General features: G+C 72.3%; 50 protein-coding genes and 1 pseudogene (2 of these 51 only partly in view). 30 read left to right on the top strand and 21 right to left on the bottom strand.

Translation table 11 applies throughout. The features are described from left to right. Nucleotides 1-511: the 5' end (the start) of an asparagine synthase (glutamine-hydrolyzing) gene (asnB, locus tag ACQPZF_RS08705; RefSeq protein WP_433270057.1), read on the bottom strand. 1,418 nt of this gene lie to the left of the window's left edge; only the first 511 of its 1,929 coding nucleotides appear in the window; it begins with the start codon at nt 509-511; the stop codon falls past the left edge of the window. 218 nt (nt 512-729) lie between these two features. Between asnB and ctaC the strand changes: the two genes are divergently transcribed. Both ctaC and ACQPZF_RS08715 read left to right on the top strand, forming a co-directional pair. Then, nucleotides 730-1,662: an aa3-type cytochrome oxidase subunit II gene (gene ctaC / locus ACQPZF_RS08710; protein ID WP_433270059.1), complete on the top strand. Its 933-nt coding sequence runs from the start codon at nt 730-732 to the stop codon at nt 1,660-1,662. Nucleotides 1,663-1,674: 12 nt separating this feature from the next. Then, the gene (locus ACQPZF_RS08715; protein ID WP_433270061.1) at nt 1,675-2,091 is read left to right on the top strand and encodes a cytochrome c oxidase subunit 4; all 417 of its coding nucleotides are present in this window, start codon (nt 1,675-1,677) and stop codon (nt 2,089-2,091) included. A gap of 108 nt (nt 2,092-2,199) precedes the next feature. Here the strand turns inward: ACQPZF_RS08715 and ACQPZF_RS08720 are convergent, their stop codons facing one another. The 4 genes from ACQPZF_RS08720 to ACQPZF_RS08735 all read right to left on the bottom strand — a co-directional run bounded on the left by ACQPZF_RS08720 (nt 2,200) and on the right by ACQPZF_RS08735 (nt 5,213). Beyond that, nucleotides 2,200-2,868: a lysophospholipid acyltransferase family protein gene (locus ACQPZF_RS08720; RefSeq protein WP_433270063.1), complete on the bottom strand. Its 669-nt coding sequence runs from the start codon at nt 2,866-2,868 to the stop codon at nt 2,200-2,202. Nucleotides 2,869-3,287: 419 nt separating this feature from the next. After that, nucleotides 3,288-4,343 (bottom strand): anthranilate phosphoribosyltransferase, encoded by a 1,056-nt coding sequence (trpD, locus tag ACQPZF_RS08725; RefSeq protein WP_433270065.1) that lies wholly within the window; start codon nt 4,341-4,343, stop codon nt 3,288-3,290. Nucleotides 4,344-4,348: 5 nt separating this feature from the next. Further along, the gene (locus ACQPZF_RS08730) at nt 4,349-4,759 is read right to left on the bottom strand and encodes a hypothetical protein (RefSeq protein ID WP_433270066.1); all 411 of its coding nucleotides are present in this window, start codon (nt 4,757-4,759) and stop codon (nt 4,349-4,351) included. A gap of 55 nt (nt 4,760-4,814) precedes the next feature. Further along, nucleotides 4,815-5,213 (bottom strand): hypothetical protein, encoded by a 399-nt coding sequence (locus ACQPZF_RS08735; RefSeq protein WP_433270068.1) that lies wholly within the window; start codon nt 5,211-5,213, stop codon nt 4,815-4,817. Between the two features lie 83 nt (nt 5,214-5,296). Between ACQPZF_RS08735 and ctaE the strand changes: the two genes are divergently transcribed. Genes ctaE through qcrB form a run of 4 tightly spaced genes read left to right on the top strand, consistent with a single transcriptional unit; the run spans nt 5,297 to nt 9,550 of the window. After that, a complete protein-coding gene (gene ctaE / locus ACQPZF_RS08740; RefSeq protein ID WP_433270070.1) occupies nt 5,297-5,905 on the top strand; it encodes an aa3-type cytochrome oxidase subunit III in 609 nt (202 codons plus the stop codon). 47 nt (nt 5,906-5,952) lie between these two features. After that, nucleotides 5,953-6,762 (top strand): cytochrome bc1 complex diheme cytochrome c subunit, encoded by an 810-nt coding sequence (gene qcrC / locus ACQPZF_RS08745; protein WP_433270072.1) that lies wholly within the window; start codon nt 5,953-5,955, stop codon nt 6,760-6,762. Next, nucleotides 6,759-7,883 carry a cytochrome bc1 complex Rieske iron-sulfur subunit gene (qcrA, locus tag ACQPZF_RS08750; RefSeq protein WP_433270074.1) on the top strand — a complete coding sequence of 375 codons (1,125 nt, stop codon included), beginning with the start codon at nt 6,759-6,761 and terminating at the stop codon, nt 7,881-7,883. Before qcrC ends, qcrA begins: the two co-directional genes overlap by 4 nt. Beyond that, nucleotides 7,880-9,550 (top strand): cytochrome bc1 complex cytochrome b subunit, encoded by a 1,671-nt coding sequence (gene qcrB, locus ACQPZF_RS08755; protein WP_433270075.1) that lies wholly within the window; start codon nt 7,880-7,882, stop codon nt 9,548-9,550. Before qcrA ends, qcrB begins: the two co-directional genes overlap by 4 nt. 144 nt (nt 9,551-9,694) lie before the next feature. On the opposite strand, the gene ACQPZF_RS08760 is transcribed toward qcrB, so the two are convergent. Both ACQPZF_RS08760 and ACQPZF_RS08765 read right to left on the bottom strand, forming a co-directional pair. After that, nucleotides 9,695-9,979 carry an Lrp/AsnC family transcriptional regulator gene (locus tag ACQPZF_RS08760; RefSeq protein WP_433270077.1) on the bottom strand — a complete coding sequence of 95 codons (285 nt, stop codon included), beginning with the start codon at nt 9,977-9,979 and terminating at the stop codon, nt 9,695-9,697. 36 nt (nt 9,980-10,015) lie between these two features. Next, nucleotides 10,016-11,731, bottom strand: a complete 1,716-nt coding sequence (locus ACQPZF_RS08765; protein WP_433270079.1) for a DEDD exonuclease domain-containing protein — start codon at nt 11,729-11,731, stop codon at nt 10,016-10,018. 105 nt (nt 11,732-11,836) lie between these two features. On the opposite strand from ACQPZF_RS08765, the gene ACQPZF_RS08770 reads away from it, so the two are divergent. From ACQPZF_RS08770 to ACQPZF_RS08785, 4 genes are all read left to right on the top strand, one after another. Next, nucleotides 11,837-13,186 carry an NYN domain-containing protein gene (locus ACQPZF_RS08770; protein ID WP_433270081.1) on the top strand — a complete coding sequence of 450 codons (1,350 nt, stop codon included), beginning with the start codon at nt 11,837-11,839 and terminating at the stop codon, nt 13,184-13,186. Between the two features lie 301 nt (nt 13,187-13,487). Then, nucleotides 13,488-14,519 (top strand): NlpC/P60 family protein, encoded by a 1,032-nt coding sequence (locus tag ACQPZF_RS08775; protein ID WP_433270083.1) that lies wholly within the window; start codon nt 13,488-13,490, stop codon nt 14,517-14,519. A gap of 115 nt (nt 14,520-14,634) precedes the next feature. Then, complete coding sequence (locus ACQPZF_RS08780; RefSeq protein WP_433270085.1) at nt 14,635-15,900, top strand: basic secretory protein-like protein; 1,266 nt, start codon at nt 14,635-14,637, stop codon at nt 15,898-15,900. 9 nt (nt 15,901-15,909) lie between these two features. After that, nucleotides 15,910-17,040, top strand: coding sequence for a glycosyltransferase family 4 protein (locus tag ACQPZF_RS08785; protein WP_433270087.1), 1,131 nt, complete (start codon nt 15,910-15,912; stop codon nt 17,038-17,040). A 48-nt stretch (nt 17,041-17,088) separates the two neighbouring features. On the opposite strand, the gene ACQPZF_RS08790 is transcribed toward ACQPZF_RS08785, so the two are convergent. Further along, nucleotides 17,089-20,091: a BTAD domain-containing putative transcriptional regulator gene (locus ACQPZF_RS08790; RefSeq protein WP_433270089.1), complete on the bottom strand. Its 3,003-nt coding sequence runs from the start codon at nt 20,089-20,091 to the stop codon at nt 17,089-17,091. A 256-nt stretch (nt 20,092-20,347) separates the two neighbouring features. Continuing rightward, nucleotides 20,348-22,156 carry an AMP-dependent synthetase/ligase gene (locus tag ACQPZF_RS08795; protein WP_433270091.1) on the bottom strand — a complete coding sequence of 603 codons (1,809 nt, stop codon included), beginning with the start codon at nt 22,154-22,156 and terminating at the stop codon, nt 20,348-20,350. A 111-nt stretch (nt 22,157-22,267) separates the two neighbouring features. Between ACQPZF_RS08795 and ACQPZF_RS08800 the strand changes: the two genes are divergently transcribed. The 6 genes from ACQPZF_RS08800 to ACQPZF_RS08825 are packed head-to-tail and all read left to right on the top strand — an operon-like array spanning nt 22,268 to nt 26,516. After that, nucleotides 22,268-22,648, top strand: a complete 381-nt coding sequence (locus ACQPZF_RS08800) for a polyketide cyclase / dehydrase and lipid transport (protein WP_433270093.1) — start codon at nt 22,268-22,270, stop codon at nt 22,646-22,648. Between the two features lie 10 nt (nt 22,649-22,658). Then, the gene (locus ACQPZF_RS08805; protein WP_433270095.1) at nt 22,659-23,447 is read left to right on the top strand and encodes a metallophosphoesterase family protein; all 789 of its coding nucleotides are present in this window, start codon (nt 22,659-22,661) and stop codon (nt 23,445-23,447) included. 27 nt (nt 23,448-23,474) lie between these two features. After that, nucleotides 23,475-23,912 carry an SRPBCC family protein gene (locus tag ACQPZF_RS08810; RefSeq protein WP_433270097.1) on the top strand — a complete coding sequence of 146 codons (438 nt, stop codon included), beginning with the start codon at nt 23,475-23,477 and terminating at the stop codon, nt 23,910-23,912. Continuing rightward, complete coding sequence (locus ACQPZF_RS08815) at nt 23,909-25,096, top strand: ArsA family ATPase (RefSeq protein WP_433270099.1); 1,188 nt, start codon at nt 23,909-23,911, stop codon at nt 25,094-25,096. The genes ACQPZF_RS08810 and ACQPZF_RS08815 overlap by 4 nt, the downstream gene beginning before the upstream one ends. Further along, the gene (locus tag ACQPZF_RS08820) at nt 25,093-25,551 is read left to right on the top strand and encodes a hypothetical protein (RefSeq protein ID WP_433270101.1); all 459 of its coding nucleotides are present in this window, start codon (nt 25,093-25,095) and stop codon (nt 25,549-25,551) included. Before ACQPZF_RS08815 ends, ACQPZF_RS08820 begins: the two co-directional genes overlap by 4 nt. Continuing rightward, a complete protein-coding gene (locus tag ACQPZF_RS08825; RefSeq protein WP_433270103.1) occupies nt 25,545-26,516 on the top strand; it encodes an ROK family glucokinase in 972 nt (323 codons plus the stop codon). Before ACQPZF_RS08820 ends, ACQPZF_RS08825 begins: the two co-directional genes overlap by 7 nt. Before the next feature lie 14 nt (nt 26,517-26,530). On the opposite strand, the gene ACQPZF_RS08830 is transcribed toward ACQPZF_RS08825, so the two are convergent. Further along, a complete protein-coding gene (locus ACQPZF_RS08830; protein WP_433270105.1) occupies nt 26,531-26,992 on the bottom strand; it encodes a hypothetical protein in 462 nt (153 codons plus the stop codon). 202 nt (nt 26,993-27,194) lie between these two features. Here ACQPZF_RS08830 and ACQPZF_RS08835 point away from each other — a divergent pair, with 202 nt between their 5' ends. The 3 genes from ACQPZF_RS08835 (at nt 27,195) to ACQPZF_RS08845 (ending at nt 29,566) form a co-directional block, all read left to right on the top strand. After that, entirely contained in the window at nt 27,195-27,926 is a 732-nt protein-coding gene (locus ACQPZF_RS08835; protein ID WP_433270107.1) for a lysophospholipid acyltransferase family protein, read from the top strand. 22 nt (nt 27,927-27,948) lie between these two features. Beyond that, on the top strand, nt 27,949-28,461 hold the full coding sequence (locus ACQPZF_RS08840; RefSeq protein WP_433270109.1) for a polyadenylate-specific 3'-exoribonuclease AS: 513 nt from the start codon (nt 27,949-27,951) through the stop codon (nt 28,459-28,461). Nucleotides 28,462-28,540: 79 nt separating this feature from the next. Beyond that, the gene (locus tag ACQPZF_RS08845; protein ID WP_433270111.1) at nt 28,541-29,566 is read left to right on the top strand and encodes a 6-phosphofructokinase; all 1,026 of its coding nucleotides are present in this window, start codon (nt 28,541-28,543) and stop codon (nt 29,564-29,566) included. Between the two features lie 256 nt (nt 29,567-29,822). Here the strand turns inward: ACQPZF_RS08845 and ACQPZF_RS08850 are convergent, their stop codons facing one another. Then, on the bottom strand, nt 29,823-30,986 hold the full coding sequence (locus ACQPZF_RS08850) for a DUF2891 family protein (RefSeq protein ID WP_433270113.1): 1,164 nt from the start codon (nt 30,984-30,986) through the stop codon (nt 29,823-29,825). Between the two features lie 64 nt (nt 30,987-31,050). On the opposite strand from ACQPZF_RS08850, the gene ACQPZF_RS08855 reads away from it, so the two are divergent. Further along, nucleotides 31,051-32,439 carry a class II 3-deoxy-7-phosphoheptulonate synthase gene (locus ACQPZF_RS08855; RefSeq protein WP_433270115.1) on the top strand — a complete coding sequence of 463 codons (1,389 nt, stop codon included), beginning with the start codon at nt 31,051-31,053 and terminating at the stop codon, nt 32,437-32,439. Between the two features lie 388 nt (nt 32,440-32,827). Here ACQPZF_RS08855 and ACQPZF_RS08860 read toward each other — a convergent pair whose 3' ends face one another. Further along, on the bottom strand, nt 32,828-34,843 hold the full coding sequence (locus tag ACQPZF_RS08860) for a PASTA domain-containing protein (RefSeq protein WP_433270117.1): 2,016 nt from the start codon (nt 34,841-34,843) through the stop codon (nt 32,828-32,830). A 184-nt stretch (nt 34,844-35,027) separates the two neighbouring features. Between ACQPZF_RS08860 and ACQPZF_RS08865 the strand changes: the two genes are divergently transcribed. After that, complete coding sequence (locus ACQPZF_RS08865) at nt 35,028-35,393, top strand: Rv2175c family DNA-binding protein (RefSeq protein WP_433270119.1); 366 nt, start codon at nt 35,028-35,030, stop codon at nt 35,391-35,393. Here ACQPZF_RS08865 and ACQPZF_RS08870 read toward each other — a convergent pair. From ACQPZF_RS08870 to ACQPZF_RS08880, 3 genes are all read right to left on the bottom strand, one after another. Beyond that, a complete protein-coding gene (locus ACQPZF_RS08870) occupies nt 35,390-36,316 on the bottom strand; it encodes a phytoene/squalene synthase family protein (protein ID WP_433270121.1) in 927 nt (308 codons plus the stop codon). The genes ACQPZF_RS08865 and ACQPZF_RS08870 overlap by 4 nt on opposite strands. Before the next feature lie 173 nt (nt 36,317-36,489). Then, entirely contained in the window at nt 36,490-37,983 is a 1,494-nt protein-coding gene (gene crtI / locus ACQPZF_RS08875; RefSeq protein ID WP_433270123.1) for a phytoene desaturase family protein, read from the bottom strand. Nucleotides 37,984-37,985: 2 nt separating this feature from the next. Then, nucleotides 37,986-39,056, bottom strand: a complete 1,071-nt coding sequence (locus tag ACQPZF_RS08880) for a polyprenyl synthetase family protein (protein ID WP_433270125.1) — start codon at nt 39,054-39,056, stop codon at nt 37,986-37,988. Nucleotides 39,057-39,161: 105 nt separating this feature from the next. Here ACQPZF_RS08880 and ACQPZF_RS08885 point away from each other — a divergent pair, with 105 nt between their 5' ends. Further along, a complete protein-coding gene (locus tag ACQPZF_RS08885; RefSeq protein WP_433270127.1) occupies nt 39,162-40,046 on the top strand; it encodes a methylenetetrahydrofolate reductase in 885 nt (294 codons plus the stop codon). Between the two features lie 24 nt (nt 40,047-40,070). Here the strand turns inward: ACQPZF_RS08885 and ACQPZF_RS08890 are convergent, their stop codons facing one another. Together ACQPZF_RS08890 and ACQPZF_RS08895 are read right to left on the bottom strand one after the other, a co-directional pair. Next, nucleotides 40,071-40,499: a carboxymuconolactone decarboxylase family protein gene (locus ACQPZF_RS08890; RefSeq protein ID WP_433270129.1), complete on the bottom strand. Its 429-nt coding sequence runs from the start codon at nt 40,497-40,499 to the stop codon at nt 40,071-40,073. A gap of 52 nt (nt 40,500-40,551) precedes the next feature. Continuing rightward, on the bottom strand, nt 40,552-41,202 hold the full coding sequence (locus ACQPZF_RS08895; protein WP_433270131.1) for an LppM family (lipo)protein: 651 nt from the start codon (nt 41,200-41,202) through the stop codon (nt 40,552-40,554). Between the two features lie 104 nt (nt 41,203-41,306). Here ACQPZF_RS08895 and ACQPZF_RS08900 point away from each other — a divergent pair, with 104 nt between their 5' ends. After that, nucleotides 41,307-43,013 carry a DUF885 domain-containing protein gene (locus tag ACQPZF_RS08900; protein ID WP_433270133.1) on the top strand — a complete coding sequence of 569 codons (1,707 nt, stop codon included), beginning with the start codon at nt 41,307-41,309 and terminating at the stop codon, nt 43,011-43,013. A gap of 97 nt (nt 43,014-43,110) precedes the next feature. Further along, nucleotides 43,111-43,734 (top strand): CHAP domain-containing protein, encoded by a 624-nt coding sequence (locus ACQPZF_RS08905; protein ID WP_433270135.1) that lies wholly within the window; start codon nt 43,111-43,113, stop codon nt 43,732-43,734. Between the two features lies 1 nt (nt 43,735). Here the strand turns inward: ACQPZF_RS08905 and ACQPZF_RS08910 are convergent, their stop codons facing one another. Then, the gene (locus ACQPZF_RS08910) at nt 43,736-44,296 is read right to left on the bottom strand and encodes a GNAT family N-acetyltransferase (protein ID WP_433270137.1); all 561 of its coding nucleotides are present in this window, start codon (nt 44,294-44,296) and stop codon (nt 43,736-43,738) included. After that, nucleotides 44,293-44,793 carry a YbaK/EbsC family protein gene (locus ACQPZF_RS08915; RefSeq protein ID WP_433270139.1) on the bottom strand — a complete coding sequence of 167 codons (501 nt, stop codon included), beginning with the start codon at nt 44,791-44,793 and terminating at the stop codon, nt 44,293-44,295. Before ACQPZF_RS08915 ends, ACQPZF_RS08910 begins: the two co-directional genes overlap by 4 nt. 181 nt (nt 44,794-44,974) lie before the next feature. On the opposite strand from ACQPZF_RS08915, the gene ACQPZF_RS08920 reads away from it, so the two are divergent. Continuing rightward, on the top strand, nt 44,975-45,400 hold the full coding sequence (locus ACQPZF_RS08920; protein WP_433270141.1) for an SAV_6107 family HEPN domain-containing protein: 426 nt from the start codon (nt 44,975-44,977) through the stop codon (nt 45,398-45,400). Next, complete coding sequence (locus ACQPZF_RS08925; RefSeq protein ID WP_433270143.1) at nt 45,397-46,158, top strand: maleylpyruvate isomerase family mycothiol-dependent enzyme; 762 nt, start codon at nt 45,397-45,399, stop codon at nt 46,156-46,158. The genes ACQPZF_RS08920 and ACQPZF_RS08925 overlap by 4 nt, the downstream gene beginning before the upstream one ends. A 21-nt stretch (nt 46,159-46,179) precedes the next feature. Here ACQPZF_RS08925 and ACQPZF_RS08930 read toward each other — a convergent pair whose 3' ends face one another. Beyond that, nucleotides 46,180-47,769, bottom strand: a complete 1,590-nt coding sequence (locus tag ACQPZF_RS08930) for an alkaline phosphatase D family protein (protein ID WP_433270145.1) — start codon at nt 47,767-47,769, stop codon at nt 46,180-46,182. A gap of 22 nt (nt 47,770-47,791) precedes the next feature. On the opposite strand from ACQPZF_RS08930, the gene ACQPZF_RS08935 reads away from it, so the two are divergent. The 3 genes and pseudogenes from ACQPZF_RS08935 to ACQPZF_RS08945 all read left to right on the top strand — a co-directional run. After that, complete coding sequence (locus ACQPZF_RS08935; RefSeq protein ID WP_433270147.1) at nt 47,792-48,502, top strand: VOC family protein; 711 nt, start codon at nt 47,792-47,794, stop codon at nt 48,500-48,502. 51 nt (nt 48,503-48,553) lie between these two features. Beyond that, complete coding sequence (locus ACQPZF_RS08940; RefSeq protein ID WP_433270149.1) at nt 48,554-48,961, top strand: RidA family protein; 408 nt, start codon at nt 48,554-48,556, stop codon at nt 48,959-48,961. Between the two features lie 126 nt (nt 48,962-49,087). Then, nucleotides 49,088-49,914, top strand: a pseudogene (locus ACQPZF_RS08945) (1-aminocyclopropane-1-carboxylate deaminase); the annotation flags it as partial. A gap of 190 nt (nt 49,915-50,104) precedes the next feature. Here ACQPZF_RS08945 and ACQPZF_RS08950 read toward each other — a convergent pair. Further along, a complete protein-coding gene (locus ACQPZF_RS08950) occupies nt 50,105-54,670 on the bottom strand; it encodes an ATP-dependent helicase (RefSeq protein WP_433270151.1) in 4,566 nt (1,521 codons plus the stop codon). A 212-nt stretch (nt 54,671-54,882) separates the two neighbouring features. Between ACQPZF_RS08950 and ACQPZF_RS08955 the strand changes: the two genes are divergently transcribed. Beyond that, on the top strand, nt 54,883-56,731 hold the 5' portion of the coding sequence (locus ACQPZF_RS08955) for an Hsp70 family protein (RefSeq protein WP_433274488.1). The gene runs 56 nt beyond the window's last position; 1,849 of the gene's 1,905 nt are visible here — the first part of the coding sequence; its start codon is at nt 54,883-54,885; the stop codon falls past the right edge of the window.

Here is a 56,731-nt window from a genome sequence, read left to right on the forward strand (position 1 = left end):
CCGACTTCTTCTCGCTGGAGAACGCCACCCCGCCTGGGCCGGACGCGTAGTACAGCGGCTTGATGCCGAACGGGTCTCGCGCGCCGAACACGACCTTGCGCTCGGAGTCCCAGATCAGGAACGCGAACATGCCGCGCAGCTTCGCCACCGCCGCCGGGCCCCAGTAGTGGTAGGCCGCGACGATGGTCTCGGTGTCGCCGTCGGTGGCGAACACCGCGCCGAACTGCTTGGTCAGCTCCGCCCGCAGCTCCAGGTAGTTGTAGATCTCACCGTTGAAGTTGATGGTGTACCGGCCGGGCAGCTCCGGCGGGCCCCAGTGCAGCGGCTGGTGGGAGTGCTCGATGTCGATGATGGCCAGCCGGTTGAACCCGAACACCACCTCGCCGCCCTGCCAGGTGCCCGTCTCGTCGGGGCCGCGGTGCCGCTGGCAGCGCATCGCGGCGGCCACCGCCGAGCGCCCCTGCTCGGCTTCGTTCTCGCCAGGGCAAACCAGTCCAACCAGGCCGCACACGCCGTCGCACCTTTCGTGGGGTGTGGAGAAGCTCCCAGTATGCCGGGGCCCTGTCGTGTGACCGAAACTGCACCGCACGGTGCCGCCCCCGAGGGGTGCCCACCCCTTGGCTGAGTTACGCTCCCGCATGATCCGGCAAGGGGTCGAGGTTCGCCCTTGCCTGCGTCTGGTTGCCGCTTCCTGGCGGCGGTGAGCTTTCAACGAGGAGGCGGCGAGCAGTGGGCCTGAAGGAGGGCACCAGGGCAGCGCGGCTGACGAAGGTCGTCGGGCTGGTCGGCCTGGTCGGCGTCGGGGCCACGGGTTGCTCCACGGAAGAGGTGCTGCGCTTCGGCTGGCCGGTGGCCGTGACGCCGCAGGCCGAGCGGATGCGCGAGCTGTGGACCTGGTCGGTCGTCGCCGCGCTCGCGGTCGGGGTGATCGTCTGGGGGCTGATCCTCTGGTCGATCGCGTTCCACCGCAAGAAGAGCGAGGAACTGCCCCGCCAGGTGGCCTACAACCTGCCGCTGGAGCTCGTCCTCATCGTCGTGCCGACGATCATCGTCGCGGTGCTGTTCTACTTCACCGCGGTCACCCAGAACTACGTCACGAACAAGACCGACGACCCGGACGTGACGGTCGACGTGATCGCGTTCCAGTGGAACTGGGAGTTCCAGTACCCGGAGTTCAAGACCGACCGGGACGGCCAGGCGGTGAGCACCGTCGGCTCGTCCGGTGAGATCCCGCTGCTGGTGCTGCCCCAGGGCCGGTCGGTCCGGTTCAACCTGGAGTCCACCGACGTCATCCACTCGTTCTACGTGCCGGAGTTCCACTTCAAGCGGGACGTGTTCCCGGCGCCGCGCAAGAACAACCAGGACAACGTCTTCGAGATCAGCCAGATCGACCGGACGGGCTCGTTCGTCGGCCGCTGCGCCGAGCTGTGCGGCACGTACCACGCGGTGATGAACTTCGAGGTCCGCGCGCTGGAGCCGGCCGTGTTCGACCGGTACATGTCGCTGCGCGCGAAGAACAACCCGCAGACGGGCCAGCCGTACACCGCCGCCGAGGCGCTGACGGAGCTGGACTGCGGCGAGCTGTGCACGCCGCACGCGGTCACGACCAAGCCCTTCGACACCGACCGGACCGTCCGCGAGGCGTCCGGCGGCGGGAAGTAGGAGGACGCTGCGATGAAGGTCGAAGCCCGTATTTTCGACTTGGTGATGGCGTTCTCGTTCCTGGTGGCCGTGGTCTACGGCTACTGGACGTGGGCCGACACGGGCGCCGTCGAGCCGACCGGCACGGTGGCCCTGGCGCTGACCGGCGGCCTGGCGCTGATCGTCGGCACGTACTTCCGCTTCGTGGCCCGGCGCATCGAGGTGCGGCCCGAGGACAACGCGGACGCGGAGGTCTCCGACGGTGCCGGTGAGCTGGGCTTCTTCAGCCCCGGCTCGTACTGGCCGATCGCCTTGGCGGCAGCCGCCGCGACGTCGGGCGTGGCGCTGGCGTTCTGGCACGTGTGGCTGCTGGTGATCGGCGTGGTGCTGGTGCTGATCGCGGTCGGCGGCCTGGTGTTCGAGTACCACACCGGTCCGAGCCACGACTGAGCTTGATCTTTCGCGGGGCCGTCTCTCCTTTCGGGGGAGGCGGCCCCGTTGCTTTCGGGCGCTTCGTTCCGGCGGCTTCGTTCCGGGTGGCTTTGTCAGGCGGCTTTGTCAGGCGGCTTTGTCGGAGCCCTGGTAGCGGTCGACGTAGTCCTGGCCGGAGAGTTCGAGGATCCGGTACACGATCTCGTCGGTGACGGAGCGGAGCACGGGCAGCGACTCGTGCATCCCGGCGTACCGGGAGAAGTCGAGCGGCTTGCCGAACCTGATGGTCACGGGACGGATGCGAGGGAGTTTCGCGTCCACCGGCTGGACCTGGTCGGTGCCGATCAGGCCTACCGGGACGACCGGCGCGCCCGATTCGAGCGCCATGCGGGCGACGCCCGTGCGGCCCCGGTGCAGGCGGCCGTCCAGTGAACGGGTGCCCTCCGGGTAGATCGCGAACGCACCGCCGCCGGCCAGGATGTCCGCCGCGGTGTCCAGGGAGGCCCTGGCAGCCCTTCCGATACCCCGGCGTACCGGAACGTGGCCCAGGGAGCCGAAGAAGTACCGGGAAAGGGTTCCTCTGATGCCGGTGCCCTCGAAGTACTCGGCTTTGGCGAGGAACGAGACGCGGCGCGGGACGACCATCGGGATCACGATGCTGTCGATGAACGACAGGTGGTTCGGGGCGAGGATGACGGGGCCGTTCGTCGGGACGTTCGCCAGCCCCTCGACCTCGGGCCGCCAGACCAGGCGCGCCGTCGGCGCCACCACCCGCTTCATCACCGTGTAGAGCATGGGGACAGCATCCCCCGAACGTGTTACTCGCCGGTAAAAAGGTGGCTGAAACCTCACACCTCGGCTGGTTCGGTGCCGGGCTTGGCCTCCGGCCCCCGGTTCCATCGTCCCACGGGGCACCGACAATTCCTGGGCTTCGAGCTGAGGCCGCAGGTCGCAGGTCGCCGCAGTGTTTGGGGCGGCGTGTTGGTCGTTCGGACTCGGCGTGTTGTGAGCTGGCGGCGAGTTGGTTGTTTGTGCTCGGCGTGTTGCGCGTTGACGGCGAGTTGCGCGTTCGGGCTCGGCGAGTTGCCTGTTGACGGCGTGTTGGTCGTTCGGGCTCGGGCGAGTCGTGTGTTGGCGGCGAGTTGCGCGTTCGGGTGTTGTGGTGCTCGCAGACCGGAGGCGCAAGTGCCGGAAGCGCAAAGTGGTCGGGGCCGTCAGGCGTCGGCGAGTTGCGCCTTCAGCTCCGTCGAACGAGCCGCCCAGCGCCGCAGCAGATCCGCCGCCGCACCCGAGTCGACCGCCTCCCCGGCCCTGCCCAGCGAAGCCGCCAGATCGGCGTGCAGGTCACCGCTCAACCCGCTGTGCGCGGCGATCGCACCGGCCGCGTTGAGCAGCACGGCGTCCCGCACGGCGCCGGGCTTGCCGGCCACGAGTTCCCGCACGACCTCGGCGTTGACCGCCGCGTCCCCGCCCCTCAGGTCGTCCGGCAGCGCGGGCCGCACGCCCAGCGCGGACGGGTCGATCCGATCGGTCCGCACCGTCCCCCCGTCGGCCACCCACACGGATGTGGTCGTCGTCGTGGTGATCTCGTCCAGGCCGTCGTCGCCGCGCACCACCAGCGCGGTGTTCCCGCGGCGGGCGAACACGCCGGCGATCAGGGGGGCCGCCGCCGCGCGGGCGCAGCCGATCAGGCCCACCCCGGGCTGCGCCGGGTTGGTCAGCGGGCCGAGCAGGTTGAACGACGTCGGGATGCCGAGTTCGCGGCGCGGCGCGGCCGTGTGGCGGAACGCCGGGTGGAAGACCGGGGCGAAGCAGAAGCCGATGCCCAGTTCCTCCACGGTCGTCCGGACGCCCAGCGGTGGCAGGTCGATCGCCACGCCGAGGGCCTCCAGCACGTCCGCCGTGCCGCACTTGGACGACGCCGCGCGGTTCCCGTGCTTCACGATCGGCACGCCGGCCGCCGCTGTCACGAGGGTCGCCATGGTCGAGATGTTCACCGACCCCGAGCTGTCGCCGCCGGTGCCGACGATGTCCGCCGCGCGCACGTCCACCGTGAACCGGCGGGCGTACTTCAGCATCACGGTCGCGAGGCCGTCGACCTCCTCGGGCGTCTCGCCCTTCGCCCGCAGCGCCACCGCGAAGCCGCCCACCTGCGCCGGGGTCGCCGCGCCGGACATGATCTGGTCCATCGCCCAGCCCGTGTCGTCCTCCGAGAGGTCCACGCGGTCGATGAGCTGGTTGAGCAGTAACGGCCACGTCCGCTCGGTCATGGCGGTCAGCCCCTCACCGCGGGCACGACCGTCGAGCGCAGCACCTCGGCCACGGTCTCGGCGGCGGCCAGCGGGTCCAGCGGGTGCACGAGCACCGCGTCCGCCTGCGACCAGGTCGCCAGCCACCGGTCGTCCTTGCGGCGCACCGCCACCACGATCGGGGGACAGTCGGTGATCTCGTTCTTGAGCTGGCGGGACAGGCCCATGCCGCCGGTGGGCTGCGCCTCGCCGTCCAGGATCACCAGGTCGACGCCCCCGTTGTCCATCTCGTACAGGACGTCGGCGATCGCGCCCGCCTCGACGTACTCCACCCGGCCCAGGTCCGGCGCGGGACGGCGGCCCACCGCGGTGATGATCGTCTCACGCACCTCGGGGCGGTGGCTGAACACCAGGATCCTGGTCGTCTGCGTGCTCATCTCGTGATCCTCCGGCCGGGTCGGGTGCCAGGTGGGGTGATGTTATCCGGCCCACCTATGCGGACCCTTGCGGGACCTGGAGAGCGTCCCAGCCGATCCAGTCGCCGCCCAGCCGCTGCGCGAGGCTCGCCATCCGCGACCGCTCCTGAGCGCAGGACAGCGCGGTCAGCACCTGCACGCGCAGCGCGTGGGAAACGTCACCGTCGCGCAGTTCCCAGCCGTCCGGCGCGAGCAGCTCCCGAGCACGTTCGGCCTGGTCAGGCGGCAGCACGAGGTGGTGCCGGAGCACCGCCGGAGCCGACGGCCGCCACCGCGGCGACCGCGCCAGCGCCGCCGAATCGGCCTCCGCGACGTCGAACGCCTCGACCACGACCACCAGGTCGGGTGAATCGATCTCCAGTGCGGATTCGCCCCGACGCGCACGTCGATCACGCCACCGGCGCAACAACCCCATGACGACCTCACCGCCCGTGTGACCAGGATGACCCGCCGAACAGCCCCGGACCCGATGGGCGGAGCGAAAACCTGCAAGCAATAATGCGTCGTGTGACAACGGCAGCGCCCTCCATCGGCCAGCGCGTGCACTCGCTGAACCGCCCGAACATGGTCAGCGTCGGCACGATCGTCTGGCTGTCCAGTGAGCTCATGTTCTTCGCGGGGCTCTTCGCCATGTTCTTCACGGTGAAGGCCCAGAACGAGGGACCGTGGCCCCCGGCACCGACCCACCTGAACGTGCCTTACGCACTGTTCTTCACGATCATCCTGGTGGCCTCGTCGTTCACCTGCCAGTGGGGCGTGTTCGCCGCCGAGCGCGGTGACGTGTTCGGTCTGCGCCGCTGGTACCTGGTGACGCTGGTCATGGGTGCGATCTTCGTCGCCGGCCAGGCCGGTGAGTACATCAACCTCGTCCACGAGGGCACCACCATCCCCGGCTCGGCCTACGGCACGGTCTTCTACCTCACGACCGGCTTCCACGGCCTGCACGTGATCGGCGGCCTGATCGCGTTCGGCTACCTGCTGGTCCGCACGAAGCTGAGCAAGTTCACCCCCGCCCAGGCGACCTCGGCGATCGTCGTGTCCTACTACTGGCACTTCGTCGACGTCGTCTGGATCGGCTTGTTCGCCGTCATCTACATCGTGCCCTGACGACCAGCACGAACCCCGAACTCACACCAGCAAGGGTTGCCGCACACATGACCACCAACACCACACGGGCCCGGAAGCGCGGCACCAAGCTGCGCAGGCGGATCTCGGGCCTGCTCGCGCTGGGCTTCGCGCTGCTGTCCGCGGGCTTCCTGTTCAGCGCCTTGGCGCCGCAGCCGCAGACCGCGCAGGCGCAGGACGACCCGGCGCAGGTGCGGCTGGGCGAGCAGCTCTACAACAACACCTGCATCTCCTGCCACGGCAAGAACCTCGACGGCGTCCAGGACCGGGGCCCGAGCCTCATCGGCGTCGGCGAGGCGGCCGTCTACTTCCAGGTGTCCTCCGGCCGCATGCCGATGGCCCGCCAGGAGGCCCAGGCCCAGCGCAAGCCCGCCGTGTTCACCCCGGAGGAGATCGACGCGCTCGGCGCGTTCATCCAGTCCCGCGGCGGCGGCCCGCAGACCCCCGGGGAACGGGGCGAGGCGCTGCGCGGCGAGGACCCGGCCCGCGGCGGCGAGCTGTTCCGGCTCAACTGCGCGGCGTGCCACAACTTCACCGGTCGCGGCGGGGCGCTGTCGTCCGGCAAGTTCGCGCCCGAGCTGGACGGCGTGTCGGAGGAGCAGCTCTACACGGCGATGCTCACCGGCCCGCAGAACATGCCGAAGTTCTCCGACCGGCAGCTCACGCCGGAGGAGAAGGAAGACATCATCGCTTACATCAAGTCGGTGACCGACGGGAACAACAACCCCGGCGGCGCCCCCCTCGGCGGCCTGGGGCCGGTATCGGAGGGTCTGATCGCGTTCATCGTGGGTATCGCCGCCCTGATCGGCGTGGCCCTCTGGATCGGAGCCAAGGCATGAGCGGCGAGAAGCCGAAGGATCTGCCCGACGAGGCCGCGCTCGCCGGGATGAACCGGGACGAGCTGGTCAAGCTCGGCACGAACCTCGACGGCGTCGAGCTGGTGCACTACGAGGAGCGGTGGCCGGTCAAGGGCACCCGCGCGGAGCGGCGCGCCGAGCGCGGCGTGGCCCTCTGGTTCGCCATCGCCGCCCTCTCCGGGCTGGCGTTCCTCGTCGCGTTCGTGTTCTGGCCGTGGCGCTACAAGGCCCCGGAGTCCGAGTCCCACTTCCTGTACAGCCTGTACACGCCGGTCATCGGCTTCACGCTCGGCCTGTCGATCCTCGCCCTGGGCGTCGGCGCGCTGCTGTACACGAAGAAGTTCATCCCGGAGGAGCTGGCCGTCCAGCAGCGCCACGACGGCGGCTCGCCCGAGGTCGACAAGGCCACGGTGCTCGCCGAGCTGTCCGACGCGGGCAACCGCTCCGGCATCGCCCGCCGGTCGCTCATCAAGCGCACCGCCGGCCTCGGCGCGGGCGTGTTCGGCCTGGGCGTGCTGGCCGTGCCGCTCGGCGCGCTGGTCAAGAACCCGTGGGCGCACAGCGACTCCAAGGATTCGCTGTGGCACACCGGCTGGAAGGCCGAGAACGGCGAGAAGATCTACCTGCGCCGCCACACCGGCAAGTTCCACGAGGTCGAGCTGGTCCGCCCGGAGGACCTGGACGCGGGCGGCTTCGAGACGGTGTTCCCGTTCCGCGAGTCCGAGCGGCACGACGCGGAAGCCCTGGTCCACGCGCTGAAGCGGTCCGACAACCCGGTGATGCTCATCCGGCTGCGCCCCGGCCAGCAGGTCGTCAAGCGCGACGGCCAAGAGGACTTCAACTACGGCGACTTCTACGCGTACTCGAAGATCTGCACCCACCTGGGCTGCCCGACCTCGCTGTACGAGCAGCAGACCGGTCTGCTGCTGTGCCCGTGCCACCAGTCGCAGTTCGACGTCTTCCACTACGGCAAGCCCCGGTTCGGCCCGGCAACCCGTGCCCTGCCCCAGCTTCCCATCACGGTGGACGAGGACGGATACTTGATTGCCCGCGGCGACTTCATCGAGGCTGTGGGTCCGGCGTTCTGGGAGCGTAAGTCATGAGCGGCATCACCACGCCGACAAAGCGGCAGAGCGCCGCCGCCCGCGCGGCGGGTGGTGCGGCGAAGTGGGCGGACGACCGGTTCCACATGGCCGGCGGCATGCGCAAGCAGTTGAACAAGGTCTTCCCGACGCACTGGTCGTTCCTGCTCGGCGAGATCGCGCTGTACAGCTTCATCGTGCTGCTGCTGTCGGGCACGTACCTGGCGCTGTTCTTCGACCCCTCCATGGAGGAGGTCACCTACCAGGGCGCCTTCGCCAACCTCCAGGGCGTCGAGATGTCCCGCGCGTACGAGTCGACGCTGGACATCTCGTTCGAGGTGCGCGGCGGTCTGTTCGTGCGCCAGGTGCACCACTGGGCGGCGCTGCTGTTCATGGGCGCGATCGTCATCCACATGTTCCGGATCTTCTTCACCGGCGCCTTCCGGCGTCCACGTGAGATCAACTGGGTCATCGGCATCCTGCTGTTCATGCTCGGCGCGATCGAGGGCTTCCTGGGCTACTCGCTGCCCGACGACCTGCTGTCCGGCACCGGCCTGCGCGTGATGGCGGCCCTGCTGATCTCGATCCCGGTCATCGGCACCTGGTTGAACTGGCTGGCCTTCGGCGGCGAGTTCCCCGGCACCGATTTGATCCCGATGCTCTACACGCTGCACATCCTGGTGATCCCGGCCATCATCCTCGCCCTGATCGCCGTCCACCTGGGCCTGGTCTGGTACCAGAAACACACCCAGTTCCCCGGCGTGGGCCGCAAGGAGACCAACGTCGTCGGCGTGCGCATCATGCCGGTGTTCGCGGCCAAGGGCGGCGGCTTCTTCGCGGTCGTCGTCGCGGTCATCGCGATCATGGGCGGCATCTTCCAGATCAACCCGATCTGGAACCTGGGTCCGTACAACCCGGCGCAGGTGTCGGCGGGCTCGCAGCCCGACTGGTACATGGGCTGGACGGACGGCCTGGTCCGCATCTGGCCCGCCTGGGAGCTGTACCTGGGCGACTACACGGTGCCCGCGCCGTTCCTGCCGTTCATGCTCGGCCTGCCGCTGCTCACCGGCATCGCGGCGGTGTACCCGTGGATCGAGCGGAAGATGACCAAGGACTACGCGCACCACAACCTGCTCCAGAGGCCGCGCGACGTGCCGGTCCGGACGTCGCTCGGCGTCATGGCCATCTCGTACTTCATGGTCCTGCTGGTCATGGGCGCCAACGACATCTTCGCGTTCAAGTTCGACATCTCGTTGAACGCGACGACGTGGATCGGCCGCATCGGGCTCCTGGTGATCCCGCCGGTCGCGTACTTCCTGACCTACCGGATCTGCATCGGCCTCCAGCGCGCCGACCGCGAGGTGCTCGAACACGGCGTCGAGACCGGCATCATCAAGCGCCTGCCGCACGGCGAGTTCATCGAGGTCCACCAGCCGCTGGGCCCGGTGGACGACCACGGCCACCCGCTGCCCCTGGCCTACCAGGGCGCCCCGGTGCCGAAGAAGATGAACAAGCTCGGCTCGGCCGGCCACCCGGTGCCCGGCAGCTTCCTGACGCCGGACGCCCCGGAGGAGACGGCCGCCCTGGCCCGTGCCCGCCAGGAGACGGGCGGGGCGAAGGACGCGCTCACGGCGGAGAACAAGCCGGCGGGCGAGCTGGCGGGCAAGCCCGCGCAGCCGGAGGACTGAGCCACCGAAAGCTGAGACAGCTACGAGAAGGCCCCCGCACGCGAATCCGGTGCGGGGGCCTTCTCGGTGTTCCGGGAGCCGGGCTGTGCCGGAGGTCGGACTGTTCCGGGGCCGGGCTGCGCCGGTACCAGGCCGGCCCGGGAGTCAGGCGTCGTCCAGGCCGATGGAGAACGCCGCTTCCGTGTCCCGCTTCGAGTAGGACCGGAACGAGATGTGGGTGTCGGTGTTCAGCACGCCGGGGACCTTGGAGATGTGGCCCGGGACCAGCTCCGCCAGCTCCTCGTGGCGGGCGACCTTCACCAGGGCGATCAGGTCCACGTCACCGGCGCAGGAGTACACCTCGGTGACGCCTTCGATGTCGGCGATCGCCTGCGCCGCGTCCGGGATGGTTTCGGCAGCGGCCTGGATCAACACGATCGCGGTGATCACGGCGTCCTCCTCGGTCAAGGTCGGGGTGTCCACATGCTAGTGGCCCGTGATCCGGTACTGGTCCCGGCCGGCCTCCGCGCGCTCCACCCAGGACCGCCAGGCCCCCGCCGCGTGCGCGGGGGACGTCCACGGGCGGTCGCAGTGCACGAGGCGGGTGCCCGGCCGGTCCAGCCAGCGCAGCACCACCGACGTCTCCTCGGGTGGCGCGCCGTGCAGCGGCCCGTCGTCGGGCTGGACGGTCTCGGCGGACGCGACCAGGGCGTCCACCACGGGCATCGGCCGGGTGCCGCGGCGGGCCACCCCGGCGGACGCGAGCCGCCCGTGCCGCACCACCGCGAACTCCCAGCCCCCGGAGCCGTCCGGGCGGGCGGCCACCAGCTCCGGCAGGGCCGCCAGCCCGGCCAGGCGCTGACCCCGGTCCAGGGCCCGGACCAGACCGGCCAGCCGATCACGATGGGTGGCGGCGTCCTCGAAGCGGTGCGTCCCGGACAGCGTCTCCAGGTGGGCGGCCATGGTCCGGAGGGGTGTCGTGTCGTCCCCGGCCACCAACGCCCGCAGCGACACCACGGCGGGGGAGTACTCGGCCACCGACTGCCGCCCAGCGCACGGCGCCTTGCAGCGGCCCAGCTCGTACAGGGCGCAGGGCGTGCCGCTCGGGTTCCGGGCCGGGATGCGCTGGGAGCACGCCCGCAGCGGCACGGCTTCGAGCAGGGCGTTCTGGGCCGCCTCGGCGAGCCTCCGGGACCGGAACGGGCCGATCGCGCCGGAGCGCGGCGTCCGGACGAGGGAGAGCCGGGGGAACGGCTCGTCGGTCAGCGTCAGCCACCACCACCCGCCCGCGTTCTTGGACCGCCGGTTGTACGCGGGCTTGTGCGCGGTCAGCAGCCGCAGCTCCCGCACCTCCGCCTCCAGGGAGTGCGCGCACACCACCCCGTCGACCCGGACCGCCAGCGCGACCATCTCGCGCAGCCGCCGCCGGCCCTCGGCGGCGGTGAAGTACTGCCGCACCCGCCTGCGGAGGTCCGAAGCCGTGCCGACGTACAGCACCTCCTCGTTCGGGCCGCGGAACAGGTACACGCCGGGTGACGAGGGCAGGTGCGCGGCGAGTTCCCGCTTCCGCCGCTGGGCGGGCGTCACCTCCGGCAGGTAGGCGACCAGTTCCTCCAGCGAGTGCACGCCGACGGAACCGACCCGCTCCAGCAGGTGGTGCAGGACTTCCACGGTCGCCTGCGCGTCGTTCAGCGCGCGGTGGTCGGGGACGGTGCCGACGCGGAACAGCTCGGCGAGCGCGGACAGGCGGCAGCTCGGGGCCTCGTCGCGGGACAGCACCCGGCGGGCGAGCTTCACCGTGCACACCACGGTGGGCCGGGGCCAGTGGTAGCCGTGCCGCTCGCACGCGGCCTTCAGGAACCCCACGTCGAACCCCGAGTTGTGCGCCACGAGCACCGCCCCGGCGGCGAATTCGAGGAACGCCGGCAGCACCGCCGACAATCGTGGCGCACCTGTGACCATGAACTGGGTGATGCCCGTCAGCGCCACCACCTGCGGTGGAATACCGCGCTCCGGGTCGACCAGGGTGGAGAACGTGCCCAGCACCCGGCCGCCCCGGACCTTCACCGCGCCGATCTCGGTGACCGCGTCCTCGGCCGCGCTGCCACCCGTCGTCTCCAGGTCGAACACGACGAAAGTGGTGTCCCGCAACGGGGTGCCCAGCTCGTCGAACGAAAGCTGGGCGGGTGCCGGAGTAGTCATCGCCGCGCACCGTAGCGACGGGGTACGACAATCTTCGATTCCCGCAGGCCGGCCACCGCGACGTCGGAGTCGGTGTCAACGGTCACGGGGCCGTAGCCTGTACGGGTGCAAGACCCGATAGCGCCTTCCGACGAGCTCGTGACCGGGGAGCCGGACCCGCCCGTCGAGTCCACTGTGGACTGGGGGGCGCTGCCGGAGCCGCTGCGCGCCCGCCTGGCCGAACTGAGCGCGGACGCCTTGGGCGACCTGGCGAAAGTGGACGTGCCCCAACACCTCCGGGCGGTCGCGCGGTTCGCGCCGACCAAGCGCGCCCGGCTCGGCGGCGGGGCGCTGATCGCGGGCCTCCGCGGCTCGTCCAACTTCCGGGCCGCCGTGGTGGAGTGGTTGCAGCGCAACCGCCCCGCCGCCCTGGAAGTCACCTCGCCGGACCCGGTCGCGGCCGGCGCGGCGGCCGTCCTGCAGGGCGAGGAGGTCGCGGCGCACTTCATCGAGTTGGTGACCAGGCGCGCCACCGAGGCGACCCTCCGCACCGAGCGCGACAGCGCCGTGCAGCGCGCGGAACGGCTGGAACAGGAGCTGGAGCGGCTCCAGGCGGAGCGGGCGGAGTCCACCAGCGTCACGGACAAGATCCGCGAAGAGGCCGAGGTGGAGCTGGAACGGCTCCGCAAACGCCTGCGCGAGCAGGGCGTGCGCCTGCGGGAGGCGAAGGACCGGGCCGAGCTGGCGCAGGCCGAAGCCGACCGGGCGCGGGTCGAGGCCGAGGCGGAGGTCCGCAGGCTCACCGCCGAGCGCGACCGGGAACGCGAGCGGGCCGAGCACGAGCGGGCCAAGGCGCAGCGCGCCGAGTCGGACGCCGAGGTGGCCCGCCAGTCCGCCAAGGAGGCCCGCCAGGCCGACGAGGTCCGGCTGGCGCTCCTGGTCGACACGCTGGACGGCGCGGTGAACGGCCTGCGCCGGGAACTGGCCCTGGGCGGTGCGGGACCGCGGCCGGCGGACCTGGTGCGCGGCGCGAGCGCGGCGCAGGGCGCGGTGGGCCGGGTCGAGGCCCCGGCCGCGCTGGACCGCCTCCTGGCGCTCCCCGCCGTGCACCTCATCGTGGACGGCTACAACGTCACGAAGACCGGCTATCCCGAGCTTTCCCTGTCCGACCAACGGGACCGCCTGGTGCACCAATTGGCGGTGCTGGCGGCCCGGACCGGCGCGGAGGTGACCCTCGTGTTCGACGGCGCGGGCGTGGTCGCGGTGCCGACCAGCGCGCCGCGGGGCGTCCGGGTCCTGTTCAGCGATCCCGGCGTGCTGGCCGACGACGTGATCCGCGCGCTTGTCACGGCGGAGCCGGAGGGCCGTCCGGTGGTCGTCGTGACGTCCGACCGGGCGGTCGCGGACTCCGTCCGACGGCGGGGCGCGCACCCGGTGCCGTCCGCCGTGCTGTTGGCCCGATTGGGCAGGGTGTGACACACATCGTGTTTTTGACACCACAAATGGTCACACCCCGAGGTCAGGCGTCGACCGAACGAGGATCGTTGCCAACTCGGAAGGATTTCCGGCACCTGTGGGTGGACGCAGGGCCTCACCTTTCGTAACCTAGCCGAGATCTCGCGGCGGGCAGCCGTCCATCCTGGCCGGCGACGCGAGTTCACCGCCGAATCGGCCTGTCGGGGTGCCGAGCCGGAGCAACTAGCCAGATCAGTCGGGCAGGTGCGGACACGCACGCCCGACCGGCAGGCGGTTCATACGTTAGGAGTGACACGCGACTGTGGCGTCGCAACGACTCAAGCGCGGTGTGCGCGGGGCGATCGCGGCCACGGCGGTGGCCGCCGCGGCGGTGGGCGTCATGCCCGTACCCGCCGGAGCTCAGCCGAACACGGCTTCCGATGCGCTCAAGAAGTACAACGAGTTGGCCGAACAGGCCACGAAGCTCAACGAGGAGCTGCTGCGCGCGGAAGAGCAGCGCGACACCAACCAGGGCCTGCTCGACCAGGCGAACGCGGATCTCGCGCAGGCCGCCCAGGCAGGTGACCAGGCCCGGCAGGACGAGGAGACGTTCCGCGTCCAGGTCGACAAGCTGACCGAGGCGTCCTTTGAGGGCGCGCGGTTCAACCAGCTTTCGGCGCTGCTGGTGAGCGACTCCCAGCAGGACTTCCTGAACCGGATGTCCGCGCTGGGCGTGCTGGCCGCGGACAACGGCGAGGCGCTGGACAAGCTGGCCGGCGCGGTCGACTCGGCCGAGGCGGCGAAGTCGGCGGCGGCGGACGCCCAGGGGCGCGCGCAGCGGGCGACCGACGAGTCGACGAAGATCGCCGACGACGTCAAGAAGCGCCAGGACGAGCTGAACGGCCAGATCGAAGAGGTGCGCACGCAGCTCAACCGGCTGAACAGCAGCGAGCGCGCGGTGCTGAACGACCCCGGCGACCGGTCGGACATCTCGGTGCCGTCCGGCACGGCCGGCGCGGCGCTGGCGTTCGCGCTGGATCAGCGCGGTGACTCGTACCGGTACGGCGCGACCGGCCCGGACCAGTGGGACTGCTCCGGTCTGACCTCCAAGGCCTACGCGTCGGCCGGCGTGACCATCCCGCGCACCAGCAACGGCCAGGCGGGCGCCGGGCGCGCGGTGACCCGCGCCGAGGTCAGGGCGGGCGACCTGATCATCTACAACGGCGGCAACCACGTCGGCATGGCGGTGGACAACGGCAGCGTCGTGCACGCGTCGACCGAAGGCGTGCCGGTGAAGATCGTGCCGCTGGAGAACCCCGGTTCCATCTACGCGATGCGCCGCATCGAGGGCTGACGTTCCGGAGCGGCGCGGGGCGTAGCGGGTTCCGCGACGCCCCGCGCCGAGAGCCGACCGGAGCCGGCAGGGCCGCCCCGACCCGGGACGGCCCTGCCGACTACTTTGGAGAAGCGTGAGCCGCTTCCGGGTCCTGCTCGCCGCGCTGGCAGCCGTGGCGTTCCTGTCCGGGCTGACGCTGGCCGTGGCGCCGAGCGACCCGCCGGCCTCGTCCGCGACCGTCGTGGACCCGCGCGAGCCCGCGATCCGCGACCTGCTGGACCGCCGGGCCCGCGCTGTGTTGGAGCGCGACGAGACGGCGTTCACCGCCGACCTGGACCCTTCGGCCGACGCGGACTTCCGACAGCGGCAGCGCGACCTGTTCCGCAACCTCGCGGCCGTGCCGCTGGGTGACTGGGAGTACCGGATCGAGGGCGAGACGAACCTCGCCGCCGTCCGGCTGCCCGCCGCCGACGAGTCGTGGGCGCCCGGTGTCCGGCTCGCCTATCGGCTGCGCGGTGTCGACGCCACGTCCAGCACGCAGGCCATGGCCTACCTGTTCACCCGGCGCGGCGACCGGTGGTACCTCAACTCGGACACCGCGCTGGAGGCGGTGGGCAAGCGCACCTGGCGCGGGCCGTGGGACTTCGGGCCGTGCCACGTGCTGACCGGCACGGGCGGGTTCGTGCTCAGCCACCCCGGCGGCGAGGCGTTGGCCGCGCGCGTGCTGGCCGAGCTGGACACCGCCGTGGCCACCGTGACCGAGGTGTGGGGTCCGGCGTGGGCGCGCCAGGTGGCCGTGCTGATCCCGGCCGACGCGCGGGAGTTGCAGGCGCTGGTGGGACCGGGGTTCGCGGACGGGTCCATCGCGGGCGTCGCGGTGGCCGACCGGGTGGACCCGCAGACGCACACCGCGCAGGGCCAGCGGGTGGTGCTGAACGTGGCCGGCGCGAGCGCCCTGTCGCCGCTGTCGCTGCGCGTGCTGCTGCGGCACGAGATCACGCACATCGCGGCCCGCGGCGAGACCGTGGACGGCGCCCCGATGTGGCTGCTGGAGGGCTTCGCGGACTACGTGGGCTACCGGGGCAGCGACGTGCCGCCGCACAAGGCCGCGCCCGCGCTGGCCGCTCAGGTGCGGACCGCGCCGCCGGCGGAGCTGCCGTCCGACGCGCGGTTCCGGGGCCCCACCATGGAGCTGGCCTACCAGGAGTCGTGGTCGCTCAACCTGTACCTGGCGCAGCGGCTCGGCGAGCCGGGGCTGGTGGACATGTACCGGCGGATCGCGCGGGCGGGGCGGCTGACCGGGCCGCGGATGGACGCCCTGGTGCTGGAGACGGCCGGGGTGGACGTCGCGGAACTGGTGCGGGGCTGGCGGGAATTCCTGCGGGCGACGTTCCCGTAACGTGGGGCCGTGCGTCGGACCCTCCTGGTGACCAATGACTTCCCGCCCCGCCCCGGGGGCATCCAGGCCTACCTGCACGCGCTGGCGACGCGGCTGCCGGAGCTGGTGGTGTACGCGCCGTCCTGGGAGTCGCCGGCGGGGTCGCACCCGGAGTTCGACGCCGCGCAGCCGTTCGAGGTGGTGCGGCACCCCGGGACGCTGATGCTGCCGACGCCGGACGTGCTGCGGCGGGCGTCGGAGATCATGCGGTCGAACCGGTGCGAGGCGGTGTGGTTCGGCGCGGCGGCCCCGTTGGCGCTGCTCACGCCGTGGCTGCGGGACGCGGGCGCGCAGCGGGTGGTGGCCAGCACGCACGGGCACGAGGTCGGCTGGTCGATGCTGCCGGCGGCCCGGCAGTCGTTGCGCGCCATCGGGTCCGCTGTGGACGTGGTGACGTTCGTGAGCCGGTACACGCGTTCCCGGTTCTCCGCCGCGTTCGGGCCGATGGCGGCTCTGGAGCACCTGCCGTCCGGGGTGGACACGTCGGTGTTCGCACCGGATCCCGTTGCGCGGCAGGACATCCGCGCCCGGTACGGGCTGGGCGACCGGCCGGTGGTGGTGTGCGTGTCGCGGCTGGTGCCGCGCAAGGGGCAGGACGTGCTGGTGCGGGCGCTGCCCGAGATCCGGCGGCGGGCGCCGGACGCCGCACTGCTGCTGGTCGGCGGCGGCCCGTACCGGAAGTCGTTGGCGCGCTTGGCATCCGCCGTCGGCGTCGAGGACCACGTGGTGCTGACCGGGTCCGTGCCGTGGTCGGAGCTGCCCGCGCACTACAACGCCGGCGACGTGTTCGCCATGCCGTGCCGGACCCGCGGTCGCGGGCTCGACGTCGAAGGTCTCGGGATCGTGTACCTGGAGGCTTCGGCGACCGGGCTGCCGGTGGTGGCCGGGCGGTCCGGTGGCGCGCCGGAGACCGTGCGGGACGGGATCACCGGCGCCGTGGTGGACGGCCGTGCGGTTGCCGCGGTGGCCGCCGAGGTCGGCCGGCTGCTGGCGGACCCGGACCTGGCGGCGAAGATGGGGCAGGCCGGCCGGGAGTGGGTGACCCGCGAGTGGCGCTGGGACGACCTGGCCGCGCGGCTCGCGGGGTTGATCGGCGGCTGACTCGCCGACTCGCCGGCTGTCGCGAGGGCTGACGCGCCGACCTGCCGGCTAGACCCGGCGGTGGCCGGTCTGGGTCTGGAGTTCCCGCGCCTGCTCTGCCTGCTCGGCCGCCGCGGTGTGGTTGCCCAGGGCCAGGTGCACGGCCGCGAGTTCCGCCCGCGCCGTCCCCTCGACGATCCGCAGGCCCTGCCACACGGTCAGCGCCAAGGCCTGCTCGCACAGCGACTTCGCCTCGGCCGCCGCGCCCCGCAGCCGCCGCACCGAGGCCAGCCCCACCAGCGCCCTGGCCTCGCCGAACCGGTACGCGATGTGCCGTGCCTTGGTGAGCGCCTGCTGGAACTGCTCGTCGGCGGTGCGCAGGTTGTTCAGCCCCCGGTTCACCGATGCCATCACCACCAGCACGTTCGTGGTCACCCGCTGGTCGCCGTCGTCCTTCAGCTCGGCCAGCGCCTGCTCCGCCAGCCGCAGCGCGGCCAGGTGCTCGCCGAGGTCCAGCCGCACGCCGGCCATGGTCTCCAGTGCCCGCGCGGCGGACGCCCGGAACCCCGACTCCCGGCTCAGCCGCAGCGCCTCGGCGAGCTGCGCCAATGCCCGCCGCGGCTCGCCCATGAGCTGCGCGGTCATGCCGAGCAGGGTGCGGGCGGAGATCTCGCCGGCGCGCAGGCCGTTCGCCACGCTCACCGCGAGCGCCTCGCCGAGCAGGTCCTCCGCCTCGGCCAGCTCGCCGGTGTCGATCGCCAGGACGCCCAGACCGGTCAGCACGCCGGTCTCACCGGACCGGGGCCCGCCGGACTCGCGCTGGAGGGCCAGGCACGTCTCCAGGTCGTTGCGCGCGCCCGCCAGGTCGCCCGCGTCCAGCCGCACCAGGCCCAGCGCGCCGCGCACCCCCGCCTCGGACGTCAGGTCGCCGGACGCCCGGTGCAGCTCGACGGCCCGCGTGTAGTGCGCGACGGACGTCTCGAAGTCGCCCAGCCGCCAGTGCAGGGTGCCGAGGTTCTGCCGCATCGCGGCCTCGCCCGCCCGGTCGCGCTGCTCGTGGGCCGCGTCCAGGCCGTAGCGGGCGGTGGTCAGCCACTCGGTGACGTGCTTGCCGATCCACAGGTACCCGCGCAGGCCGTCGGCGAGCCGCCAGGAGATCTCCGCCGGACCGTGCTCGGCGGCCGACCGGATCGCGGCGGTGAGGTTCGCACGCTCGGCGTCCAGCCACGTCCTGGCCTGCGCGGCGGTCTCGATGCGCGGCAGCCGCACCGCCGTGCCGTCGGTCGGGGGCAGCCGCATCAGGTCCGGGTAGAGCAGTTCGGCGCACTGGTCGACGGCGCGCACGTAGAACCGGAGCAGCCGGATGCGCGCCTGCGTGGTGTCCTCGGCGAGTTCGGCGGCGAACCGGGCCAGCTCGTCGTGGAACGCGTACCGGCCGCCGTGGGCCTGGAGCAGGCGCGCGGCGGCGAGCTGGGCCAGCAGCGCGGCGGCGGCGTCCACCGGCAGGTCGGCGGCGTTCGCGGCGGCCTCGGCCGTGAAGTCCGGTCCCGGCACGGCGCTGAGCAGGCGGAACAGCCGTCGGGCGGCGGGCGGCAGGTCGGCGTGCGCGAGTTCCTCCGGCCGGCGGTCGCCGAGGCGTTCGAGGTAGCGGGCCACCGAGCCGCCGCCCACCGCCGCGGCGGCGACGGCCAGCGTCAGCGGCAGGCGTCCGCAGCGCTCGGCCAGCTCGCCGGCGGCCGGGCCGGTGCGGCGCAGCAGTTCCAGGGCCTCGGCCGCGGTCAGCTCGCCCAGCGCCACCCGGCGGGCACCGTCCACGGCGATCAGGCCGCGCAGGTCGTCCCGGCTGGTGATCAGCACCGGGCAGCCGGCCGCACCGGGCAGCAGCGGGCGGACCTGGTCCGGCGCGGCGGCGTTGTCCAGCACCAGCAGCATCCGGCGGCCCGCCAGCAGCGAGCGGAACAGCGTGCTCTGCTCGTCCGGGTCCACCGGGATCTGCTCCGGCGGCACGCCCAGCGCCCGCAGGAACCTGGTCAGCACGTCCACCACGGCCAGCGCCGGACCGGGCGGGTAGCCGCGCAGGTCCACGTACAGCCGCCCGTCGGGGAACCGCCGCCGCAGCCGGTGCGCCAGCCGCACCGCGAGCGCCGTCTTGCCCACGCCGGACACCCCGGTCAGCACCACGATCGGCACCGCCGTCCCGGTCTCGTCCGGCGCGATCAGCCGGGTGATCCGGTCGGCCACCTCGGCGCGGCCCACGAACCCCGGCACGTCCGGCGGCAGCTCGTCGGGCACGTCCGGGTCGGGCGGCTCGGCGGGCGCGGCCAGCGTCGGGTCGCCGACCAGGATCGCCTGGTGCAGCCGGCGCAGCTCCGGACCGGGCTCGATGCCCAACTGGCCGGCCAGCATCCGGTCCACCCGGCGGAACGTCTCCAGCGCCTCGGCCTGCCGGCTGCCCCGGTAGAGGGCGACCATGAGCTGCGCCCAGAACCTCTCCCGCAGCGGGTGGTCGGAGGTGAGGCCGCGCAGCACCGGCACCAGCCGCTCGTGGTTGCCCAGCGCCAGTTCGACGTCGTTGCGCTCCTCGTGGACGACCATCAGGCGTTCGGCGAGGCGGGGCACTTCGTCGTTCCGCAGTGCCTCGGACGGGACGTCCGCCAGCGCCGGGCCGCGCCACAGGCTCAGCGCCTCGGCGTAGCGGTCCGCCGCGCGGGGGAGGTCACCGGCCTGCGCGGCCTGGCGGGCCAGACCGGCGGCGGTCGTGAAGCGGTGCACGTCGACCTGCTCGGGCGTCACCACCAGGCGGTAGCCGTCGGAGGTGGTGCGGATGAGCGAAGGGTCGCCCAGCAGTTGCCGCAGCCGCATGACGTAGGTCTGCAGCGTGCCCCTGGTGCGGGCGGGCGGATCGTCGCCCCAGAGGAACGCGACCAGCTCGTTCACCGCCACCACACGGCCCGCACGCAGGGACAACGCCGCCAACAACGCCCGGTGCTTGCCCGCGCGGACCGGCACGGGGCCGCCGTCGATGCGCACTTCGAGAGGACCGAGCAGCCCGAACAACGGCCCCGACCCCATCCTCGTCCCCTCGACTGAACCGTCCTGCGGGCCCCGACCCCAGCGCCCGCTGACGGCGCGAGTCATCGCCGCGTCAGCGATACGACAGCGCGTTCGGGCAGTCTTGGCAACGTCCCGGTTGGGGGACCGGGACAACAAACTTCTCGAATCCGCGCCAGCGGATAACGATCACTGGGGGTCGAGTGGCCCGCACCATGCCGGTGCGGGCCACTCGTCTGTATCGGGGAACTGTAGGCCCGCCGGAGCGGGCCGTGGCTCAGTTCGCGTAAATCGCTTGGATGTCGTTCTTGTAGGTGCTCGCCACGACGGAGCGGCGCAGCTTCAGGCTCGGCGTCATCTCGCCGCCCGCCTCGGTGAAGTCGACCGGCAGGATGCGGAACTTCTTGATCGCCTCCGCCTTGGACACCGCCTGGTTGGCGTCGTCCACCGCCGCCTGGATGACGCCGCGCAGCGCCTCGTCGTCGACCAGGTCCGCCACGGTCGCCGACGCGGGCTTGCCGTGCTGCTCCTTCCACGACGGGAAGAACTCCGGGTCGATGGTGATCAGCGCGCCGATGAACGGCTGCGCGTCGCCCACCACCATGCACTGGCTGATCAGCGGGTGCGCGCGGAGCCGGTCTTCGAGCACCGCCGGCGACACGTTCTTGCCGCCCGCCGTGACGATGATCTCCTTCTTCCGCCCGGTGATCTTCAGGAAGCCGTCGCCGTCCAGCTCGCCGATGTCCCCGGTGTGGAACCAGCCGTCCTCCAGCGCCTCCTTGGTCGCGGTCGCGTTGTTCCAGTAGCTGCGGAACACCACGCCGCCCTTGATCAGGATCTCGCCGTCCTCCGCGATGCGCACCGACGTGCCGACCACCGGCCGCCCGACCGTGCCCACCCGGAACGCCGTCTCGGTGTTCACGCACGCCGCCGCGCTGGTCTCGGTCAGGCCGTAGCCCTCCAGCACCGGCACGCCCACGCCCCGGAAGAAGTGCGCCAGCCGCTCGCCCAGCGGCGCGCCGCCGGACACCGCCGCGATGCACCGTCCGCCCAGCGCCGCCTGCAGCTTCGAGTACACGAGCTTGCCGAACAACGCGTGCTTGAGCTTCAGCCCCAGCCCCACGCTGCCCGAGTCCAGCGCCTGGCTGTACGCCACGGCGGTCGCCTCGGCGGCGTCGAAGATCTTGCCCTTGCCGGCCGCGTGCGCCTTCTGCTTGGCCCCGTTGTAGACCTTCTCGAACACGCGCGGCACGGCCACCACGAACGTCGGCCGGAACGACTGGAGGTCGTCCACCAGGTGCGTGACGTCCGCCGTGTGACCCAGCGTGACCCGCGTGTACAGGCCGCAGACGGCGATCGCGCGGGCCAGGATGTGGGCCAGCGGCAGGAACACCAGCAGCGAGTTGCCCGCCTGCATGAGCTGCGGGAACGCCGCGATCGCGCCCCGCACCTCGGACAGCAGGTTGCGGTGGGTGAGTTCACAGCCCTTGGGCCGGCCGGTGGTGCCGGAGGTGTAGACGATGGTCGCGGTGTCGTCCGCGCCGACCTCCTTGCGCCGCGCCCGCGCTTCGTCGTCGGTCACCGCCGCGCCGAGCGCGGTCAGCTCGTCGATCGCGCCCGCCACGTCCGCGCTCGGGCCCTCCACCTGCCACACGTTGCGCACCTCGGGCAGGCCCGCGACGACCGAGTCGACGGTCGCGTGGTGCGCGGAGGTCTCCACGAACACGGCCTTGGCCGACGAGTCGGACAGGATCCACTCGACCTGCTCCGCCGAGGACGTCTCGTAGATCGGGACCACCACGCCGCCCGCGTGCCAGATCGCGAAGTCGAGCAGGGTCCACTCGTACCGCGTCTTGGACATCAGGCCGATCCGCTCGCCGGGCTGGACACCCGCCGCGATCAGCCCCTTCGCGACCGCCAGCACCTGGGCGGCGAAGTCGCGGGCGGTCACGTCGACCCAGGTCCCGTCCACGCGGCGGCGCAAGCTGACGGCGTTGCCGAAGCGCTCCGCGTTCGCCCACACCATGTCGGTGAGGTTCTCCTCGGCAGCCACAGTGGCTGTGGCGGGGACGCTGAACTCGCGCACGTCGACCTCCGGACGGTTGTTGTTACCGGTGGGGAAACTTAGCCTGTGATTCCGGCGATACACCAGGCCGGTGGGCGGTTCCGTGACCGTGTCGTGGCACTCTTCCCACCCGTGCCGAGCGTGGACGTCGTGGACGAGACCTTTCTCGCAGTGCCTCCCGAGGTGGTCGCCGCCGCCTTCGCGGCGCCGTCGGCGTGGGCCGCGTACTGGCCCGACCTCATTCTGGACGTGTACCTCGACCGGGGCGCGCAGGGCCTGCGCTGGACCGTGGCGGGCGCGCTGGTCGGCACCATGGAGGTGTGGCTGGAGCCGATGCTCGACGGCACCCTGCTGCACTACTTCCTCCGCGCGGACCTGCCCGGCGAGCCGTCGCCCAAGCGCGTCCGGCGGGAGGTGCGCCGCCGCCAGCTCGCCGCCAAAGAGGTGTCGCTGGGCCTGAAGACGACCTTGGAAGGCGGGCGCGCCCCGGGCGTCCCGCCCGCGCTGCCGTAGATTTCGAGGGGTGCGGGTTCACGTCGTCTCGGATGTCCACGGCAACGCCGAGGCCCTCGCCCGAGCGGGCGACGGCGCCGACGCCCTGGTGGTCCTGGGGGACCTGGTCGACTTCGTCGACTACCACGACCACGGCAAAGGCATCCTGGGCCGGGTGTTCGGCGCGGAGAAGGTCGAGGTGTTCGCCCGGCTGCGGCGCGGCCGGATGGGCATGGAGACCGTGCGCTACATCCGCTCGCTGTGGGACAGCCTGGACGACGCCGCGTCGGTGGTCCGCGAGGCCGTGCTGGAGCAGTACACCGAGCTGTTCGCCGCGATGAGCGCCCCGACCTACGCCACTCCCGGCAACGTCGACAGCCCCGAGCTGTGGCCCCGGTTCGCCCACGACGGCGTGCACGTGCTCGACGGCGGGTCGGCGGACATCGGCGGCCTGCGGTTCGGGTTCGTCGGCGGCGCGCTGCTCGCGCCCGGCTACCTGCGGCGGCCCGGCGCGCCCTGGTACCCGTACCTGCGCACGGAGGAGGAGTACGGCGCGGCGCTGGCCGGCCTGGGCGAGGTGGACGTGCTGTGCACGCACATCCCGCCGGCCGTGGCCGAGCTGACCTACGACGTGGTGGCGCGGCGGCCCGAGCTGGGCTCCACGTCGCTGCTGAAGGTGATCGAGCGGGACCGGCCGCGCTGGTCGGTGTTCGGCCACGTGCACCAGCCGATGGCGCGCAGGGTGCGCGTCGGGTGGACTGAATGCGTCAACGTCGGTCACTTTCAGCGCAGCGGAACGCCCCACGTGTTGCATTGGTGACCAGAACCACCGGGTAGCCTGCCCGGCATGGCCGACGAGTCCACCCAGTCCATCGTCATCGACGCGGCGCCTGCGCGGATCGTGGCGGTGATCGCCGACTTCGCCGCGTACCCCGAATGGGCCAACGGGGTGAAGCGCACCGAGGTGCTGGAGACCGGGTCGGACGGCTACGCGGCGCAGGTCAGGTTCAACATCGACCAGGGCCCGATCAAGGACGAGTACGTGCTGGCCTACGACCGGTGGTCCACCGAGCGGATCTCGTGGCACCTGGTCAAGGGGCAGATGCAGAAGTCCCAGGAGGGCAGCTACGCGTTCACCGAGCGGGGCGGCTCGACCGAGGTGACCTACACGCTGTCCGTGCAGCTCGTGGTGCCGATGATCGGCCTGTTCCGGCGCAAAGCCGAGAAGATGATCATGGATACCGCGCTGAAGGAACTCAAGCGCCGGGTGGAAAACGCTGGATGAGCGCGCGCCTGCTGCTGTTCACCGGCAAGGGAGGGGTCGGCAAGACGACCCTGGCCGCCGCCACCTCGGTCGCCCTCGCGGCCGGGGGCCGCAAGGCGCTGGTCGTGTCCACCGACCCGGCGCACTCGCTGGGCGACGCGTTCGGCATCGCGCTCGGCTCCACCGCCACCGAAATCGACGCCGGCCTGCACGCCGCGCAGATCGACCCGCGCGCGCTGGTCGACGACACGTGGCGGGAGCTGCGCGGACACCTGCGGACCGTGCTGGCCGGCGCGGGCGTGGACGAGCTGGACGCCGAAGAGCTGACCGTGCTGCCGGGCGTCGAGGAGCTGCTGGCGCTCGCCGAGGTGCAGCGGCTGGCGAACGGCGGGCCGTGGGACGTCGTGGTCGTGGACTGCGGCCCGACGGCGGAGACGCTGCGGCTGCTGGCGCTGCCCGAAGCCGTCTCGTCCTACCTGGAACGGCTGTTCCCCACCCACCGCCGGGTGGTGCGCGGACTGCTGGCCGGACTGGCGGGCGCCCCGTCGGCCGAGCGGTGGGATGCCACCGCCGACGCCCTGGGCAGGCTCGCGGAGAGCTTGGACAAGCTGCGCGGGCTGCTCACCTCGTCATCGACCAGCGTGCGGCTGGTGCTCACCCCCGAACGGGTGGTGGCGGCCGAGACCCGGCGCACCGTGACCGCGCTCGCGTTGCAGGGCATCCGCGTGGACGGGGTGGTGGCCAACCGGCTGGTGCCGCATCCGGGCGAGGGACGCGGCCCGGCGGCGACGTGGCTGCGGACCCGGCGGGCCGAGCAGGAGGCGGTGCTGGCGACCCTCGACCTCGGGCCGGTGCGGACCGTCGAGCACCGGGCGGGCGAGCCGGTCGGGCCGGCGGCGCTGCTGGAGGTCGCGGACGCCCTCTACCAGGGCGCGGACCCGCTGGCCGGTGTCGGCGCGGACGGGCCGCTGATCGACGTCGTGCGGGTCGGCGACGAGTACGAGCTGAGGCTGGCGGTGGCGGTCGGCGACTCGGACCTGGACCTGGCGCGCGTGGGCGACGACCTGGCGGTGACCGTGGACGGCCGGCGCAAGCTGATCAGCCTGCCGTCGCTGCTGCGGCGGTGCGTGGTGGTCGGCGCGGAACTGGACGACACCGGGTTGGCGGTACGGTTCCGGCCCGACCCCGACCTGTGGATGCGGTGAGCACGGTGGACGCGAAACTCGCCGAGGAACTGCGCCTGCTGCTGGACGCGGCGGCCGACCGCGCCCAGCCGTGGCTGCACAGACTGGCTGCCGCCGACGGCGGGCACGACTCCCGGACCTGCGGCTGGTGCCCGCTGTGCAACGCGATGGCCCTGGTCAGCGGCGACCGCTCGGAACTCGCGGCCCGTGCCGCCGAGCACGCGGCGGGCCTGATCGCCGTGCTGCGCGCGGCCTTCGCCGAGCCCGAGGCAGCCCCGGCGTCCGCCTCGGAACCCGCCTCGGGTTCCGCCCCGGAACCCGCCTCGGGATTTGGCTCGGAACCCGCCTCGGGATTTGCCTCGGAACCCGCCTCGGGATTTGGCTCGGAGTCCGGCGAGGAGCCGCCGGCGGCACGGCCGCGCGTGCAGCACATCCCCGTGGTCAGGTCACCCGGGACGAAGCGGACGCCGTGCTGACTGTCGGCGTCGACGTCGGCGGAACCAGCGTGCGAGCCGGCGTGGTGAACGCCGACGGGGCGATCCTCGACACGGCCCGCGCCGCGACCCCGTCCGGCGAGGGTGCGTTGGAGGAGGCCATCGGCGCGGCCGTGGCGGAGGTCGCCACCCGCCACCGCGTGGCGGCGGTCGGACTGGCCGTGGCGGGCTTCGTCGCGCCGGACCGCCGGACCGTCCGCTTCGCGCCGCACCTGGCGTGGCGGCAGGCCCCGGTCGCCGAGCGCATCTCGCAGCGCGTCGGGCTGCCCGTGGTGCTGGAACACGACGCCAACGCGGCGGCGCTGGCCGAACACCGCTTCGGCGCGGCGCGGGGCGCCCGGATCGTGGCGCTGGTCGCCATCGGCACCGGCATCGGCGGTGCGCTGCTCATCGACGGCAAGGTCTTCCGCGGGGCGCACGGCGTGGCGCCGGAACTCGGCCACCTGCGCCTGGTGCCGGAGGGCAGGCCGTGCCCGTGCGGCAAGAGCGGCTGCTGGGAGCGCTATTGCAGCGGCACGGCCCTCACCACGACCGCCGTGGAACTCCTCGCCCGGCACCCCGGCGGGTCGACCCTGCTGGCGCGTGAGGCCTTGAGCGACTCCCGCGTCGTGACGGGCCGGCGGGTGGCCGCCGCGGCCCGCGACGGCGACCCGCTGGCGAAACGCGCGATGTCCGACCTGGCCCGCTGGCTGGGCGAGGGCCTGGCGCTGGTCGCCGACGTCTACGACCCGGAGATGGTGGTCATCGGCGGAGGGGTCTCGGAGTCCGCGCCGATGTTCCTGGACGAGGCCCGCGAACGCTACGCGACCGTGGTGACCGGCGCCGGCCACCGCCCACTGGCCCGCATCCGCACGGCGCAGCTCGGCGACGACGCGGGCATCGTCGGCGTAGCGACCCTGGCCCGCGAACTGGCCACCTCCCGCTCGTCCCGCAACGGCCGCCGCTGACCCGCGGGCGCTGGTCAGAGGACCGCGCCGTCGTCCCAGCCCGAGTCGGGCGGTGGGCCGTTGCGGATGCGCAGGACCAGCCAGCCGACGCCGGAGCACAGCACGATCAGGGCCAGCGGGGTGCCGATCCTCGGGGCCAGGCCGAACAGGCTGGGCACCACCAGCAGGACCACGCCCACCGCGATCAGCACGAGGGCGGCGATGGTGCCTGCCCGCAGCGCCGGCAGCGGGGGCGGCTCCGGGGGGACGAAGTGGTCGTCCGGATCGTCGTCCGGGTCTTCTTCGGCCGTCGCCACGGCCGGTTGGCCTTCCGGGCGGGTCGGCTTGGCGGGTTCCGCCTCGTCGTCGTCCTGGGCCTCGGCCTCGTCGTCGGGCCACGTCTTGCCGACGCCCTCGCGTTCCAGGCCGGCCACGATCTCGGCGAAGGTCGCGTCCACGTCCTCCGGGCCGTCCGTCGAGTCGCGTCGGGAGTTCATCGGCGTGCTCCAGCCCTCCGGTCGTGAAGGCCAATCCTCTGCCAGGCTTCATCGTCCCACGAGGCCGTTGTGTTGCGGATTACGGCAGCCGGTGGCACTTGCGACCGTACCGCCCGAACGCGGGTCTTCGTTGTGCCTGGTGCGGTTGGCTCCGTAGGCTGGCCCGCGGGGATCAAGGCACGTCGAGGAGGCGCTCCCAGCAGTGCTCTACTGGTTGATGAAACACATCTTTCTCGGGCCGCTCCTGAAGCTGTTCTTCCGCCCCCGGATTATCGAGGGCGCGGAGAACATCCCCAAGGAGGGCGGCGCGATCCTGGCGTCCAACCACCTCGCCGTCTCCGATTCGTTCTTCCTCCCGCTGAAGCTCTCCCGGCGGGTCACCTTCCCGGCCAAGATCGAGTACTTCACCGGCAAGGGCCTCAAGGGCGCGTTCCAGCGCTGGTTCTTCGCCGGCGTCGGCCAGGTGCCGATCGACCGGTCCTCCGCGTCGGCCGCCCAGGGCGCGCTGGACACCGGCGTGCGGATCGTCCGGGAGGGCAAGCTGCTCGGCATCTACCCCGAGGGCACCCGCTCGCCAGACGGCCGGCTGTACAAGGGCAAGGTCGGCGTCGCCTGGATCGCGCTGGAGTCCGGCGCGCCGGTCATCCCGATCGCCATGTTCGGCACCGACAAGGCCAACCCGATCGGTTCCAGGATGTGGCGGCCCTACCCGATCCGGATCAAGATCGGCAAGCCGCTGGACTTCTCCCGCTACGCCGGGCTGTCCGGCGACCGGTTCGTGCTGCGGTCCATCACCGACGAGATCATGTACGCCCTCATGGAGCTGTCCGGCCAGGAGTACGTCGACGTGTACGCCGCCAAGGCCAAGGAGGAGCAGGGCGAGCCGAGCCCCGCGAAGGACGTCGATCGCCTGCCCGGGACGAAGGCCGGCTGAACCGCACCTTAAGGTTGGCGCGGTGCGGTTCTTCTACGACTGTGAGTTCATCGAGGACGGGGTGACGATCGACCTCGTCTCCATCGGGGTGGTGGACGAGGAAGGCCGCGAGTTCTACGCCGTGTCGACCGAGTTCGACCCGGAGAAAGCCGGACCGTGGGTCCGGGCGAACGTGCTCAACCAGCTCCCGCCGCCCGCGGACCAGTCGTGGCGCAGCCGCGAACGCATCCGCCGGGACCTGCTGGACTTCCTCGGCGGCCCCAAGGCCAACCGGGACGACGTCGAGCTGTGGGCGTGGTTCGCCGCCTACGACCACGTGGCGCTGGCCCAGCTATGGGGTCCGATGCCCGCGCTGCCGCGCTGCCTGCCCCGGTTCACCCGGGACCTGCGCCAGCGCTGGGAGGACGTGGGCAAGCCCCGCCTGCCCACGCCACCCGCCGACGCCCACGACGCCCTCGCCGACGCGCGCCACAACCTGGCCCGCTGGAAGGTGATCGAGAGCGAACGGCTGCGCCGGGGATTCGCCGTCCGCTAGGTGGACCCCTCGCTTGCTGCACCGATCCAGGTCGTGCCAGTCTTGGGTGACCCACGCCACGAAGAGATTGGCTAAGCAGATGCGTATTGGTGTGCTCACCGGCGGTGGTGACTGCCCCGGCCTGAACGCGGTGATCCGCGCGGTGGTCCGCAAGGGCGTCGAGGTCCACGGCTGGGAGATCGTGGGGTTCCGCAACGGCTGGCAGGGCCCGGTGGAAGGCCTGACCAAGCCGATCGGGCTCAAGGACGTCGAGGACATCCTGACCAGGGGCGGCACCATCCTCGGCTCGTCGCGCACCAACCCGTACAAGGTCGACGGCGGCGTCGACAAGATCCGCAAGGTGCTGGCGGGCGAAGGCGTCGACGCGCTGATCGCGATCGGCGGCGAGGACACCCTCGGCGTCGCCAAGCGCCTCACCGACGACGGCATCGGTGTGGTCGGCGTGCCGAAGACCATCGACAACGACCTCGGCGCGACCGACTACACGTTCGGCTTCGACACCGCCGTGCACATCGCGACCGAGTCGATCGACCGCCTGCGCACCACCGCCGAGTCCCACCACCGCGCCCTGGTGGTCGAGGTCATGGGCCGGCACGCGGGCTGGATCGCGCTGCACTCGGGCCTCGCCGGCGGCGCGAACGTGATCCTGGTGCCGGAACGCGAGTTCAGCGTGGACAAGGTCGTCGAGTGGGTGGAGCGGCGCTTCGAGAAGCAGTACGCGCCGATCATCGTCGTGGCCGAGGGCGCCGTGCCCGAAGGCGGCGCCGAGGTGCTGCACTCGGGCGAGAAGGACGCCTTCGGCCACGTCCGCCTGGGCGGCGTCGGCACGTGGCTGGCCGAGGAGATCGCTCAACGCACCGGCAAGGAGTCCCGCGCGGTCGTGCTCGGCCACACCCAGCGCGGTGGCATCCCGACGGCGTACGACCGCGTCCTGGCGACCCGCTTCGGCCTGCACGCCGTCGACGCGGTCGCCGAGGGCGACTTCGGCGTCATGGTCGCGCTGCGCGGCACCGAGATCGTGCGGGTGAAGCTGTCCGAGGCGACGGCCGAACTGAAGACCGTCCCGTTGGAGCGCTACGCCGAGGCCGAGGTCTTCTTCGGCTGAGAGCCGGTGCAGAGGCCGGTGCAGAGACCGGTGCGGAGCTTGCGCTGGGCTTGACGCAGACCCGAAGGCGCTCCCGGACGGACCCCCGATCCGCCTGGGAGCGCCTTCGCCATCAGGGGCTTCGGACATGCTCGCCAGTCGGGGCGACCGGCTGGTCGGCGAGTGGGGCGACCGGCTGCTCGCCAGTCGGGGCGACGGGCTGCTCGGCAGGTGGGGCGACCGGCTGGTCGGCGGGTGAGCTGTGGGTCGGTGTGGGTCAGAACGCGTTCAGGCTCAGGTAGGCCGCGAACGTGCCCAGCCAGTGCTCGGCGTAGTAACCGTGGCCGAAGACGTAGCGGCGGCCGGCCTTCTCGTGCGCGGACGCGGCGGTGTGGGCCAGGTCCGCGTAGCGGTGGTCGGGTGGCAGCGCGTCGGCGATCGACCGCCAGTTCCACGCCCGGGACAGGGCGAGGCCTGCCAGGTGTGAGCCGTGCGGATCGCCCGGGTCGTCGATCGGTACGGGTTCCCGCAGGACCTTCCACCTGGCCTCGCCGAGGTTCGGCAGGAACGCCTCGAACCACGACGGGAAGTCCGGCAGCACCCGGCGCATCAGGTCGGCCTCGGTCAGCGCGGGGGACAGGAAGTCCGCCGCGTCCGGCTCGAAGCCGCCGTAGTCCCGGTCGTCGCGGTGCCAGCGCAAGGCTGCCTCGACACACGCCCGCGACAGCTCCGCGTCGCCGACCGCGTTCGCGGCGTCGAGCACCATCCCGGTGGCGAACGCGGTGTTCGTGTGCGTGCCCGCGCGGACCGGCAGTCGGGCGCAGGACACCCACTCCAGGTACCGGTCGCGCAGGACGGTGCCCAGCGGTCGCAGGTGCCGTGCCCACCGCTCGGCTTGCGGGTCGGTCGGCTGCTCGGTTCGCGGCTGTGCGGTTCGTGGCTGTCCGACGGGCCGCCCGGTGTGCTGCGGCTCGGTCTGTTGGTCGGCTTGCGGTTCGGTCGGCGGCCCGGCGGGTTGGTCGGCGTGGGATGGCGTCGCCCAGGTGCGCAGTTCGGCGTCCAGGACCAGCAGCCACGCCCAGCCGTACGGCCGCTCCCAGAAGCCGCCGCTCGGGCCGGTGAAGAAGTCCGCCTCGGTCTGGCAGCCCTCGGGCGTGATCAGCTCGTCCAGCGCCTGCCGTGCCTCGTCGGCGCACGCCAGGTGTGGGCGGACGCGCAGCATTCGCACTGCCAGCCACGTCTGGTGCACGCACGAGTGCCAGTCGAGCGAGCCCGCGAACACCGGGTGCAATGCCCGCTGCGGCACCAGGTCGCCGTCGGCGGTGATCAGGTGCGTCCAGTGCACCGGGTAGTCCCGTCGGAGGTTCGCCACCGCCGTCGACAGCAGCCTGGCCGCCGTGTCGTCGTCCACGGTGCTGTCATCCATTCGGGTGGCGGACATGACCCACATCATGCACAGACCAACCCGCGCCCGTCTCTCAGTGCGGACCGCCTACCCTTAACACGTGAACTGGACCGTGGACGTGCCCGTGGACACGCTTCCCGAGCTCCCGCCCCTCCCGCCCGAGCTCCGCACGCGACTGGACGACGCGCTGGGCCGCCCGGCTGCCCAGCAGCCGGAATGGCCGGACGCCGAGCAGGTGCGCCGGGTGCGGGCCGTGTTGGAGAGCGTGCCGCCCATCACCGTGCCCGCCGAGATCGACCGACTCCGGGACAACCTCGCCGAGGTGGCCCGTGGCGAGGCGTTCCTCCTCCAGGGCGGTGACTGCGCCGAGACGTTCGCGGACAACACCGAGCCGCACATCCGGGCCAACGTGCGGACGCTGCTCCAGATGGCGGTCGTGCTGACCTACGGCGCGAGCCTGCCGGTGGTGAAGATCGGCCGCATCGCGGGCCAGTACGCCAAGCCGCGCTCGTCCAACATCGACGCGCTCGGCCTGCCGTCCTACCGGGGCGACATCGTCAACTCGCTGGTCACCACGCCCGAGGCGCGCATCCCGGACCCGTCGCGGATGATCCGGGCCTACGCGAACGCGGGCGCGGCGATGAACCTGCTGCGGGCGATGACCACGGCCGGCATGGCCGACCTGCACCGGCTGCACGAGTGGAACAAGGACTTCGTCCGCACCTCACCCGCCGGCGAGAGGTACGAGGCGCTGGCCGGCGAGATCGACCGGGGCCTGCGGTTCATGTCAGCGTGTGGTGTCGATGACAGCTCCCTTCACACCACGGAGATCTTCGCCTCGCACGAGGCGCTCCTGTTGGACTACGAGCGTGCGCTGCTGCGCCTGGACGCCAACGGCGACCAGCCGAAGCTGTACGACCTGTCGTCGCACTTCCTGTGGATCGGCGAGCGGACCCGGCAACTGGACGGCGCGCACATCGCGTTCGCCGAGCTGCTCGCCAACCCGATCGGCCTCAAGATCGGCCCGACCACCACTCCGGAGATGGCGGTCGAGTACGTCGAGCGGCTCGACCCGTACCACCAGGCCGGCCGGCTGACCCTGATCAGCCGCATGGGCAACGGCAAGGTGCGCGACGTGCTGCCCGCGATCGTCGAGAAGGTCACCGCGTCCGGCCACCAGGTCATCTGGCAGTGCGACCCGATGCACGGCAACACCCACGAGTCGTCCACCGGGTACAAGACGCGGCACTTCGACCGGATCGTGGACGAGGTGCAGGGCTTCTTCGAGGTGCACCGCAGGCTCGGCACGCACCCCGGCGGCATCCACATCGAGCTGACCGGTGAGGACGTCACGGAGTGCCTGGGCGGCGCCCAGGAGATCTCGGACACCGACCTGGCGGGCCGCTACGAGACCGCCTGCGACCCCCGGCTGAACACCCAGCAGTCGCTGGAACTCGCCTTCCTGGTCGCGGAGATGCTGCGAAGCTGACCCGACCGATCTCGACCGTGCCCCGGCGGGCCTGGACCCAGTCCTCGACCGCCGGGGCATTGTCGTATCGGCGGGTGGGCGAACTGCGTGTAGGGGCGAACCGCGGTCGGAAGTGCTTGGACCGCGGATGGGACGGCCAAGGGCGCACCGGGGTGCGACGAGGGCCGGTCGAGTCGTCGCCTCAGGCCGCCCGGCGGGCGCGCGCCGGTTAACTGCTGAACGGCCTGAGGCCGGGTGCCGGCTCTCCGCGCGAGCGCGGCCGGGCGAAGGGGCAGGGACGGGGACGGTGTGCGAGCGGTGATCGGTTTCATGCCGCTACGGTAGGGCGAACAGGCGTTCGAATCGAGCGTTGGACACGATCGTGTCAGCAGATCCCCCTATCAGGGATTCAGACCGCGATGATGGTGATCCGTGTGCCCTTCGGAACGCGTTCGCCTTCCCTGATCGACTGATTGACGACCCTCGCCCGATCGCGGTTGTTGAACGGCACGTCCACCTCCAGCCCGGCCTTCTCCAGGATTTCCTTCGCTTCCTTGACCCGCTTGCCCTCCACGTTCGGCACGGTCACACCGCGGTCCGCCGCGATCACCACGGTCACCCGCTTGTCCGCGCCCAGCGTGGTCCCCGCCGCCGGGTTGGTGCGGATCACCCGCCCGCCGTCGACCTCGCCGGACGGCTCCTGCGGCCCCTCGATCGGCTCGAAGCCCGCCGCCGACAGCTCCGCGAACGCCTCGTCCTTCGTCTTGCCCTTCACGTTCGGCACGGGCTTCGGCTGGATGCCCTTGCTGATCACGATGGTCACCGTGCTGCCCATGGGCACCGGCGTGCCGGGCGCGGGCTTCAGCGTCACCACCTTGCCCTTGGGCACGCGATCGCTGAACGCGTCCTCACCCGCGTCGAGCTGCGACTTCAGCCCCACGGACGCGAGTTCACGCTCGGCCGCCGCCACCTCGACGCCGGGCTGCACGAGCGGCACGACGGGCTTGCCGCGCGACACGACCACCCGCACCAGGTCGCCCCTGGTGGCCTCCACGCCGGCCGCCGGCTCGGTGCGCAGCACCTGCCCGCTGGGCACGCTGTCGCTGTTCTCCGAGCTCACCGCCGACTTCAGGGACGCTTCCTGGATGGCCGCGACCGCGACGTTCTCCTCCTTGCCGAGCACGTCGGGCACCGAGGTGACCCGGCCGATCGCCAGCCACCAACTCGCCAGGCCGATGAGGATCGCCGCGACCACCACGACGCTGATCCACGTGATGAACTGCTTCTTGCTGCGCGCCCGCATCTCCTCGTAGAGCTGCTCGGGCGTCTTCTTCTTCGGAGGGCGCTTCGGCCGGGCGGGACGGACCGGACGCGGCGCGACAGCGGTCTGCGTGGCTGCGGGCGGGGCTTCGGTCAGCACGCCGAGGGGGATCGCCTGGGTGCCCTGAGGCCCGGTGTGGGTCGGTCTGCGCACCGGCACGGTCGCTTCGGCGTACGCGACGGCCCCGACGCCCACGGGCACCACGCGCTCGGTCTTGGGCTCCACCGACTGCGCGGAAGAGGACTCCACGGCCGGCACGTCCACGGTCGCCAGCCCGAGTTGGGCGCGTGCCGCCTCCACCTCGGACAGGAACGCGTCGGCGTCCGCCGGCCGCAGGAACGGCTCCCGCCGCGTCGCCCGCCGCACCAGTTCGGCCACCTCGGCGGGCACCCCGGTCACCGGCGGCACGTCCTCGTTCACGTGCCGATAGGCGACGGAGATCGCCGTGTCGCCCACGTAAGGCGGCGCACCGGTCAGCATCTCGTACAGCAGCACGCCCGCCGAGTACACGTCGCTGCGCGCGTCCGCCGAGCCCTTGGCGACCTGCTCCGGCGACAGGTACGCGACCGTGCCCAGGATCGTCGTGTCACTGGTGACCCCCGGCGTCGACACCGCCCGGACCAGCCCGAAGTCGGCGACCTTCACCACGTCGCCACGCCCGATCAGCACGTTCTCCGGCTTCACGTCCCGGTGCACGAGCCCGGCCTTGTGCGCGGCGGCCAGCGGCGACAGGACGCGCTCCAGCAAGGTCAGCGCCAGCGGCGCGTCCAGCTTGCCGCGCGCGTTCAGCAGGTCGCGCAGGGTGCCGCCCTCGACCAGCTCCATCACCAGGTAGACGCGGTCCTCGTCGATGCCCTGGTCGTGCACCGCGACGACACCGGGGTGGTGCAGCCCGGCCGCGGCGCGCGCCTCGCGCTCGAACCGGGCCACGAACTGCGGGTCGGAGGAGAACCTGGGGTCCATGACCTTGATCGCCACCGGGCGCTCCAGGCGCGTGTCGACACCCCGGTACACGGTGGACATGCCACCACGTGCCACCAGGGAGCCCACCCGATAGCGCTGTTCGAGCAGCCCGCCGATCACGTTCGTCGCCGACCTTTCCACAGCCGTGGATCGTACGGTGGGGTTGAGCCGACCGATGCCCTGCGCTGGAGCATCCCGGCCGGCGCGTGGGATCCGTGTCAAAGTCCCATGAAACAGGGGGTGTCCGGCAGTCGACCCGCGGGTGTACCGCGACCACCCGGTTGGCGCAGGGCGTTGCTCCCTGCGTTGTGGCATCGTGACGCACGTGAGTGCGATTCCTGCCGCTGCGGATGTGCTGGCTCCCGACCTGGAGGTCCTGGACCTGTCCGAGGTCGCCGAGCGTCTTGGTTTGCCGGTCAACCGTGTCCCCCAGTTGCTGCGCGACGGGCAACTGCTCGCGGAGCGCCGGAACGGTGTCCTCGTCGTCCCCGCCCAGTTCCTCGCCGCCGGAGGCGTGGTGAAGGGGCTGCCCGGCACCATCACGGTGCTGCGCGATTCCGGCTACTCGACCGATGAGATCCTTCGCTGGCTGTTCACCGAAGACGACACGCTGCCCGGCACGCCGATCGAGGCGTTGCGCGGCGACCGTGGCCGTGAGGTGAAGCGGCGCGCCCAGGCGATGGGTTTCTAGTCCCGACCAGGCACGTCCGGGCGGTTCCAGACGAGCCGCCCGGACGTCGCACGGGCCGTCACCGCGGCCATCAGGCCTGGTAGCGCCACCGCGAGCCGTCGTGAGTTCGGCACCACCACGCGCTTGTCCAGCACGTGGTAGTCGGCGGCCGTGATGCCGTCCAGGATCTCGCGGTACAGCGTGAGCGCGGTGCGCACGCACGGCCGTGCGACGGGCTGGAGCAGCGGCACGCCGCTCTCCGCTTCCCGGTACACCGCGAACGTCACCGCCATGACGTGCTGCACGGCCCGCCGGATCCGCTGGTCGGGCTTTCCGGTGCGCCGTGACCACGTCAGCAACTCCCGGTCGACGCCGTAGGCCCGCAGCACGTCCTGTGGCAGGTATACGCGACCCCGGTCCAGATCCTCGCCGACGTCCCGCAGGAAGTTCGTGAGCTGGAACGCGCGCCCTAACGCCGCCGCCGACGGCTCGGCGTGCCGCTGCGGCGCGACAGTGCCGAACACGGGCAGTAGTTGAAGCCCGATGACCGCCGCGGAACCGTGTACGTACCTGTCCAGTTCTGTGAACGACGCGTACTCCGTCACGTCCAAGTCCATCCGCATGGACGCCATGAAGTCCGTGAACAGTCGGGTGTCGATCCGGTAGCGCCTTACGGTGTCGGCCAGCGCCACGAGCACCGGATGCCCGGTGGGACGCCCGGCCAGCTCGTCGGCCAGTTGACGCTCCAGGACGTCCAGTTCGCCCGCGGGATCGGCGGACGTGCCGCTGTCCACGATCTCGTCGGCCCAGCGCGCGAAGCCGTACAGGGCGTGCACGGCGGGCCGTTGCACGGGTGGGAGCAGCCGGGTGGCGAGGAAGAACGTGCGTCCGTGCCGGGCGTTCAGCTCGCGGCACCGGGCATAAGCCGCGGCCAGGTCGGTCATGTGCGCCTACCCGGCTCCCGGGTAGCACCGGACCGCGCCGACTCGACAGGTGCGGCGCTCGATCTGGGTGTGGACACGGTCGCGGCCATCGCGGCGACATCGTCGCACAACGGGAGTGTCGGGGCGGCGGTTGTGCCGGTGTGGCGACTCCCCGGCCGATGCCACCGTGCCGGTCATCGTGGGCTGTGCGCTCGCGGCTTCGCGGCCGGCCGCCGCCACCTCGCGCCGACGGACCCCGTGATCCGCTGCGCCGCCAGCTTCCCGGAGATCAGCACCGGCGGCACGCCCACGCCCGGCGTCGTGCCGCAGCCCGCCAGCACGGCGTTGTCCAGCACCAGGTTGCGCGGTCGGAACGGCCCGGTCTGCGCGAACGTGTGCGCGGCGGAGAACGGCGTGCCGGCCGCCAGGCCCAGAGCGGCCCAGTCCTTCGGCGTGACCAGCCGTTCGACCTCGATCGAGTCGCCGAACCCGGTCAGGCCGCGGGCCTCCAGCACCCGCACCAGCTCGTCGCGGTAGGCGGGGCCCACGCGGGTCCAGTCGATCGGGCCGACGCGCAGGTTCGGTGCCGGGGCGAGGACGAACATGCCCTGTCCCGGCGGGCTGGTGACCAGCAGGGACGGGTCGCTCATCAGCGTGCCCCGGCGGGTCAGCTCGTCGAACGTCCGGTCCCACTCGTGGCCGAAGAGCAGCGTGTGGTGGGCCAGGTCCGGCCACGTGCGGTCCACGCCCGCGTGCAGCACGACCGCCGACGGCGACCACGTGATCGGCACCGGGCGGCGCGGGCGGTAGCCCAGCAGGCGGTAGGACATCGGCAGGTCCGGCGTGAGCACCACGGCGTCGCACGGGATGCGTTCGCCCTGCGTCGTGCGCACGGCGGTGACCCGCCCGCCGATCCGTTCCAGCCACGCCACCTTGGTGCGGTAGCGCAGGTCCGCACCCGCGTTCCCGGCGGCGGCGGCCAACGCGTCGGGCAGGGCGCGCATCCCACCGCGCGGGTAGTAAACGCCCGCGATGGTGTCCATGTACGCGATCACGGCATAGGCGGCGAGCGCCTTACGCGGCGGAACGCCCGCATAAAGCGACTGGAACGAGAACACCCGCTGCAACCGCTCGTCCTTCAGGTACCGCGCCACCGACGGCCCCAGCCGGGCGAACCCGCGCAACGCCGCCAGCCGCGCCAAATGCGGCGTGAGCAGGTTCAGCGGCGAGTCGAAGTTCGCGCCGATGAACGTGTCCTTCTCGGCCCGGTACAGGTCACTCAGCCACGCCCGCAGCGCCCGGTACCCGGCGGCCTCGGCCGGCCCGGCGAACCGCCGCACCTCGGCCTCCATCGCGTCGGCGTCCGCGTGCACGTCCAGCACGCCGCCGTCCGCGAACCGCGCCCGATAGGCGGGCTCCACCGGTCTCAGGTCCAGCCGGTCGCGCAGGCTCTCGCCGACCGCGTGCAGCGCCTCGTCGGCCAGCTCCGGCATGGTCAGCACGGTCGGGCCGGTGTCGAACCGGTAGCCGCCCAGGTCCAGCCGCCCCGCCCGGCCGCCGGGCACGTCGTCGCGCTCCACCACGGTCACCCGGCGACCCGCGCCGAGCAGGTGCAGCGTGGCGGACAGACCTGCGAGACCCGCGCCCACCACGACGACGTGGTCCGTGCGACCGGTGACCGTGCGCATGGTCAGTAGGTCCGTTTCGTGGCGCTGATCGCCAGCTCGGCGAGCCGTTCCGCGGCGGCGGGCTCGGCGACCGGGGCCTTGTCCAGCGCGGTCAGCGCCGACTCGGTGAGTTCCGCGATCCGCTCCTCCACGGCGGCGACCGCCCCGACCTCGACCAGCCTGGCCCGCACCACGTCCACGGTGGCCACGTCCAGGTCCGGACGGCCCAGCGCGTCGTGCAGCACGTCCGCGCCGAACTGCATGCCCAGCGCCACCAGCAGGGTCCGCTTGCCCTCGCGCAGGTCGTCGCCGGCGGGCTTGCCGGTCACCGCCGGGTCGCCGAACACACCGAGCAGGTCGTCCCGGAGCTGGAACGCCACCCCGATGTCGGTCCCGAACGACCGCAGCCCGTCGACCAGCTCCGGCGACCCGTCGCCGATCGCCGCGCCCATGTGCAGCGGCCGTTCCACGGTGTACGCGGCGGTCTTGAGCCGGTCGATGCGCAGCGCGGCGTCCGGCGAGGCGTCGCCGCGGGCCTGCGTGAGCACGTCCAGGTACTGGCCCGCGAGCATCTCGGTGCGCATGTCCCGCCACGGCAGGCTCAGCCGCCGCAGCGCCTCGTTCGGCAGGCCGGCGGCGAACAGCATGTCGTCCGCCCACGCCAGCGCCACGTCGCCGATCAGCACCGACGCGGCCAGCCCGAAGCGCTCGGGCTCGCCCAGCCAGCCCTCGTGCCGGTGCCGGTGCGCGAACCGCACGTGCACGGTCGGCATCCCGCGCCGGGTCTCCGAGGCGTCCATCAGGTCGTCGTGGATCAGCGCGCAGGCCTGGATCAGCTCCAGCGAGCTGACCGCCGTGAGCACGGCCTGCGCGAGCGGGCTGTCCGGGTCGCCGCCCGTCGCGCGCCAGCCCCACCAGGCGAACGTGGGGCGCACCCGCTTGCCGCCGTTGAGGATGAAATCGGCCAGCGCGTCCACCACGCCCCCGAAGTTCTCCTCCATCCGTGCGCCCAGGGTCCTGCGGTCGGCGAGATAGCCTGCGAGCGCTGCGTCGACGTGCTTGGGCAGTTCCTGGTCCAACGGGTGGGGCGGCACCCGTCTATCGTCACCTCTGGCGCGGACGCCCGCCCAACCGGGGGGCTGCTCCCATGAAGTGAACCGGTCCTCCCACAGGCCGGCACGGGCACTAGGCTGGACGGCATGACGTCGGTCGTCGAACGCCTGAACGGGAGCAATCCCGCCTTCTCCGTGGAGTTCTTCCCTCCGCGGGACGCCGCTGACGAGCTGGTCCTGTGGCGGGCGATCCGGGAGCTGGAAGCCCTGGACCCGGCGTTCGTGTCGATCACCTACGGCGCGGGCGGCTCCTCCCGCGACCGCACCATCCGCACCACCGGCCGGGTGGCGCAGGAGACGACCCTCTTGCCGATGGCGCACCTCACCGCCGTGGACCACTCGGTGGCCGAGTTGCGCAACGTGATCGGCTGGTACGCGGCGGTCGGCGTGCGCAACATCCTGGCGGTGCGGGGCGATCCTCCCGGCGACCCCAACGGCGAGTGGGTGCGGCACCCGTCCGGCCTGACCTACGCCGAGGAACTCGTGCGGCTGTGCCGTGAGCTGGGCGATTTCTGCGTGGGCGTGGCGGCGTTCCCGTACGGGCACCCGCGCTCGGCCGACGTGGACACCGACACCAAGTACCTGGTGAGCAAGCTGCGGGCGGGCGCGGACTTCGCCATCGCGCAGCTCTTCTTCCAGCCGGAGGACTTCCTGCGGATGCGCGACCGGGTCGCGGCGCTGGGCTGCGACACCGTGCTGCTGCCGGGCCTGATGCCGTTGACCACGCCGCGCACCCTGGCGAAGACCATCGAGCTGTCGGGCGCGCCGGTGCCCGATGTGGTGGCCCGCCGGCTCGACCCGTACGCGGACGACCCGGTGGCGTTCCGCAAGGCGGGGATCGACCTGGTGACGGAGATGGGGCAGCGGCTGCTGGCGGAGGGCGTGCCGGGGCTGCACTTCTACACGCTGAACCGCTCCAAGGCGACCCGCGAAGTGGTGGCCAGACTCGGACTGGTGCCGGCCCGAGCCTGACCGGTTCGCGCCCTGGAACGACGGCTAGTGCAGGTGAGCCTCGGTGGCGGAGTCCATGGTGACGCCGATGCGGTTGAAGGCGTTGATCGCGATGATCTGCGTCAGCAGCCCGGCGATCTGCTGATCGTCGAACGCGGCCCGGACCTCCTCCCACAGCTCGTCGGGCACACCGTGCTCGCCGAGCCTGGTCACGGCGTCGGTGAACGCCAGCACCACCCGCTCGGTCTCGGTGAAGAAGTGCGACTCGCGCCACACGGACACCGCGAACAGCCGCTGGGCGTTCTCCCCGGCCTTGATCGCGTCCGTCGAGTGCAGGTCCACGCAGAACGCGCAGTTGTTGAGCATCGAAGCCCGCAGCTTGATCAGGTGCGCGAGCGTGGGGTCGATGTGCTTGTGGGCGTAGCCGTCGAGCTGGATCAGCAGCCGGTAGACCTCTGGCGCCACGTCTGCCATGTTCATCCTCATGCCGGGAGGACGGGGCGGCCCGGCGGAGTGTGACGGTGGCCTACGCCACGAGGCTCCGGCGGTGCGCCACGATCGCCAGCACCAGCACGATCAGCGCCGCCCCGCCGGTCAGCCCGGCCACCAGCATGGTCCAGGCGAAGTACGACGGCGAGTTCTCCCCGGCGTACCGGATGGTGGCGGTGAGCATCGACGCCTGGCCTGGCTTGGGCGACCACGCGATGGTGGTCGGCTCTTCCTCTCTCCCGTTGGTGTCGACGATCTCACCCGGGAAGCTGATCTTCACCTGGATGTCCGCCCGGTCGATCGGCACCTGGGTCAGGTCGACCGAGCCGGACATCGTCACCAGGTCGCCGGAGCGCCGGAACCCCAGTTGGTAGCGGCTGGAGGAGGCGCTGGTTGCGATCGACAGGGCGCGGACCTCCTCGAAGGTCAGGCCGGTGAAGAAGAGCTGCGTGCCGGTGTAGTTGTCCGCCCGGTACAGCTTGGTGGTGACCCGGCCCGCCAGCTCGTTCGGCACCTTGAGCTGCGGGCCGGTGTCGTTGTCGTCGGTGAGCGGGGTGGCGGCGACGATCTCGCCGGAGACGCGGTCGTCCTGCGACAACGCCATCGCGGCGTGCAGCCGGACGCACCCCGTCAGCGAGAACGCCGCGAGGAGGAACACCGGCAGGAGGAGCGCGGAGGCCCTGGGCACCTCGCCATCCTGCCGGCCGGGTCAAAAGTTGACCGGCCGAGCACGGTCGTGAGCCTGGCTAAATACCTGTTGGAGGGACGTGACCCGAAGGTAACGTGCGGCTCATGTCCACCTCTGCGGCCGGCGTGCACGGCATCAGCAACCAGTTCGTAGCCGAATACGCGGCGGCCGACCCGTTGACGGCGACCTTCATCGGCACCCCCGGCTATGACGACAAGCTGACCGACTACTCGCCGGAGGGCCACCGCGCCCGCAGGGAACTGGCCGAGCGCGCCGTCGCCGGGATCACCGCAGCCGAGCCGGCCGACGAGTCCGAGGTCGCGGCCAAGTCGGTGTTCCTGGAGCGGGTGGGCCTGGACGTCGAGATCCACGAGGCCGGTCTGTGGGAGGGCGCGCTCAACGTCATCGCGGGGCCCGTGCAGAACCTGCGCGAGGTGTTCGACCTGATGCCGACCGACACCCCCGAGCAGTGGGCGACCATCGCCAAGCGGCTCGCGGCCATGCCGGAGGCGGTGGCGAACCTGCGCGCGGGCCTGTCCTACTCCGCCGACCAGGGCAAGGTCGCCGCGCTGCGGCAGGTCAGCCGGGTCGCGGAGCAGTGCGACACCTGGTCCGGCCGGTCGGGCGGCAAGTCCTTCTTCGCGTCGCTGGTCGCGAACGCCCCGGCGGACACCGCGCTGCGGACCGACCTGGAAGCGGGCGCGAAGGCCGCCGCCGAGGCGTACGCCGACCTGGCCGCGTTCCTGCGCGCCGACCTCGCGCCGAAGGCGCCGAAGAAGGACGCGGTCGGCGAGGACGTGTACCGGCTGTGGTCGCGGTACTTCACCGGCGCGCGGCTGGACCTCGCCGAGGCCTACGAGTGGGGCTGGGCCGAGTTCACCCGCATCGAGACCGAGATGAAGCAGGTGGCGAACCGGATCACCGGCGCCGGAGGCGGCAATCGGACAACCGCGGGGGCGACGCTCGCCGAGGCCGCCGCCGCGCTGGACGCCGACCCGCGCTACCTGGTGCACGGCCAGGACGGGCTCCAGTCGTGGATGCAGGAGCTGTCCGACAAGGCCCTGCTGGACGTCCGCGGCGTGCACTTCGAGCTGCCGGACGAGCTGATGGAGCTGGAGTGCCGGATCGCCCCGCCCGGCGGCGGCGTCGGCGCGTACTACACCGGCCCCACCCCGGACTTCTCCCGTCCCGGCCGGATGTGGTGGTCGGTGCCCGCGGACAAGACCGAGTTCTCCACCTGGCGCGAGGTCACCACCGTCTACCACGAGGGCGTGCCCGGCCACCACCTCCAGGTCGCCACCGCCGTCTACCAGGCGGAGAAGCTGAACAACTTCCAGCGGATGATGTGCTGGGTGTCCGGCTACGGCGAGGGCTGGGCCCTGTACGCCGAGCGGCTGATGCGCGAGCTGGGCTACCTGGAAGACGACGGCGACCTGCTCGGCATGCTGGACGCGCACCTGTTCCGCGCGGCCCGCGTGATCGTCGACATCGGCATGCACCTGGAGCTGGAGATCCCGAAGGGCACCGGCTTCCACGAGGGCGAGCGCTGGACGCCGGACCTGGGCCTGGAGTTCATGCTCACCCGCACCATCACCGACCCGGTGCACGTGCGCGACGAGATCGACCGCTACCTGGGCTGGCCCGGCCAGGCCCCGTCGTACAAGCTCGGCGAGCGGCTGTGGCTGGCGGCGCGGGACGACGCGCGCGCCCGGCATGGCGCGGCGTTCGACCTGAAGACGTTCCACAAGAACGCGCTGGAGATGGGCGCGATGGGCCTGGACACCCTGCGGGAGCGCCTCGCGGAACTGTGAACGGCCGAGCGGTGAACAGTGCCCCGGTGACTGCCTTTACGGCGTCGTCACCGGGGCTTCTGTTGCATATGCTGCGGGCACAAGGGGAGGGGGATGGATGGCCAGACGTCTGAGGAGGTCCGCGTCGGCTGTCGTCACGGTGGGCGCGCTGCTGTTCTGCACGGCTCCGGCGCAGGCCCAGGACGACATCGCGGACCCGGCCGAGTGGCGGGTGCGGCAGGAGATCGTGGACTACGCGTTCAGCCAGATCGGGGCGCGGGAGAACGGCGTGAACGGCTACCCGCAGCGGTACCAGGCCGTCGACCCGGCCGTGCGGCGTCCCGTCGAGTGGTGCGGCGTGTTCGTGAACTGGACGTGGACCAAGGCCGGCGTGCCGGACCGCCCGTCGATGCAGGCCGCGCTCGGCGCGCCCGCCGTCGACCAGGGGCACTGGGCGACCTACTGGCAGAAGTGGGGCCAGGCGAACGGCCGCTGGAAGCCGCTGGCGGATCAGGACGTGGAGATGGGCGACGCCATCGTCTACGGCACCTACCCGTCGATGGTCGCGCACGTCGGCGTCGTGGTGGAGGTCAACTACGACCGGTCCGGACGCAAGGCCACCCATGTGCGGACGGTCGAGGGCAACGTGAGCGACCGCGTCGTCTACACGAAGTGGCGCAAGCTCTCCGACCTGGACACGGGCGCGGGCCTCAAGGTGTCGGGGTTCGTGTCGCCGTTCTAGCTCAGTCCAGCGGCAGGGAGCGGCCGAGGACCGCGAACGGGCGCGGGTCGCCGGTGAACTGGTAGTGCCGCAGCACGTCGGCGAACCCCAGCCGCCGGTACAGCCGCCACGCCTTGCTGGGCCCTTCGGGCGTGGACAGCAGCACGCGCGACGTCGGCACGCCCGCCAGCAGGTCGCGCAGCAGGCCTTCGCCGATGCCCCGGCCCTGCGCGCGCGGCAGCACGTGCAGCTCGGTCAGCTCGAAGTAGTCGTGCATCCACTCCTCGACCGCGTTCGGCCCGGCGACCAGGGTCAGGCCGTGCCGCACCTGCTCGTGCCACCACTGGCCCACCGAGCCCCGGTAGCCGTAGCCGATGCCGACCAGCTCGTCCTCCTCGCCCAGCGCCACCACGCAGCGCCAGCCGTCGCGCAGCATGTGCGCCAACCACATCGGCGCGCGCTGCTCGGCCGTGCCGGGCGGGTAGTTCATCGCGCTGACGTAGAGCGCGAGCGCCTCGCCGAGCCGGGAGTTCAGCTCCCGGGAGGACAGCTCGACCAGCCGCTGCGACGGCGCGGCGGTCATCGCGCCACCTTCGCCGGGGTGCCGCCGGTGAGGTCCACCAGGCCCGCGTAGGTCGTCGGGAACACCGCGTGCGGGTGCCCGGCGGCGGCCCACACGACCTCGTACCGCTCCAGGTCGACGTCCACGAAGGTCTGGATCCGCGCGGGGTGGCCGATGGGGGAGACGCCGCCGATGACCTGGCCGGTGTGCTCGCGCACGAAGTCGGGCTTGGCGCGTTCGATCCGGTCGGCCCCGGCGAGTCCGGCCAGCAGACCGGTGTCCGCCCGGTGCGCGCCGGAGGTGAGCACCAGCAGCGGACTGGCCGCGCCGTCCCGGATCGCGGCGAACACGAGGCTGTTCGCGATGGCACCGACCGGCACGTTCACCGCTCGGGCGGCCTCGACGGCGGTGCGGACGGCGTCGGCCAGCACGCGGATCCCGTCCGCCGCCTCGTGGTGGCCCGCCTCGGACAGGGCCGCCGCCACCTTGCGGATGCCGGGGTGGTCAAGTGCGCTCACCTGTTCATAAGACCACGTCCGGTCGGGTTGAGGAGTGCCGGGTTCACGGGTTACGCTGACCAGGTTCGAACGTCTGTTCGAGCTATGCCTTGGTGGTGGGGCGGGGGAAGCGCCCCACCACCAAGTGCCGCCGTCTCCCCGCGGCGGTCGTCGCTGTCCCGACGCCGCGAGGAGGCCGCCGATGTCGACTTCGACCGACTTCCCCAGCACCCGACGGGTTCCGTTGCCCCTGCCGCCGACGTCGGCCGTCGGTCTGCTCGCCCAAGCCCGCGACTGCGTGCGCGAGGCCGAGCGCGAGACCGAGCCCGCCGACCGGTACGCGACCGCCTACCTGGGCGCCATGCGGGCCGCGGCGGCCGTCCTCGCCCTGCGTGGACGGCCCCACCGGGGGCGGGCCAAGCCGACCAGCGTGTGGGTGCTGCTGCCGGCCCTGGCGCCCGAACTGCGGGAGTGGGCGGCGTACTTCGCGTCCTGCTCGGCGGCCCGTGCGGCCGTGCAGGCGGGCATCACCCGGCAGGTGACCAGACGGAGTGCCGACGACCTGGTGCGCCAAGCGGCGCAGTTCACCGAGCTGGTCGACGAGATCATGTACGAGGACAGACTGTGAGCAGGGGACTGGCCGGCTACGGCAGGCTGATCGAGACCGTGGCGGCGGAAGCCGAGCTGCTGGCGGCGTCGGCGGAAGGGCAGCGCCCGGACCGCCAGGTGCCCGCGTGCCCGGGGCTGAACCTGGGCGAGACCGCGCGGCACGTGGGCAGCACGTACCGGATGGTGGCGGCGTGGGTCCGCGAGGGACGGCAGCCCGTCGGCTGGCAGCAGGACCCGGCGCACGGGCAGACGCTGTCGGACTACGTGCGGGCGGGCGTCGAGCCGCTGGTGGACGCCTTGTCCGAACGCGAGGCCGACGACCCGTGCGAGACGTGGTGGCCGGCGGAGCGGACCTGCGGCTTCTGGGCGCGCCGGCTCGCGCACGAGTCGACCGTGCACCGGATGGACGTGCAGTCGGCGGCCGGGCTGCCGCTGGACCCGGTGCCCGACGACGTGGCCGAGGACGGCGTGGACGAGGTGCTGACGCTGTGGCTCGGCCACCGCCTGGACGTGCTGGGCGTGCGGGGCACCCGGGAGGGCACGGTGGCGGTCCGCACCGGCCGCCGGGTGTGGATCGCCCGCACCGGACCCGAGCCGGCGACGTCGTGGCAGGCGTCGCCGGAGGAAGCCGAGTCGGCGGACGGCGACGTGACCGGCCCACCGATCCGCGTGTACCGGTGGCTGTGGGGCCGCATCCCGGACCGCGAGGTGGAGATGACGGGCGACCACGACGCCATCGCGCAGCTATGGGCGCTGCTGCGGCTGGCGACGAAGTGATCCCCGGCCCGGTTCGTCGCGCTACAAGGTGAGATCGGCGCTCTCCACCAGGCCGCCGTCCGGTGTGGCGGTCTCCAGGTGGTACCGGGCGGTGCGGCCGGTGATCTCCAGCACCGCCACCGAGTTGCCGAAGTGCGGGCCGCTGATCTTGGTCCAGGTGACCGGGTCGGGGGAGATGCCGGCGCGGTCGGCCCAGCGGCGCAGTGCCCGTGCCAGCGGCTTGGACCAGGACAGGCGGAAGATCGGGCGGAAGATCCACGGCGGGTCGTTGTGCACCGGCGAGCAGACCAGTTGCCGCACCTCGGACCGCGTCGGCTCGGCGAAGTCGACGCGGGCCGCGTAGCTGTGGTGGACGTCGCCGGACAGCACGCAGATGGTGCCCGGCGCGGCCGGGCCGGTGCCGATGCGGTGGATGAGGCGCGCCAGGCGCTCGAAGGACGCCCGGAACGCGGGCCAGTGCTCCAGGTCGCCCACCTGGCGCACCTTCTCGGCCACCCGGCCGCGTCGTCCGGGGCGGGCGGCGGCGCGTTCGTTGAGGGACTGGAAGTGGCTCAGCGCGTGCGGCATCAGCCACGGCAGCGACGAGCCGATCAGCAGGTGGTCGACGTCGCCCTCGGCGTTGCGCTCGATCCAGTCGAACTCCTCGTCGCCGACCATCAACCGCTCGGGGCCGTCCAGGATGCGTCCGCTGCGGGTGTCCACGACGAGCAGCCGCACCCGGCCGAAGTCGCGCCGGTAGCTCCACCGGGTCGGCTTGCGGCCGTCGACCTCCTGGTCGGCCTGCTCGCCGAAGTCCTCCAGCAGCGCCTGCACGTCGCCCCCGGCGGTCCGGACCTTCGCGAACAGCTCGTTCCGCGCGAGTTCGTCCGGCCCGAGGTTGCCCAGGTGCTGGTACACCCAGTACGACGCCAGCCCGGCGCGGATCCGCTCGCGCCACCACGGTGTGCGAGCCATCCGCACCCGCCACGCCCGCGAGGTGTTCCAGTCGTCCCGGATGTCGTGGTCGTCGAAGATCATGGACGTCGGCACGACGGACATCAGCCAGCGGATCTCCGGGTCGGCCCACGACTCGTGGTACAGCTCGGCGTACTCGCGGAACGACCCCACCTCGCCCACCGGCTCGGAGCCGCGCTCGGCCAGCCACCGCTTGATCCGGGGCGTCGGCTCGTCCGCGTAGACCTGGTCGCCGAGCAGCAGTAACGCGTCCGGCCACCGCTCCTCGGGCCAGTCCGCCATCCGCAGCGCGAACGCGTCCAGCGCGTCCGGCCCCAGCTTGTCGGGCGCCCGCTGGTCGGGCCCGCCCGCCTTGGCGGCCCGGCAGGAGCCGAACACGATCCTCCGCAGCTCGCCGGTGCGGATCCGCGGCGGCGGGAACGACGAGCCGGGCTCCGGCCACACGACCCGGTCGTCCAGCCGCACGTCGTAAGGCGTGCTGGTACCGGGTTCGAGCTTTTCGATGACGACCAGCGCGAAATGCTGCTCTCCCACCTGGAACGTCGCGGCACGGTGTCCCGCGACGGTCACCTCGCAAGCCGCGTCGGTCTCCACCCAGACGGTGGCCGACGTGGCGTCGACGTGTCGCAGTACCGGACCAAGCACCAGTTCGGCCATGCGGAGACGCTACCTTCGGATCATGGCTACCAGGTTGTACGACGTGGTCGTGGACGCCGCAGACCCGGTCGAGCTGGGTCGGTTCTGGTCGGCGCTGCTGGCGCAGCCGATCACGGGGGAGAGCGCGGACGAGGTGGACATGACGCTGTGTCCGGGCATGGGACTGGTGTTCGTGCCGGTGTCCGACCCGAAGGTGGTGAAGAACCGCCTGCACCTGGACCTGGCCTCGACTTCCGCGGAGCACCAGGCGGCGCTCGTCGCGCGGGCGCGTGAGCTGGGGGCCGAGCCGGTCGACCTCGGACAGGGCTCCGTGCCGTGGGTGGTGCTGGCCGATCCGGAGGGCAACGAGTTCTGCGTCCTGGAGCCGCGCGACGAGTACCTGGGCCTCGGCCCGGTGGCGGCGGTGGTGGTCGACGCGCTGGACCCGCGTGCGCAGGCGGCGTTCTGGTCGCGGGCGACGGGGCTGCCGGTGACCCGTGAGCACGCGGAGTACGCGTCGCTGCGCCAGGAGTCGGGCTGCTGGGTGGAGTTCGTCCGGGTCGACGAGGCGAAGACGGTGAAGAACCGGGTGCACTTGGACGTCGTGCCGCCTGCGGACGGGGATCTGCCCACCGAGGTGGTGCGCTTGGAGGCGCAGGGTGCGGTGCGCGCGGACGTGGGGCAGGGCGCCGTGTCGTGGGTGGTGCTGGCGGACCCGGAGGGCAACGAGTTCTGCGTGCTGACCCCGCGCTGAGATCTATTTTGGAGAACGCGAGCCCACGGGCTCTCATGACGAGGAGTTGGCATGGCCATCACGCTGGTGAACCCCGAAGGACTGCCGAAGGTCGACGCCTACCGGCAGGTCTCGGTCGCCACCGGGTCGAAACTGGTCTTCATCGCCGGTCAGGTCGCCTGGGATGCCGAGGGGACCACGGTCGGCGTCGGGGACCTCGCCGCCCAGGTGGAGCAGTGCTACCTCAACATCGGCACCGCCCTGGCCGGGGTCGGCGGCTCCTTCGACGACGTGGCGAAGATGACCGTCTACATCGTGGACTGGACCCCCGACAAGATGCCCCTGTTCCTGGAAGGCGCCGCTCGGGCGGCCGAGAAGCTGGGCGTCACCCCGGTCCCGCCGGGCACGCTGCTGGGTGTCGCGGCGCTGGCTTTCCCCGACCACCTGGTGGAGGTGGAGGCCACGGCGGTCCTCGACTGAACCGGGTTCGAATGCCCGGTAGTCCGAAGATCCGGGATGCGGAGGCTTTGGTCGTCCTAGGGGCTCGTCGCCTGGCACGGTCGTGCGAGCGCCCGATGACCACGGTTTCCCCGTTGTCGGAGAACTGTGGTGGCGGACGCGTTGGCGACCGGGTGCGACACGTTGGTGTCGATCGGTGGCGTGCAGTCGAACCACACCCGCCAGGTCGCCGCCGCGGCGGCGCGGGCCGGGTTGAAGTGCGTGCTGGTGCAGGAGAGCTGGGTCGACTGGCCGGACGCCGGCTACGACCGGGTGGGCAACATCCTGCTCAGCCGGCTGATGGGCGCGGACGTGCGGCTGGTGGAGGCGGGCTTCGGCATCGGCGTGAAACCCGCCTGGGAGCAGGCGATCGAGGACGTCCGCGCGGCCGGCGGCAGGCCGTACCCGATTCCGGCGGGCGCGTCGGACCACCGGCTGGGCGGTCTCGGGTTCGCCGGGTGGGCGGTCGAGGTGGCACGGCAGGAAGCCGAACTCGGCGTCCGGTTCGACACCGTCGTGGTCTGCTCGGTGACCGGCAGCACCCAGGCCGGGATGGTCGCCGGGTTCGCGGGCAGCGGGCGGCGGGTCATCGGCATCGACGCCTCGGCCGAACCGGCCGACACCCGCGACCAGATCACCCGCATCGCGCGGCAGACCGCGCTGCTGCTGGAGGTCGAGGTGCAGGCCACCGACGGGTGCTCGACGAGCGTTTCCACGAAGGCACCTACGGCGTGCCGGGCGAGTCCACTGTGGACTCAATGAAGCTCGGCGCCCGCCTCGAAGGCATGATCACCGACCCGGTGTACGAGGGGAAGTCGTTGGCGGGCTTGGTGGAACTGATGTCCTCCGGCGAAATCCCCCGCGACTCGACCGTCCTGTACGCACACCTCGGCGGGCAGCCCGCGCTCAACGCCTACAGCAGCCTGTTCCACTGATGGCCGGTGGCCGCCGTCGGCAGGGCTGTGCGTCGACGGCGGCTGTGGCGTCGACGGCGGCTGTGGCGTTGGCGAGTGGCTGTGGCGTTGACGGGGCGGCTTCGGCTTCGAGCGCCGCCCCGGCCGGCGGCGGGTTCGGTTCGGGCCGCGTGGTGCCGCTCCGTCAGGTGCTTCGGCGCGGGATGTCGGGTCAGGCGCGCAGTCGCAAGCCCTTCGGGGTGGCGCGGAAGCCTGCATCCTGGAGGATGCCCGCCAGCCTGGAGCCCAGTGCCACCTCCCCGTCCGCCCGTTGCACGGCCAACTGCCCCAGCCAGCCGTCGCGCACCGCACGGCTCAACGCCTGCGCGGCGGCGTGCAGGACCTCGTCCTCCTCGCTGAACGACAGCAGTGACCGGCCGCCGCGTTCCACGTACAGCGCCGCCACGCCGTCCACCAGCACGGTCAGCGCGCCGGACTTGCGCCCCGGTCGGTGTTTGCCCTCGCCCAGCGGGTCGGGCCAGGGCAGGGCCGCGCCGTACGGCTGTGCCGGGTCGGCGGCGGCCAGCACCACCGCCTCCGGTGTGCCGACGTGGTCCTGGCCGGGCGGCCGGGACAGGGCGCGCAGCCGGTCGACCGCGCCGCGGGCCGCGAACTGCGCCGCGCCCAGGCCCTCGACCACGTAACCGCGCACGACCTGGCCGGACTCCTCCATCGCCCGCAGCACCCGGTACACGCCGCTGAACCCGCCGGTCACCCGTTCGGTGTCCAGCGCGCCCCTGGTCAGCACGCCGTGCCGTTCCAGGAACGCCTCCGCCCTGGCGTGCGCCCGCCGGGTCGGGTCGGACGCGGGCACCACCGCCAGCGACCAGCGGCCGGCCACGGTCGGCGGGCCGGTGCGGCTGGGCATGTCGGGCCGGCCGGTCCGCATCCGCGCGTACCGGCCGCGCGGCGCGGTGCGGCGTGGTTTGTGCGCGGCGCCGCCGCCGGAGACCAGCGCGCGCAGCGGCGACAGCGTGTCGTTCGTGACCACGCCCGCCCACACCAGGTCCCACAGCGCGCCCACGACCTCGCCGTCGGTGGTCGGGCCTTGCAGCGACACGCGGTCGACTAGCTGCCGGAAGAACAGCGCCCCGCCCGCCAACGCCTCCACCACGGCGGTGTGCAGCGACGAGTCCGGCATCGCCTCCGGCACCAGGTCGGGCAGCAGCAGGTCGGCCACGTCCGTCGGCGCCAACGCGATCCAGCCGTCGCCGCCCGCCAGCGAGCCGCAGCCGGTCCACGTCACCTCGCCGGACGCGGTCAGCTCGTCCAGCAGCCCCTGGTGGTAGCCGGGCAGCCGCGCGGGCAGCACCAGCGACTCCACGGCGCTCGCGGGCAGCGGCGCGCCCGCGAGCTGCTCGACCACCGAGTACACGTCGTCCACGGTCGGCGCGCCGCGCAGCCGCCGGCCCACGCCGTGCCAACTAGGCAGGAAGCGGCCCAGCGCGGCCGGTTCGACCGGCTCCACCTCGGCCCGCAGCCGGGCCAGCGACGCCCGCCGCAGCCGGCGCAGCACCTCGGCGTCGCAGTACTCGGTGTGGGTGCCGCCGGGACGCAGCTCGCCGCGCACCAGCCGACCGGTGCCCGCCATGCGTTCCAGCACGCCGGTGACGACCGCGACGCCGAGCCCGAACCGCGCCGCCGCCTCGATCGCCGGGAACGGCCCGTGCGTCCGCGCGTAACGGGACAGCAGGTCGCCCAGCGGATCCGCCACCGGCTCGGTGAACGCCTCCGGCACGCCCACCGGCAGCGCCACGCCCAGCGCGTCCCGCACCCGGCCCGCGTCCTCGATCCCGAGCACCCGGTCCTCGCCCGCGATCCGCACCCGGATCGCCCGCCGCTGCGCCACCAGCTCGGTCAGCCACTCCGGTCGGATGCCCCGCTCCAGGGCCTCCGCCTCGGACAGGTCGCCCAGGAACCGCAGCAGGTCGGCCGCGCCCTCGACGTCCCGCGCGTGCCGGTCCGGGGTCAGCCGCTGGAGAGCGCGTTCGACCTCCTCGACCACCTCCGGGTCGAGCAGCTCCCGGATCGCCTCCGAGCCCAGCAACTCCGCCAGCAGCGCCGAGTCCAGCGACAGCGCCGCCGCCCGCCGCTCCGCCAGCGGCGCGTCCGCCTCGTACAGGAACATCCCGACGTACCCGAACAGCAGGCTCCGCGCGAACGGCGACGGACCCGGTGTCTCGACGTCCACCACCCGCACCCGGCGGGCCCGCACGTCGGTCATCAGCTCACGCAGGCCGGGCACGTCGTACACGTCCTGGAGGACCTCGCGCATCGCCTCCAGCACCACCGGGAAGCTCTCGTACTTCGCCGCCACGGACAGCAGTTGCGCCGCCCGCTGCCGCTGCTGCCACAGCGGTGTCCGGCGCTTCGGGTCACGCCGGGGCAGCAGCAGGGACCGCGCCGCGCACTCCCGGAACCGGGCCGCGAACAACGCCGACCCGCCCACCTCGGCGACCACGACCTGCTCGACCTCCTCCGGGTCCAGCAGCACGTCCTCCGCGCCCGCCACCACCTGCGCGCCGTCCAGGTCGACCGCGTCCGGCAGCCGCACCACGATCCCGTCGTCGGAGTGCGCCGCCTGCACCTCGATGCCGCGCCGCTCCCGCAGCCGGGCCGCGATCGCCAGCGCCCACGGCGCGTTCACCTGCGCCCCGAACGGCGAGTGCACCACCAGCCGCCAGTCGCCCAGCTCGTCCCGGAACCGCTCCACCAGCACGGTGCGGTCGTTGGGCACGTGCCGCGTCGCCTCCCGCTGCTCGCCCAGGTACGCCAGCAGGTTCGACGTCGCCCACGCGTCCAGCCCCGCGTCCGCGGCCCGGCGCACCGCGTCCTCGTGGTCCATGGTGGACACCTCGCGGAGGAACTTCCCCAGCGCCCGCCCCAGCTCCAGCGGGCGCCCCGGCGCGTCGCCCTTCCAGAACGGCATCCGCGCGGGCTGGCCGGGCGCGGGCACCACGATCACCCGGTCGTGCGTGATGTCCTCCACCCGCCACGACGAGGTGCCCAGCAGGAACGTGTCGCCCACCCGCGACTCGTAGACCATCTCCTCGTCCAGCTCGCCCACCCGCGAGCCGGGACCGCGCTCCGACGGCGGTGTCATCACCGCGAACAAACCCCGGTCCGGGATGGTGCCGCCGGAGGTCACCGCCAGCCGCTGCGACCCCGGCCGGCCGCGCAGCTCGCCGTTGACCCGGTCCCACGTGATCCGGGGCCGCAGCTCGCCGAACTCCTCACTCGGGTACCGGCCCGCCAGCATGTCCAGCACCGCCTGCAACGCCGACTCCGGCAGCGCGGCGAACGGCGCGGCCCGCCGCACCAGCCCGGCCAGCGCCTCCACCGTCCACGGCTCCATCGCCACCATCGCGACGACGTGCTGCGCCAGCACGTCCAGCGGGTTGCGCGGGTACCGGACGGCCTCGATCGCGCCGTCCCGCATCCGCTCCGCGACCACCGCGCAGGACACCAGGTCGCCCCGGAACTTCGGGAACATCACCCCACGCGACACCGCGCCCACCTGGTGCCCGGCCCGGCCGACGCGCTGCAGCCCGGACGCCACCGTCGGCGGGGCCTCCACCTGCACCACCAGGTCGACCGCGCCCATGTCGATGCCCAGCTCCAGCGACGACGTCGCCACCACGCACGGCAGCCGCCCGGACTTCAGCTCCTCCTCCACCGCGGTCCGCTGCTCGCGCGACATGGAGCCGTGGTGCGCGCGGGCGATGGTCGCCGTCCGCTGGGTGGTGAGCCCCGACTGCCCGATCGCCTCCGCCGGGAACCGCTCCATCTCGGCGGCCTCCTCGGCCAGCTCGTTGAGCCGGGCGGTGAGCCGCTCGGCCAGCCGGCGCGAGTTGGCGAACACGATCGTGGACCGGTGCTCCCGGACCAGTTCGAGCACCCGCCGCTCCACCGACGGCCAGATCGAGGACCGCTGCTCCGCGCCGGAAGCCGACCCGGACACCTCGCCGGTCGGCTCGCCGAGCACGGACATGTCCTCGACCGGGACCTCGACCTGCACCTCGATGGTCTTCGCGGTCTTGGGCTGCACGACCTTCACCGGACGCCCGCCGGCCAGGAACGCGCTCACCTCGTCGACCGGCCGGACCGTCGCGGACAGCCCGATCCGCTGGGCGTGGCGCGGACGTCCCGCGGACCCGCTGTCGAGCAGCGAATCCAGCCGTTCGAGGGACAGCGCGAGGTGCGCCCCCCGCTTGGTGCCCGCGACCGCGTGCACCTCGTCCACGATCACCGTCTCCACGCCGCGCAGCGACTCGCGCGCCGACGACGTGAGGATGAGGAACAGCGACTCCGGGGTGGTGACCAGCACGTCCGGCGGCCTGCGGACGAACGCCCGCCGGTCCTCCGCCGGGGTGTCGCCGGTCCGCATGCCCACCGTGATCTGCGGTTCCGGCAGCGACAGCCGGTGGGCGGCCTGCCGGATGCCCGCCAGGGGCGCGCGGAGGTTCCGCTCCACGTCCACTGCCAGGGCTTTCAGCGGGGAGACGTAGAGCACCCGGCAGCGGTGCCGGGGATCGTCCGGAAGGGGCTCCGACGCCAGCCGGTCCAGCGCCCAGAGGAACGCGGCCAGGGTCTTGCCCGAACCGGTGGGCGCGATGACGAGGGCGTGCTCGCCCGCGGACGCCGCCTCCCACGCGCCGGCCTGCGCCGCCGTGGGCGCGGCGAAGGCCCCGGCGAACCACTGCCGGGTCGCGGGGGAGAAAGCTGCCATGGCGTCCATGCATTCATAGTGGACCAGGGGTACGACAGTGTTGGATGGCCGCTGCTTCGCAGGCGGCGGGCTCGGTCGCCGGGGAGTCGGCGGCTCGTGCCTGATTTCTCCTCGATCGAAAAGCGTGATCGAGGAGAAATGAGTCACGAACCACCGACGCGACCTCGCGGGTCAGGGGGCTGTGACAGGATCAGCGCGGTTCGGAGAGTTAAGGGGTGGCTGTGCGCGTCCTGTCCGTTGACCTGGGCACTTCCAACACTGTGGCGGTGCTTGCCGCGCATGGTCGGCCGCCTCGGGTTGTCGAGGTGGACGGGTCCGCCACGATGCCTTCCGCCGTGTACTGCGAAGAGGACGGCTCGCTGGTCGTCGGTCGGGATGCCGAGCGGCGTGCCCGGCTCGACCCGTCGCGGTTCGAGCCGAATCCCAAGCGCCGGGTGGACGACGGCGCTCTGCTGCTCGGCGACAACGTCGTGCCGGTGACCGACGCGCTGGCCGCCGTGTTGCGCCGCGTGCTGGAGGAGACCACCCGCCAGCTCGGCGGCGAGCCGGTGGACGAGGTCCGCCTCACCCACCCCGCCCAGTGGGGTCCGACCCGCCGCAACGTGCTGCTGTCCGCCGCCCGGCTCGCGGGTGTGACCACGGACATCGTGCTGGTCCCCGAGCCTGTCGCAGCCGCGTCGCACTACGCGTCGCTGTCGGTGGGCCAGGCGCTGGCCGTGTACGACCTCGGCGCGGGCACGTTCGACGTGGCGATCGTCGGCGCGACGCAGAACGGCTTCACCGTGCTCGCCGAAGACGGCTTGCAGGACCTGGGCGGCCTGGACGTGGACCAGGCGCTGCTGGAGCACGTCGGGCGCCAGGTGTCGCACCGCGACCCGGCGACCTGGCAGCGGCTGCTGCGCCCCGAGTCGACGGCCGACCGCCGGGCCCGGCGCGCGTTGCAGGAGGACGTGAAGGCGGCCAAGGAGTCGCTGTCCCGGCACGCGCACACCGAGGTTCCGATGCCGGAGCCGTTCGAAGACGTGCTGGTCAACCGCTCGGACCTGGAGGCGCTGGTCCGTCCGAGCATGCTGCGCAGCGTGGAGCTGCTGGCGTCCACGATCCGCTCCACGGGCCTCGCGCCCAACCAGCTCGCGGGCATCTACCTGGTCGGCGGGTCGAGCCGGATTCCGCTGGTGGCGACCATGATCGCCGAGCAGGTGCGGGTGGTGCCGACCAGTCTGGACCAGCCGGAGACGGCGGTGGCGCTGGGCGCGCACCACGTGCCCAAGGACGGCGTGACGCCGCGCACCAAGGAGCCGGTGAAGGCCTCCAACGAGCCGCCGACGGTCGTCACCAAGCCGGTGACCGGGCCGAATCCGGTCCAGAACCCCGCCGTGAGCGGCGCGTACCAGGTCAACCCTGCGGTCAGTGGGCCGTATCAGGTGAACAATCCCGCGATGAGCGGGCCGTATCAGGTGAACAACCCGGCGGTCAGCGGGCCGTACCAGGTGAACTACCCGCAGACCGGGCCGCAGCAGTTCAACTTCCCGAGCGTCACCCCGCGCACCCAGCAACCCCCGACGAAGAAGCAGCCCAACAAGAACCTGCTCATCGCGGTCGGCGCGGCCGTCGTGCTCGTGCTGGCCGTGGCGGGCGGCATCTTCGCGTTCGGCGGCTCGGGGGTGCCCAGCGCGCAGGACTGCAAGAACGACACCGAGAAGGACGCCCAGGGCTTCACGCAGTGCCTGCGCCAGCTCGCGGGCAAGGTGCCGGACGGCAACACCTGCAAGGCGGGCGGCTCGGCCGGTGTGTCGGGCATCAGCGCCATCAAGGGCACCGTGGTGAGCTGCGCGGTCAAGGACGACTACTCCGTCCAGTACATCCTCACCGAGACCGTCACGGGCGCGCAGCAGGGCGCGGACGCGGTGGTGCGCTCGCTCAAGACGGACATGGTCGAGGCGGAGTGGGCCGGCAACGGCTTCAAGGGCAAGTACCGCGCCGCCGCGGACGGCGGGGTGGGGCTGCTCGTGTTCACCGCCGACGAACGTCCGCTGCTGGGCATCGTGACCAAGAGCGGTGGCGGCGACC

The organism is Actinosynnema sp. CS-041913, assembly GCF_050942485.1.
GTDB lineage: Bacteria > Actinomycetota > Actinomycetes > Mycobacteriales > Pseudonocardiaceae > Actinosynnema.

What these genes read in the sequence shown, in the direction of transcription:
- ACQPZF_RS08810 (WP_433270097.1), top strand. Translation starts at nt 23,475, where the DNA reads ATGGCCGACGAGTCCACCCAGTCCATCGTCATCGACGCGGCGCCTGCG.
- ACQPZF_RS08890 (WP_433270129.1), bottom strand. Translation starts at nt 40,499, where the DNA reads ATGGCAGACGTGGCGCCAGAGGTCTACCGGCTGCTGATCCAGCTCGAC.
- qcrA (WP_433270074.1), top strand. Translation starts at nt 6,759, where the DNA reads ATGAGCGGCGAGAAGCCGAAGGATCTGCCCGACGAGGCCGCGCTCGCC.
- ctaE (WP_433270070.1), top strand. Translation starts at nt 5,297, where the DNA reads ATGCGTCGTGTGACAACGGCAGCGCCCTCCATCGGCCAGCGCGTGCAC.
- ACQPZF_RS08735 (WP_433270068.1), bottom strand. Translation starts at nt 5,213, where the DNA reads ATGGGGTTGTTGCGCCGGTGGCGTGATCGACGTGCGCGTCGGGGCGAA.
- ACQPZF_RS08830 (WP_433270105.1), bottom strand. Translation starts at nt 26,992, where the DNA reads ATGAACTCCCGACGCGACTCGACGGACGGCCCGGAGGACGTGGACGCG.
- ACQPZF_RS08935 (WP_433270147.1), top strand. Translation starts at nt 47,792, where the DNA reads ATGGCTACCAGGTTGTACGACGTGGTCGTGGACGCCGCAGACCCGGTC.
- ACQPZF_RS08715 (WP_433270061.1), top strand. Translation starts at nt 1,675, where the DNA reads ATGAAGGTCGAAGCCCGTATTTTCGACTTGGTGATGGCGTTCTCGTTC.
- ACQPZF_RS08930 (WP_433270145.1), bottom strand. Translation starts at nt 47,769, where the DNA reads ATGGCCGAACTGGTGCTTGGTCCGGTACTGCGACACGTCGACGCCACG.
- ACQPZF_RS08910 (WP_433270137.1), bottom strand. Translation starts at nt 44,296, where the DNA reads ATGACCGCCGCGCCGTCGCAGCGGCTGGTCGAGCTGTCCTCCCGGGAG.
- qcrB (WP_433270075.1), top strand. Translation starts at nt 7,880, where the DNA reads ATGAGCGGCATCACCACGCCGACAAAGCGGCAGAGCGCCGCCGCCCGC.
- ACQPZF_RS08905 (WP_433270135.1), top strand. Translation starts at nt 43,111, where the DNA reads ATGGCCAGACGTCTGAGGAGGTCCGCGTCGGCTGTCGTCACGGTGGGC.
- ACQPZF_RS08850 (WP_433270113.1), bottom strand. Translation starts at nt 30,986, where the DNA reads ATGTCCGCCACCCGAATGGATGACAGCACCGTGGACGACGACACGGCG.
- ACQPZF_RS08920 (WP_433270141.1), top strand. Translation starts at nt 44,975, where the DNA reads ATGTCGACTTCGACCGACTTCCCCAGCACCCGACGGGTTCCGTTGCCC.
- ACQPZF_RS08900 (WP_433270133.1), top strand. Translation starts at nt 41,307, where the DNA reads ATGTCCACCTCTGCGGCCGGCGTGCACGGCATCAGCAACCAGTTCGTA.
- ACQPZF_RS08940 (WP_433270149.1), top strand. Translation starts at nt 48,554, where the DNA reads ATGGCCATCACGCTGGTGAACCCCGAAGGACTGCCGAAGGTCGACGCC.
- ACQPZF_RS08790 (WP_433270089.1), bottom strand. Translation starts at nt 20,091, where the DNA reads ATGGGGTCGGGGCCGTTGTTCGGGCTGCTCGGTCCTCTCGAAGTGCGC.
- ACQPZF_RS08765 (WP_433270079.1), bottom strand. Translation starts at nt 11,731, where the DNA reads ATGACTACTCCGGCACCCGCCCAGCTTTCGTTCGACGAGCTGGGCACC.
- ACQPZF_RS08950 (WP_433270151.1), bottom strand. Translation starts at nt 54,670, where the DNA reads ATGGACGCCATGGCAGCTTTCTCCCCCGCGACCCGGCAGTGGTTCGCC.
- ACQPZF_RS08720 (WP_433270063.1), bottom strand. Translation starts at nt 2,868, where the DNA reads ATGCTCTACACGGTGATGAAGCGGGTGGTGGCGCCGACGGCGCGCCTG.
- crtI (WP_433270123.1), bottom strand. Translation starts at nt 37,983, where the DNA reads ATGCGCACGGTCACCGGTCGCACGGACCACGTCGTCGTGGTGGGCGCG.
- trpD (WP_433270065.1), bottom strand. Translation starts at nt 4,343, where the DNA reads ATGACCGAGCGGACGTGGCCGTTACTGCTCAACCAGCTCATCGACCGC.
- ACQPZF_RS08870 (WP_433270121.1), bottom strand. Translation starts at nt 36,316, where the DNA reads ATGACCGACCTGGCCGCGGCTTATGCCCGGTGCCGCGAGCTGAACGCC.
- qcrC (WP_433270072.1), top strand. Translation starts at nt 5,953, where the DNA reads ATGACCACCAACACCACACGGGCCCGGAAGCGCGGCACCAAGCTGCGC.
- ACQPZF_RS08815 (WP_433270099.1), top strand. Translation starts at nt 23,909, where the DNA reads ATGAGCGCGCGCCTGCTGCTGTTCACCGGCAAGGGAGGGGTCGGCAAG.
- ACQPZF_RS08730 (WP_433270066.1), bottom strand. Translation starts at nt 4,759, where the DNA reads ATGAGCACGCAGACGACCAGGATCCTGGTGTTCAGCCACCGCCCCGAG.
- ACQPZF_RS08885 (WP_433270127.1), top strand. Translation starts at nt 39,162, where the DNA reads ATGACGTCGGTCGTCGAACGCCTGAACGGGAGCAATCCCGCCTTCTCC.
- ACQPZF_RS08845 (WP_433270111.1), top strand. Translation starts at nt 28,541, where the DNA reads ATGCGTATTGGTGTGCTCACCGGCGGTGGTGACTGCCCCGGCCTGAAC.